Raw genomic sequence first — 56,140 nt, 5'->3', positions numbered from 1 at the left:
GCGGCCGGGACCTGTCAAAAATTAAGCAAGTCCTGTACCGTCACGAGTTCCTCCCGAATAAAAGAACCCGTTCGTCGCCAAGCCGCAAGAAAAGCTACGGTGAGTCCTCCCCAAAGCGTCCACGCTGTTCAGCAAAAATTGTGCGGAGCTGCCGGGTCATCGGCCCAGGCCGGCCTGTCCCGACCGGCGACCTATCGATCTGTGTGACGGGCATCAGTTCCATGCTGGTATTGGTGAGGAAACACTCTTCCGCTTCCAGCAAGGTCGAGACACCATACCGACCTTCTTCAGTCGGGATACTGTGCTCGCGAGCCAAGAGGAGGACAAGTTCCCGGGTGATCCCGTCCAGAATGCCGCACTCGATCGCCGGTGTGCAGAGCCGGCCGCTCCGAACGAAAAAGAGGTTGCTGGTCGTGCATTCGGTCAGGTGATCCTGCCAATTCAGCATGACACAGTCAAAGGCTCCCGCTCGAACCGCTTCCTGCTTCGCCAGGATGTTGTTGAGGAAGTTCAGCGACTTGATTTGCGGGGATAAGGCGGCGGGTAGGTTGCGGCGGGTCTGCGCGATGATCAGGCAGGCGCCGTCTCGATAGAGGCGCGGGGGATAAGCGGCGAGCGCTTTCGCCACGATGACGACCGTCGGATGCCGACAGAGCGACGGGTCCAGCCCGATTTCGCCTTCGCCGCGAGTGACCGTGATGCGGAGATAGGCGTCGACCTGCTCGTTGCCGACGGCGTTACGTTCCATGGCCTCGTGGAGTAAGCCGGGCCAGTCCTTGGGAGGGATGGGAATCTCGATCCCGATGGCCTCCGCCGAACGGCGTAGCCGGGCGAGGTGTTGGTCCCGCATGAAGATCCGAGGGCCGTACGATCGGATCGTTTCATAGACCCCGTCACCATAAAGAAAGCCATGGTCGAAGACCGACACCACAGCCTCCTCCGCCCGTACGAATCGATCGTTCAGAAAGATCCACATAGCTAAAGCCGTGAAGCGTATCTCGTGAAGCGGGAAGTGTGAAGCGTTGAACTTCCTCCTCCGACGCGAGATGCGGACGACGCTTCACGAGCGACGAAGGTGCGATTCGCCGAGTGCCTTGAGGAAGGCCTCAGCCTTATACAAAGTTTCCTCATACTCGCGGGCGGGATCGGAGTCCGCCACGATGCCGGCTCCGACCTGAAGATAGCCGCGTTCGCCGGTCAAGACCAACGTGCGGATCACAATGTTCAAGTCCAAGTCTCCGCTCCAACTCAGATAGCCGAGCGAGCCCGTATAAGGTCCGCGCCGGACGGGTTCCAGGCTTTCGATGATTTCCATGCATCGGATTTTGGGCACGCCGGTGATGGTGCCGCCGGGGAACACCGCCTTGATCAGATCATACGCGTCCACCTCGCGGCGCAGTGTGCCGACGATGTTGGACACGATATGGCTGACGTGGGAGTACTGCTCGACGAGCATAAACTCGTCGACGTGCACGGAACCGAATTCGCAGACACGGCCCAGATCGTTGCGCTCGAGATCGACCAGCATCAGATGTTCGGCGCGCTCCTTTTGGTCGGCCAGGAGATCGTCGACGAGGCGCCGATCCTCGGTGCGGTTCCGACCCCGCGGTCTCGTGCCGGCGATCGGGCGGGTTTCCACACGGCGCCCCTGCCGCCTGATGAGTCGTTCGGGTGAACAGCTCACGAGACAGACATCGTCGAAGGTCAGCACCGCAGAAAAAGGGGCGGGATTCACACGGCGGAGGCGATCGAAGAGTTTCAAGGCGAACGGCTGCCGGAGGGTGGAACTGCCGGGACGGGGTCGCACAGCGGCGTCTTCCCAGTTCAGCGTAAATCGATGGGAGAGGTTGGCCTGATAAATATCTCCCGCAGCGATATACTCCTGACACTGCCGCACCCGTTCCATGTAGGTTTGGCGGGCTTGGTCCGGGTGCATCTCCAGTTTGCCCCAGGGTTCCGCATCGTCCGCATGTAAGGACCGGCTTGTCAGCCTGGCTTCCAGTTCCGCCAAGCGATCGCACCCTTCTCGATAGAGCTTTTCCCTGGGTTCGCTCAGCATCCGCTCCAAGGGCGGACAAAATATCAGGTGGAGCGTCCGGGTCCGGTGATCCACGGCGGCGAGGAGGTCGACAAAGGCCACACAGAGATCGGGCAGGTCAAGGTCGTCCTTCGCCAACGTAGGAAGGGTCTCGAAGGAGCGGGCGAGGTCGTAGCTGAAGAACCCGATGGCTCCTCCGAAAAACGGCGGGACCCCCTCAGGTCTTGAGATCTTGCCATCCAGCAAGACGCGTCGCAAGAGATCGAAGGGCGCCCGTGCTGAGACCACCGTCCGTTCCGGCGTCTTCACGGCGCAGTACCCGTTCTTGCCCGAGAGCGTCATATACGGGTCGCTGCCTATGAACGAATAACGCGCGGTCAGGGCGCCGCCCTTGCCGCTTTCCAGGAAAAACGACGGTCGGTCGGGCCTGGCGATACGACGGTAAAGCTCGAAGGGGTCGGCGGCCGGTTGAGAAATGGAAAGCACCAGCGGCTGCGGGGGACCGTTCAGGTAAGACGCGCGCGAGGGATGAACCATATCCTGAATCGTACCGGGTATCGGGCCTTACGGCGGCGGTGGCGGTATGGTTGTACCACAGGGCAGGGGAACCAAGCCAGCTCAAGGGACCCGCAGCGCGGCGGCGGAATCCGCGGCCCCGGCCAGTCGTTCTGACTCGACGGCTCTCCTTGTTGCTTGACAATGCCCTTGGGTTTTTGATTGAATGGCGCGCCCGCGACCGGCGGAGTTTCTGACTCGCAAACGTTCGAGCGCTCGCCTCGAGGGTACACATATGCCTCCCTCCAGCGATCCGTTCTACACGGGTCTCGGGCAGGCCGTTCGGATCGGAACCGAATTGCTTGCGGCTTTGATCGTGGGAGGGGGCCTTGGCTGGCTCGCCGACGCCTATCTGTTTGCTTCCAGTCCGTGGGGCTTGGTGATCGGACTGGGGTTCGGTGCTGCTGCTGGAGTGCTGAATGCCTACCGAGCAGCCCAGCGGTGGCCGCAGTCATAAAATCATAACCCAAAATCAGAGGCAGGAAGGGACGAGTCTTGGACAACCCGCTTCACCCGTTCGAGTTGCACGAGTTGATCCCCATCTCGCTGTTCGGGTTCGATATCTCCATCAATAAGGCTGTGGTGATGATGTGGGTGGTCGTAGGCCTCGCGGCCTGGCTGATGATTGCGGCCGCCTCCGCCAAACGTCTCGTGCCGACCAAGCTTCAGAGCCTCGCCGAGATGTTGGTGGAATTTGTCCGCGGCATCATCCTCGACACCATGGGCAAGGACGGGATGCGGTTTTTTCCGCTCGTGGCGACGTTGTTCCTGTTCATCTTGTTTTGCAACTTATTGGGATTGATCCCCGGCTCCTACACGGTCACGAGCCAGATCGTCGTCACGGCGGCCTTTGCGCTGGGAGTGTACATGCTCAGCCTCGTGCTGGGATTTCTGCTGCACGGGGTCAAGTTTCTCGGGATCCTCGTGCCGCCGGGTACGCCCGGCTGGTTGCTGCCGCTGATGGTCCCGATCGAAATGATCAGCCAACTGGCCAGGCCAATCTCGCTGGCCGTTCGGCTGTTCGCCAACATGACGGCAGGACATGTGATTCTCGGCGTGTTGTTCGGCCTCGCAGTCGCCGGTGGCCTCCTGATCGGATGGCTGCCGTTCGCGTTCACGATCGCCATGAACGGCCTGGAAGTTGGCATCGCATTCATCCAGGCCTATATTTTCACGGTGCTGAGCTGTGTCTACTTAGGCGATGCCATGCATCTGCACGGTCACGAGGGACACGCGCACTAAACCGACGGCGACTAGCACATAGCTCAATGGCGAACGGCAGAGAGCGGATCGATCGGTGATCCCCGCTATTCGCTGTTCGCTTCTTTGTAAGGGAGGAAAGGACACGATGGATTCCGCAGCATCAGCGTTGTTGGGCATGGGATTGGCAGCGGCCGGCTTTGCCGGCGCCGGCGTGGGTATAGGGTATATTTTCGGCAAGATGATCGAAGCGGTCGCCAGACAGCCGGAAGCCGAGGGTCGAGTCGGCAAATACATGTGGATCGGGTTCGCTCTGGTCGAAGCGATCGCGCTATATGGGCTGGTGATCGCGTTCATCATCATGGGACTGCGCAAGTAGGGCGCGTTAACCGTCATTCGTCAACCGTTAATCGCGAAGACTTCTCGTTTAACGATTCACGTTTAACGTTTCACGAGAGTACACATGCCACAATTCGAGACCCATTTCTTCTCCTCGCTGATCTTCTGGGAGATCGTCTCGTTCGGAGTGCTGCTGTGGGTGCTCTACAAGTTCGCCTTTCCGCCGATTTTAGAGGCGCTGGAAACACGGGAGCGAAAGATTCGTGAAAGCCTGGAACAGGCCGAGCGGCATCGGACGGAGGCCGAACGGAAGTTGCGCGAATATGAGGCCAAGCTGAACGCCGCTTCCAAAGAGGCGGAAGCCATCTTGGCTCAGGCCAAGGAGCGTGCCCAGCGGCTGCTGGAAGAGAACGAGCAACGGTTGACCGCCGAGGCGGAGCGGATTAAAGCCGATGCCGCCCGCGAGATCGAGCATGAACGCCGGAAGGCCATTCAGGACATCCGCAACCAGACGACCGAACTGGCTCTGATGGTCGCGGAGAAGGTGGTGGAAAGAAGCCTGACGGATGCCGACCACCGGCGGTTTGCCGACGAAGCGCTCGAAGCCTTGGCGAAGACCTGCAAGAGCTGAGTTCCGGGCGGTGAGTTCTAAGGGCGGAGTCGGCCGATCTCTGAAAACTCGGCACTGAGCACTGATCAGTTTGCGCCTCCCTGCCGGTAGCCCTCCAGGTCCAGCGTCACAAAACGGAATCCCAATTCCTTTAAGCGCGCAGCAAGGCGGGCGCACCGTCCATCCGTCAGTATCCGGGAGAATTCCTCTCCGGCGAGCTCAATCCTCGCGATGTCCCCGTGATCCCTCACCCGGACGTGCGCGAATCCCTCCTCCATCAACGCCGCCTCGGCCCGTTCGACCCGTGTCAAGGTCGCCTTCGTGATCGGAACCCCTCGCGGGACGCGGGAGGAAAGGCAGGCGGCGGCCGGCTTGTCCCAATTGGAGAGGCCGAGATCCTTGGCGAGCGCGCGAATGTCGGCCTTGGTCAGTCCGGCCTCGACGAGCGGACTACGAACACCCCATTCGCGCGCAGCCGCGATGCCCGGCCGCTCGTCGCCGAGATCGTCGAGGTTGGTGCCATCCACGACCTGAGCGATCCCTAAATCTTCGCGCATCCTGTTGAGCAAGGAATAGAGATCGGTCTTGCAGTGGTAGCAGCGGCGCTCGTCGTTACGGACGAAGTCGGGGATCCGCAGTTGGTCCGTCTCGACGATCAGGTGCCGCGCACCGATCTCCGCCGCTACCCGGCGGGACGTCTCCAGTTCGTGTTCGGGGAGGGTCGGGGAGACGGCGGTGACGGCTACGGCGCGCAGGCCAAGCCGGTCGTGCGCGACCTTTAGAACAAACGTACTGTCGATGCCTCCGGAGAACGCCACCAGGACGGACTGCATTCCGTCCAGGATCGTCTGCATCGTTTCAAGCTTGCTCCACAGAAATGATCGCATCACAGTAGGCGTGCAGCAATTCGCAACTGGGGACTTGCGGCGATCGCGCGGCGTCCTGCCCCGCTACTGCCGCACTTTCGCCTTCGCCTGATCGCCCACGACGACCAGGACATAGTGCTGTGGATCGAGATACTGCTTCGCGACACGGAGGACGTCGTCTTTGGTGACCTTCTCGATCCATTTCGGATATTGCATGAAATAATCGAGACCGAGGCCGTAGAACTCCACTTGAGCCAACACCTGGGCGAGCTTGGCGGTGGAATCAAGCCGCAGAGGAAAGCTCCCGACGAGAAAGGCCTTGGCATCCGCCAGTTCCTGATCCGACACCGGGGATTCGCGGAGGGTCTTGATCTCGTTCAGCACTCCGGCGATGGCCTGGTTCGTGGCTTCGCTTCGCGTCTGCAGGTTCACCATAAACGCGCCGGGCATCAGGCGGGCGTCGAAGTGACTCATGATCCCGTAGGCCAGTCCCTGTTTGTCGCGGATCGAATCCATCAAGCGGGAGGCGAATCCCCCGGCCCCCAGGATGTGGTTCATGACGGTCACCGCATAGTAGTCGGGATTGGTCCGGCTGATGCCTGCGTGGCCCAGGATAATGGTGGACTGCGTGAGATCCTTCTCGATCAGGTGCACCGTCTTGCGCTCGACGGGGGCCGGTTTACGCGTAGTCCGCAGCGGCGGCGAGCCGCGCTTCCACGATCCGAAATGGGTCTGCACGAGGGAGGCCGCCTGGTCCTGCGTCAAATCGCCGACGATCGCCAGGATGGTTTGGTTCGGCAGGTATTCCTTCGTAAAGAACGTCTGCACGTCGGCCAGCGTGATCTTGCTCACCGTCTCTTCGGTGCCGTTCACCGGCCACCGATACGGATGGCCGTGGAAGACCAATCGGTGAAACGCCTTCAGCGCCACTTGGCCCGGGTCGTCGTTGTCGCTCACGATCTCGCCCAGGATCTGAGTCCGGACCCGTTCGAATTCCTGTTTCGGAAAGGCCGGGCGGATCAGGATATCGGCCAACAGCGAAAAGCCCAGATCGGCGTCCTTTTTCAACACGCGAGCCGACGCCGTGGTGAAGTCCTCGGAGGCTTTGGCTTCCAGCGATCCGCCGACAAAGTCGATTTGTTCTGCGATCTGCTTGCTGCTGCGGGTCGTCGTCCCCTCGTCCAACAGGCTGGCGACGAGATTGGCCAATCCGGCTTTATCCGGGGGGTCCTGCGCCGAGCCTACCTTGACGAGTGCATGGACTTCCACGATGGGCAGGTAGTGCTGCTCCAGGAACAGCACCGTGAGACCGTTCGGTGTCACGAAGCGAATGGGATTGAGATCGGACGCCCCTGTTTGTGGAGGACAGACGGTCAGGGCAACCAGCCCGAGCATGAACAGGGCGCAGAGGCGCGCAGCCGCTCGCCGAAGCCCGACGTCGTTTGCGAAGAAACCGCCGCGGCTGTCCGGTCCGACACTCATCGCCGGTCCTTTACTGTTCGAGTTGTTGCGCGGATGTCGGCGCGGGATGCTGATTCCGAGGGGGAAGGGGAATCAGTGTGCCGACGGTCCTCGCGTCTTCGATCAGATACTGTCGTGCGACGCGCTGAACGTCCTTAGCGGTGACGGCGCGGATGCGGTCGAGGAACTGCCCAACCTTCCGCCAACCGGCGCCGATCGTCTCCGCCTCGCCGAGCAGCATGGCGTGACGGAAGTTGGAATCCTGCTGAAAGATGTACGCGGCCTCGATCTGGTTCTTCGCCCGCTGCAGCTCCTGCTCCGTCGGCGGCTCGGCCTGCAACCGTTTAATCTCCCGGGTCAGCGCCTCTTCCACGGCCTCCACCTTCTGGCTCGGCTTCACAAGGGCGTACACGTAGAACAGGCCGGGGTCGGCCTGCATGAGCCCATACTCGGCGCCGACCGCCAGGACCAGCTTCTGCTCGTACATCAGGCTTCGATAGAGCCGCGAACTCTTGCCGTGCTGCAGGATCGACTCGAGGATGTCGAGCGCGTACGAGTCCTGGCTCGTGTAGTTGGGCACGCGGTAGCCCAGAATCACAAACGGCACCTGCGCCTCGCGCTTAAGGACGAAACGCCGCTCTCCTCGCTGCTCCGGTTCCGTGACGGTGACCGGCGGTGGGTTCGGCCCTCGAGGAATAGGCTCAAACAGGCGCTTGATCGTCGGTAACAAGGCGTCGACTTTGATGTCTCCGACGATCACCAGGGTCGCGTTGTTCGGCGAGTAGTAGGTGTCGTAATGACGCTGGAGATCTTCCAGCGTCATGGCGTCGAGATCGGAGAACCAGCCGATGATCGGCCAATGGTAGGGATGGCTCATAAAGGCCTGGGCGAAGAGCACTTCCACAAGAGAACTTTGAGGGTCGTCCTCGGTCCGAAGGCGGCGCTCTTCTTTGACGACCTCCCGCTCGGGCTGAAACTCTTTCGCGTCGAGCGATAATCCTTGCATACGATCCGCTTCAAGCTCCAGGGCCAGTTCGACCCGATCGGCCGCCAGGTTCTCGAAGTAGGACGTGAAGTCCTGACTGGTGAACGCGTTGCTGATGCCGCCGTTCTTCCTGATCAGTCGGTCGAAGGTGCCTTTGGGATACTTGGCCGTACCTTTGAACATCATGTGTTCCAGCATGTGCGACAGCCCAGCCCGGCCCATCACCTCGTTGCGCGATCCGACTTTGTACCAGACCTGCACGGTCGCCACCGGTGCTTTCGGAACCTCCACCAGCAGCACCTTCATCCCGTTCGACAACACGAACTCGCGCGGCTCGGGCAAGGCCGCGCCCGCGACGTGGGCGGACAGGAAGAATGCGGCCAGGATCGAGAGAGCGAACAGCGGCACGTATCGCATGAAGGATTTTACCGAGATGATGACCAGCCTGCTTCGGCGCGGCGCATGCTAACAACGGGCTTGAACGGGTGTCAAGGCGAGAGCTTCCGAGGCGGCGACTGATCGGCCGAGTTGACCGCATGCGCCTAAGACATCTCTTCCTTTGCTCTTGCGCACGAAGACTTCGAACCCAGCCTGCTTGAGGACGGACTGAAAGGCCAGGACGGTCTCCTCGGACGGCCGTTTGAACTCGCTCCCGGGAAACTCATTGAAGGGAATCAAATTGACCTTGCACCGGATTCCACGGATCAGAATCGCGAGCCGCTTCGCGTCGTCCCGGCTGTCGTTGAGGCCGGCGAGGAGGACATATTCGAAGGTCAGCCGCCGGCGCGGAGGCAGAGGATAGTCGCGGCAGGCCGCCATCAACTCCCGTAGCGGATAGATCCGGTTCACGGCCGGCATGAGCCGATCGCGCTGTTCGTCCGTCGTCGCATTCAACGAGACAGCCAGGTTCACGCCCAGCGAAGCCATCTCTTTCAACCGGGGTGCCAGTCCGGCGGTCGACACCGTGATGCGCCGGGATGAAAACCCCAGACCCCAGGTTCGGTTGGTAAGACGGCTGATCGCGTCGGAGACCGCCTCGAAATTGGCGAGCGGTTCCCCCATGCCCATGAAGACCAGATTGGTCAGCGTCTCGCGGGTGTCCAGATGATCCTGCACGGTCAAGACTTGGTCGACGATTTCGTGGGCCTTCAAGTTGCGATGCAATCCCATCGTCCCGGTCAAGCAGAAGCTGCAGTCCAGGGTGCAACCGATCTGGGTGGAGACGCATAAGGTGAGTCTTCCCTCATCGGGAATCAGGACGCTCTCCACCGATCGACCATCTTGCAGCCCGAACAGGAACTTTTTCGTACCGTCTTTGGAAGCAAGCACTCCGGCGCTCTCGAGGCGTCTGATGTCGGCGCATCCGCTCAACACGGTCCGCTCCTGTTTCGACAGGTCGGTCATGGATTGGATGTCCCGAATGCGGCTTTGATAGAGCCATCGGAGGATCTGCCGAGCCCGGTGCCGGGGCCAGCCGAGACTCCGGACGAGTTCTTCCATCCCCCGGCTGCTGAATGCCAGAAGATTGGAGACGGCAGGCAGCGCCGAAGGTTGATATGACGGTGGCATCAGTGATACTCCAATCAATCGAGCCTAACACACGGAAAATTGCCGAGACAAGGACAGCCAGCGCGGATCCGTCCCGTCCGGTCGAAGCGAAGCTTCGTCGTGTCGCTTTGTTATTCCAATGCTGGTATGAAAATAGGCGCGAGGCTAGCGGCCCGAGGCTAGAGGTCGGAGACCGTTTCCTCCCTCGCCCCAAGCCCCTCGCCTCTCGCCCATCCATGATTTTCCATCCTGCACGGTGGCCCAAAGGGCCATGGGGACTTTGTTATAATCTGTGTCGCTGGAATGCCATGATCTTCTCGCTTCTCCACACACGGTGTTGGCGCATCCGTCCGGGACCGTTCCGTCGATCCCTGTCTTGGTTCTTCCTGGCGTGCTTGCTGTCGCTCGCCGGGTCTTCCTTCGCCGCGGAGATTCGGCCGGATGAGTCGTCTTCCTCGTTCCCCTGCGAAACCGCCGAGGAATGCTTTCGATCGGCGGTCGCCGTCAAAGAAAAAGCCGGCGCGTCGGTCAGTCCAGATCAATCGCTCTCGGCCAGGATCGACCGGTTGCGCGCGGTCATGGAACGGCATCCCGCTTCCCTGTGGGCGAAGCGGGCCGGCCTGCTGATCGGGGTGCTGTTGAGCGAACGCGATCCCGCGGCGTCGGTACGATTTCTTCGGGCGGCACAGCGGGACTTCCCCGTTCTGGATGATTATGTGCGATTCTGGCTGGGGGAAGCGTTGCTGCGAGCGGGCGACGCGTGGCCAGCGGCGGCTCTGTTTGACTCCATCGTTCCGGCTGTGCCGGATACGCTGCTCGCTGGCCGCGCGGCCTTTCGCGCCGGAGAGGCCTGGTACCGGGCCGGTTCCTGTGGAGAGGCGACTTCTCGGTTTCTCAACGGCCTCACGCTCAACGATAAAGATCCTGACGCTCCGTTGGCGCTTCTGCATTTGGCCGATTGCGCCGTTCGCGACGGCCGGTCCACGGAGGGACGGTCGCACCTGCAGCAATTATGGACTCGGTATCCTCAGGTTCCCGAAGCCCGTGAGGCGCAATCGCGACTGGTTTCCGGAGCCGGAGGTGAGCCCTGGTCTCCGCTGGCCGATGACCTGTACGCGCGTGCCCTGGCGTTTCTAGGGCTTTCGCTGCACGCCGAAGCGATCGAGGAACTGCGCGCCTTCCTAGCCGCGGCTCCGCAACACCCCCGCCGGCACGAGGCCCAGCTCAAGCTTGGGATTGCCTATGTCCGGCTCAAGCAATATGACCAGGCGAAAACCGTGTTCCGAGACTTGGCGGCGGAACGGGTTCCCGAATCGAGCGAGGCGACTGTCTGGTTGGCCCGGATCTATCTGCGGGAAGGGCAGGGGGACAAATTGCTGGATTTGGCCCAGTCGGTGGCGAAGTCGTCATTGTCCGCCGATCAAAAAGCGTCGGTGCAGTTCTTTACGGGGATCTGGTTGGAGGATCAAGCTCGGTACCCCGAGGCGATCGAGCGGTATCGTCAGGTCACGAAGACGGGCGAGTCGATCTCCCAGCGTCTCGACGCTCTCTGGCGGATCGGGTGGGTGCAATATCGGATTGGTCGGTTCCGCGACGCCAGCGACACGTTTCACGCGGTAGCCGCCGAAAAAGACAAGGACTGGGAACCGCAAGCCCTGTACTGGATGGCAAGAGCGTTGGAGCACGAGGAAAGTTCCAAAGCTCAGGCGAAGGAGCTGTATCAGCAGGTGTGTCAACGGTACGTGTTCACCTATTATTGCCAGTTAGCACGGAAACGGGCCGGGATGCCTGCGTCACAACCGGCGTCGATGGATTCCTCGCCCGAGAATCTCGGCACGCTGCCTTCTGGCAAGCGCGGGGAGATCGAACGGGAAGCCGGATATCGCCGGGCGGTCGAATTGAAGATACTAGGCTTGGATCAGGACGCCGCGAGGGAATTGGCCGCTCTGACGGAACGATTTGGACGGGATCAGGAGGTGGTGCTGGCTCTCTCCACACTGTTGAGCGAAGCGGGCGCCCATCATCAAGCGCTGCGGCTCGCCAGGCTGTATTTTCGGGAGAAGCTGGAGCGAGGCGGCGGCGCCGCCGTCTCCTCCGCTCTTTGGAACGTCGCCTACCCCAACGCGTTCCTGCCCATCATTCAAGCGCAGGCCGCCAAGGGGGTCGATCCGCATCTCGTGGCCGCCATCATTCGCGAGGAAAGCCAATACGACCGGCGAGCGGTGTCGCGCGTGGGCGCGATCGGGCTGATGCAGGTGATGCCGACCACCGCCAATCAAGTGGCCCGACGCCTGGGGTTTCCCAGCATGGGACGGGAAGACCTTTTTGATCAGGAGACCAATATCCGGATCGGCGTCCGGTACCTCGAACAACTCATGGAGCAGTTTTCAGGGAACGTGATCTACGTCATCGCCGCATACAATGCCGGGCCCGCGGCGGTCAATGCCTGGATCGTGATGAACCGGGGCCGTGACCCGGACGAATTTGTTGAATTGATTCCCTACCAGGAAACCCGGCAATACGTGAAGCGAGTCCTTCGCAGTTACCACGAGTACCTCCGTCTCAACAACGGCGCGTCCTGAGCCGCTGACGCTTTCTTGACAAGCGCTGGTGAAGTTTCTATAGTGCCCGCAATTTGCGGGTCTGCAAGGAGAAATGCGCCTATGTCGTTGGAAAGATTGGACGCGTTGGAGACTCGCATCCGTGATTTGGTCAAGCTGGTGCAGGAACTCAAACGGAAGAACGCTGCGCTCGAGGAAGAGCTGCGAGCAGCGCGGGAACGGCTGGCCATCCAGGACGATTTGAATCGTCGGTGGGAACGCGAGCGAGTAGACATCCGGACGAGAATCGAGAAGGTCCTAGGAGAGATGGACGCGCTCGAGTGCCTGGAGGATTCGAAGGAGGTGGCGCTTGACTAAGACCATCGAGGTGGAAATCTACGGTCAACGATACAGTATCCGTGGCGACGCTGACGAGCAGTACGTACGCCGGCTGGCCAGCTTCGTCGATGAGCATATGCGGGCGCTGTCGCAAGGAATGAAGACGGCGACCCTTGCCAGGCTGGGGATCCTGGCCGCCATCAATATTGCCCATCAACTGTTCCAGTCCGAACAGTTGCGTCAACAGGGAGAGGCGGCCGTCGAACGGCGCATGCTTTCGCTCATGGAGTCCATCGAAGAGGAAATGCCGTCGCCTCTCTCGCGGTAAGTTTCGTCTTGAATTCGACGCGGTCCTTTGCTATCGTCCTATGCAATCCGGTGCGTCGGCCGGAAGGGCGGAAGAGATTGCCGGCCGGTAGAAACGAGAGACTGGGACTGGAAAGTTGGGAGTCGGGACGACGAATACGACGATCGCAAACATGATTCTGTGCTGTGCGGTAATCCTGGAGATGCTTGGAAGAGGATTCACGCAACTGGTGGCGCTTTCCCTTCGGTTATGGACGGTATCAGGACCCACACTCTTCTTGCCTGAGCCATGGCCGGCGGACAAGCGAGTTCCCGTCACGGTGTCCGATAGTTTGACCGCGATGTGGAGCCGGGTGAGACGTGCTCGAAGGGGCGGCGTTTCATTTCCTGCCAGGGGACGTCCCTAGGATCAACGCAGGCCGACCGTCCTTCTCCTCCCATAAAGCCCGTCCGATCCTGTCCCGGTCTTTCCGTAGTCGGATCTCGTTTCTTCCGCCAATCGCCCATCCTGACCTCGCCCGACTGTCGCCGCTCCAGGTATCCGAACGTCGTGAAACTGTCATCGATTCGAGGACACATGGCTGTGCACGTCCGTGCATCAGCGTGAAGGGGGTGAACACCATTTCTCTCACTGTATTGGCATACGTGGTAACGGCGCTGCTAGGCGCCTTCGCCGGAGCCGGATTGTACGAACTGGTCCGGCGGAAGTCGCTCATGGCCAAGCGGGCCGAGACCGAGGAGCAGGCTCGGCAGATTGTGCAGAGCGCGCAACGTGAAGCGGAGAATCTGATCAAGGAAGCCAAGCTCGAGGCAAAAGACCTTGTCTTCCAAGCCAAAACGGAGTTCGAGCGGGAGCAGAAGGCCAGATCGGCTGAGCTCCTTACTCTGGAGAAGCGTCTGGTCCAGCGGGAGGAAAACCTCGACCGGAAGCTCGGCATGCTGGAGAAGCGCGAGCAAGAGTTGGTCAAGCGTGAAGAAGGTCTGGCACAGAAGGAACTGGCTTGTGCGCAAGCCGCCAGGGAGCATCGAGAGGCGCTGGAACGGGTCGCGGGGATGACGGCGGAAGAGGCCAAACGGCAACTGCTGCTGGATCTCGAAAGCCAGGTTCGCCTAGAAGCCGCCGGCATCGCCAAACGAACGATCGAGGAAGCGAAAGAGAACGCGGAACGGGAAGCGAGGGAGATCATCGCCCGATCGATTCAGCGAGTGACCAGGGACTACGTCTCGGAGGCGACGATTTCCGTCGTGCCGATTCCGAACGACGCCATGAAGGGCCGCATCATCGGCCGCGAAGGCCGGAACATCCGCGCGATCGAGGCGGCGACCGGCATCGATCTCATCATCGACGAAACACCGGAAGCGGTCATCATTTCGGGATTTGATCCGCTGCGCCGTGAGATCGCCAAGGTGTCGTTGGAGCGGCTGATGCATGACGGACGCATCCATCCCACCAGGATCGAAGAGATCGTGGAGAAAGTGAAGACCGATATCGACAAATTGATGATCGAAGAAGCGGAACGGATCATTTTCGAGCTCGGCCTGTCGGGTTTCCATCCGGAGCTGGTCAGGATCCTCGGCCGATTGAAGTATCGAACGAGCTACGGACAGAACAACCTGTATCATGCGCGGGAAGCGGCCTACATTTGCGGGATCATGGCCGCAGAGCTGGGACTCGACGTCAAGCTGGCCAAGCGAGGCGCGCTCTTGCACGACATCGGCAAGGCGGTGAGCCACGAGGAAGAGGGACCGCATGCGATGCTGGGCGCCGACATCGCTAAGCGCTACGGCGAGGACCCCAAGGTGGTCAATGCGATTGCGGCGCATCACGAACAAGTAGAGGCGATCTGCCCGGAAACCGTGCTGGTCGCGTCCGCCGAGGCCCTGTCAGCCGCCAGGCCGGGGGCTCGACGGGAGGCGCTCGAATCGTATGTGAAGCGATTGGAAAAATTGGAAGCGCTGGCGGGCGGGCTGAAAGGCGTGCAGAAAGCTTACGCCATTCAGGCCGGGCGAGAGATCCGGGTGATCGTGAAGCAAGAGGATCTCACGGATGCCGAAGCCTTCCAGTTGTCCCGCGATCTGGCCAAGAAGATCGAGCAGGAGCTGACCTATCCCGGTCAGATCAAAGTGACCGTGATCAGGGAGAGCCGATTCGTGGAATACGCGAAATAAAGCATTGACGATTGAGTCATTGCGTCATTGGTTCTTTTTTCATCGAACCAATCGGCAGTGCATCAATGAAGAAATTCACATGAAGGTTCTCTTCATCGGCGACATCATGGGGGAACCCGGGCGGCGGGCCATTTCGCGGACGTTGCACCGCGTCATAAGCGAGCATGACGTGGATGTGGTGATCGGTAACGGGGAAAATGTCGCCGGCGGCTTCGGGATCACTCCGGACCTGGCCCATGAGCTGTTCGACATGGGGCTTTCGGTCATCACGACCGGCAACCACGCCTGGGATAAGAAGGAAATCGTGGAGTTCTTTCCCCATGAGCCGCGGCTTCTGCGTCCGGCCAACTATCCTGACGGTGTGCCGGGTCGGGGCAGTATCGTGATCGATACGCCGAAGGGAGAACGGCTCGCCGTTCTCCATCTAATGGGGCGCGCCTACATGCCCGCGCTGGATTGTCCCTTTCAAGTCGCCCGCCGGGAAGTCGGCAGGTTGAAGCGCGAGACTCCGGCCATTCTCGTCGATATGCACGCGGAGGCTACCTCGGAGAAGATGGCGATGGGATACTTCCTGGACGGCGAGGTGACGGCGGTAGTCGGTACCCATACGCACGTTCAAACGGCGGATGAGCAGATCTTGCCCAAAGGCACGGCCTATATCACGGACATCGGGATGACCGGCCCGATCCATTCCGTGATCGGTATCAAGAAAGAACTCGCGATCGAAAAATTTCTCACAGGTATGCCGCGCCGGTTCGAGGTCGCCTCGGGACCTGCCCTGTTGTGCGCGGTCCTGATCGAGCTTGACGCTCGGCTCGGAAAGGCTGTTTCCATCCATCGCGTCAGAATCGCCGATTAGCGCCTGCGCGGATCCAGCGCCGCCGGACCGGCCTCTATGTATCCTGGTGAGCCTCCCAGACGGGTCCTCACGGTCTCCGAACTGACGATCCTTGTCAGAGACACCCTCGAGGTTCGTTTTTCGGATCTGTGGGTCGAAGGCGAGGTCTCCAATCTCCGCGCGCCGGGGTCCGGGCACCTCTACTTCACCCTGAAAGATCACAGCAGCCAGATCCGGGCCGTCCTGTTTCGTTCCGGCGCGTTGCGTCTGCGTTTTGCGCCGCGAGACGGCATGCAGGTGATCGCACGGGGCCGCCTCACAGTCTACGAGCCGCGCGGAGAATATCAGATCGTCATCGAGTATCTCGAGCCCAAAGGGCTCGGGGCGCTGCAATTGGCCTTTGAACAGTTGAAGGAGCGCCTGGCGCGGGAAGGATTGTTCAATCCGGACAGAAAGCGGCCTCTGCCGGCTTTCCCCGGAAGGGTGGGCGTGGTGACCTCGCTGGACGGAGCCGCTGTGCGCGATATCGTGTCCGTGTTGCGCAGGCGCTGTCCGATTCTGAGCGTGCTCATCGCGCCCGTGCCGGTCCAAGGCGAAGGGGCTGCGGCGCAGATCGCGGACGCGATTCGCATGCTCAGTCTCTCCGGCTTGGTCGACGTCATGATCGTGGGACGGGGCGGCGGCTCGTTGGAAGACCTCTGGTGTTTTAACGAGGAGGTGGTTGTCCGGGCGATTGCGGAGTCCAAGGTGCCGGTGGTGTCCGCTGTGGGACATGAGATCGATTACACGCTGGCCGACTTTGCGGCCGACTACCGGGCGGCAACCCCTTCTGCGGCGGCCGAAGCCGTCGCGCCGGTTCTCGAAGAAGTGGTCGAGCGGCTGCACGAGTTGACGGAGCGCGCCTGCCGTGCCGTGCGGTCGCGTCTTGCCGCTGCGGCGAATCGTCTGCAGAGCTGCCGGAGCGGCTTCTCGATCGGGCGATTGAGAGTGCAGCGTGAGAGTCAGCGTCTGGACGACGTGAGCGTCCGTCTGACGGTGGGGATGAGGAAGACCCTCGCCGGAATGCGCCAGCGCATGTCGGCCTTCCGCCATGCCTTGCTGGTGCAGAGCCCGCTCGCGTCTCTCAAGGAAGCGTGCGCGCTGGTGCCCCAACTGCTCAAACGTCTGAAGCAGCAGATGCGTACCGTACTCCATAGAGAGCGGCAGGTTCTTCAATCTCGTCTGGTGTCGCTGGAGAGTCTCAGCCCGCTCGCGATCTTGAAACGCGGGTATAGCATCGTGCAAACGGTCCCTGACGGACGTCTTGTGCGACAGGCCGACGACGTGTCCGTCGGCGACGACGTTCGAATCACATTGTCGGTCGGCCGGCTGCTGTGCGCTGTGCGGGAGACGTTGCCCGATTCTTCGGCTTGACCTCCTCGGGCGGGACTGTATAATACGTTTCGCTGCTCGTGATCTGGGGAGAGAAATGGCTGCGGTAAAGTTCGAACATGCCATGGCCCGGCTTGAAGCCATCGTTTCCGAGCTGGAGAAAGGCGACCTCCCGCTCGATGAATCGCTGAAGATCTTCGAGGAGGGGATTCGTCTCTCGAAAACCTGTCTGAAGATGCTGGATGAAGCCGAGCGCAAGGTGGAAATCTTGGTGCAGGAAAAAGACGGGAAAAAGCGGCTTCGCGCATTCACCCTGGATGATAACGAGACCGAGGACTCCTCCTCAGCCTCCTAGCTCCTCGGCGCTTGCGACGCGCCATTACCCTCCGGATTCTCCGCCTGTTTTTTCATGGTCCAGAAACTGCCTCCGGCCCGGGAACGATTGGATCGCGTGCTTGTAACGCGCGGTCTCGTGGAAAGCCGCGAACTGGCCAGCCGCCTCATTTTGGCGGGGGCGGTCAAGGTCGACGGCGTTCCCGTCAACAAACAAGCCAAACTGGTGCCGATCGGCGCGAAGATCGAGCTGACGCAGCGTAGAGGTCCTTTTGTGAGCCGGGGCGGAGACAAGCTCGCCGCGGCGCTGGATGCGTTTCAGATCGATCCTCGGGGACTCATTGCGTTGGATGTGGGATGCTCGACCGGAGGCTTCACCGACTGTCTCCTTCAGCGGGGAGCAAAACGGGTGTACGCTGTCGATGTCGGATATGGGCAACTTGATTGGCGCCTTCGCCAAGACCCGCGAGTCGTCGTTTTGGAACGACACAATATCCGCTATCTGTCCCCGTCCTTGGTGCCCGATCCGATCGACCTGGCGGTAGTCGATGTTTCGTTCATCTCGCTCACATTGGTTCTTCCCTGTGTCGTCCGCTTTCTGGCAAACGAGGCGTCAGTTGTTGCCTTGGTCAAGCCGCAGTTTGAAGTGGGGCGCGGCCAGGTTGGCCGCGGAGGCATCGTCCGGGACGACGGGCGGCGACGCGCGGTCGCAGACAAAATCGTCGCCCTTGCTGAAGGATTAGGTTTGGCGCTCTTGGGGACTCTTGATTCCCCGGTCTTAGGACAGAAGGGGAACCGCGAGATCTTGTTGGGGCTCAAGCGGCGGGCGGGTCGGTCTCTCTAAAGCCGCCGCGCCCGGCGAGTCAGCGCGTTCCGTATCGGTATTTGGTCCTCGGAGACGGCGATCGGCGCTGTCCGGGAAAGGCAGCAATAGGTCAGCCCGGACGCGCAGGCTTAACACCGGAAGTCGGCGGCTTACACTTTCACAAGGGGAGCAGTATGAAGGTCTTGGTTACAGGAGGGGCAGGGTTTATCGGGTCGCATCTGGTGGATCGCCTCATCCAGGAAGGCCATGAGGTGACCGTGGTTGATAATCTCTCGACCGGCAAGCGCCGGAACCTCAATCGTGAAGCGCGTTTTTACAAGCTCGACATTCAAAGTTGGCGGCTGGAGCGGGTCTTTCGGAACGAACGACCCGCTCTTGTCATGCATCTGGCGGCACAGATGGACGTACGACGTTCAGTGGAAGATCCGGTCTTCGACGCCCGGGTCAATATCTTGGGAACCCTGAACGTCCTGGAGCAGTCGGTCAAGCACGGAGTCAGAAAGGTCGTTTTCTCATCGTCGGGCGGGGCGATCTACGGTGAGCAGAATCTCTTTCCCGCTCCGGAGACCCATCCCACTCAGCCATTGTCGCCTTACGGCATCAGCAAGTTGAGCGGAGAGCACTACTTAGCCTACTACCAACGCATCAGCGGGATCCGCTACGTCAGCCTCCGATATGCAAATGTCTACGGGCCGCGCCAGGACCCCGAAGGGGAAGCGGGAGTGGTGGCCATTTTTATTCAAAAGATGCTGAGCAGCGAACAACCCATCATCAATGGGAACGGACGCCAAACCCGAGATTTCGTCTATGTGGATGACGTGGTCGAGGCGAATTTATCGGCCATGGCCCAGGAGGTGCAGGGAACCTACAATGTGGGAACCGGTGTCGAGACCTCGATCAATGACCTCTTCCGCCTTCTCGTCGATCTCACCAAAGCCTCCTGCAAAGAGGTGCATGGGCCGGCAAAAAAGGGCGAACAGGCCAGAAGCGTGATCGACTCCAATAGGATCCGACAAGAGTTGGGCTGGGAGCCGCGCGTCGAATTACCCGAAGGTCTGAGAAGGACGGTCGACTATTTCCGCGAAAAGATGGGTTGAATAGGCGAACCGTTGGGCCGCCACCCATCCACTATCGGTATCGAGGCACCGACGGATCGACCTGAACGGACCAAGCGTCGATTCCTCCGACCAAGTTTTTGACGTTCGTGAACCCCTGTTGAAGCAGGAAGCCGGCGGCATCGGCGCTCCTCATCCCATGATGGCAATAGGCGATGATTTCCGCGTGCCGATCCAGCTTGTCCAAAGATTGTGGAAGTGTTCCCAGGGGAATCAAGATCGATCCCTCGATCTTTGCCAAAGAATGTTCCCACGGTTCGCGCACATCAAGTAAGACAAGCTTATCGCCTTTGTCCAGTCGAGCTTTCAAGTCTCGAGGAGTAATCGTGAAACTCATCCCCTCACCTCCGCGTCCGTCGGTCATCGTCCATCTTAGGTGACGGCAAGAAAAAGAGTCAATCGATAATATTCCTGTTGCTGGTCCGTCGTATCAAGAATCGAATCAAATAGATGAACGCGTAAAACGAAGCAGGACCATTGGCGGACGGTTGACGCATTCTGAAATCTTTCGACATGGATCAAGAATCCCCAAAAAGGGCGGTGATGGACATTTTTGTCAGCCTACAGCGGGCAATGTATATTTTTGCGTACACTTTCAACTGGTTCGAAATCTGAGTGAGATAACGATTTCAGCATCTAACGTGTTGAATTCAAAGACTTTTAGTCTTAGCTGGCAATTTTGGCAGGTACGGGACTTGCTTGCAACATGTATGGACTATTGGCCTTCTGAGACTGACGGGTCTGTAGGGCTACAGTGACTGAGCAGGCATCGGAAGTCGTTGTTCTCGTTACAGCGTCATCTCAAGAGGAGGCTATCAGACTGGCGAATCTGGCGGTGGAAAGAAAACTTGCCGCCTGTGCGACGGTTATTCCTCACGTTCGATCCATATACAGGTGGGAAGGCAAGATTCACGACGAACAGGAATCACTGATTGTGTTCAAGACGGCTTCCAGTTTTTTTTCAGCCTTGGAGGAGGCCATTAAGCGCCACCATAGTTACAGTGTTCCGGAAATCATCGCGCTCCCGATTGTCCTCGGCTCTCAGCCGTATCTGGATTGGCTGAGAGGTGAACTTCTTAAGTAGTTGAAAAAATTAAGTATTAGATCATAAAAAGACGGTTGACCACCAACGAGACGGTCGGGTAAACTCGCGGAGTAAATTTAAGAAGTGCGAGGGTCCAAGAAGGAGACACGGGTATGAGCCAGCACACTGAACAGGGCGATGCCTATACCGTCGTTATTTTTCGAGGATCGACAGCCAAGCCGTTGCGCTTTAGCTTCCCGCGGAAATTTGTTCGTAAGTTATTGATTCTACTTTCAATTTTAATTTTTGCCGATCTCTTGGTGATCTCCCACTATGTGATCCGGACGGGAGAGGTTTGGGAACTTTCCGCCTTTCGGGCCGAGGCGATGAGTGCCCGGGAGCAAACTGCCGCCTTCTCGGCGGCCGTGGATGACCTCAAACGGCGGTTAACGACCATGAAAGAGGTCAATCAGCGACTCCGGGTCATGTTAGGGATTGAGTCCGTAAAGCCTGGAGACTTGCTCAACGGGCGGGGTGGAGAGGATGCTCCTCTTCCGGAAGGGAAAGAGGTCAGCATTGAAAGGTCTGCCGCTGGACCCCCTCGGAATTCCGACTTAGAAGTTCAGGTGGTCGGCAGAGAAGAGCCGCGAGTTCGTGAGGACCCGTCCAATGCGCGTACGCAGGCTGAGCAGGAAGATCTGGCGCTGCGCGTCAAAGAACAATTGGCATGGCTAGCAAAAGAAGCGACCAGACAAGAGCGGGCCTTGCAAGAATTGACGGCGGCCGCGGAACAGCGCTCATCTCGATGGGCGGCAACCCCTTCTATCTGGCCGGTGAAAGGATGGGTGACTTCCGGGTTCGGACCGAGAATTTCTCCTTTCACGGAAAAGCCGGCCTGGCATGATGGATTGGATATCGGTGCCGCGCCCAATGCGCCGGTTCAGGCTCCAGCTCAAGGAAGGGTCACGGCGATCGGGTTCGACCCGAAACTTGGAAACCTAGTCCGCATCGATCATGGCTATGGGATCGAGACGCTCTATGGCCACTTGGCCAAGCCGATGGTGAGAGAAGGCCAAAGGGTCAAACGCGGAGACGTCGTTGGGTTGGTTGGCAGCAGCGGACTTGCGACCGGGCCTCATCTGCATTACATGGTCAAGGTGAACGGGCAAGCGATCGATCCGCTGCGGTATATTTTGGAATAGATTCTGCGTCATTTTCAGTCTCTCCTTCCTCTTCCCATCAACCAAACCGACAAAGACATGATGCGCGGTCCCACCCCGGCATGGACTGCGTTCCCCGTTTGTCGTAGTCTACCTTTTACGTGAGCATGGGCCGCCGAAACAAACTCTCCGGCAACTTCGGACGTTGCCGGCCGGACCATTCGAAAGAGAGTCGGCATGAGTGACTTGGAGACCGCGCGGTCGGTGAAGCCTCGTCTGATTGAGGAAGTCGGTCAGGACATCGATCTTGCAAGAGACGAGCTGATTCCTTACGGGAAATTCAAAGCCAAAGTCGAGTTGTCGGTCCTTGAGCGGCTCGCCCATCGTTCTCCAGCGCGCTACGTATTGGTGACGGCCATCAACCCGACGCCGATGGGAGAGGGAAAAACAACGACCGCCATCGGGCTCTCGATGGGATTGTGGCGGCTCGGTCATCGGGCGATCGTGACCTTGCGACAACCGTCCTTGGGCCCGGTGTTCGGAATCAAGGGGGGAGGAGCCGGCGGAGGCAGGGCGCAAGTGATTCCTATGGAGGATGTCAATCTGCACCTAACAGGAGATGCGCACGCCGTTACTGCGAGCCACAACCTCCTTTCAGCGTTTCTGGACAACCATGTGTACCACGGCAATACCTTGAATCTTGACCCGACACAGATCACCTGGCCGCGGGCGATGGGGGTCAGCGACCGAACCCTGAGAAGGATCGCCGTGGCAAGCCAGGGCGTCAAGGGCGATCGGGACGCGCAATTTGTCATCACCGAGGCGTCAGAGGTGATGGCCGTGCTGGCGCTGGCTTCGGGACGTCAGGATTTACGGCGCCGCCTCGGCCGGATTATGGTGGGAGTGGCAAAGGAGGGGCGGCCTGTGACGGCCGAAGATTTGCGCTGCGCTGGAGCCATGGCCGTTCTCCTGAAAGACGCGCTGCTGCCCAACCTTCTGCAGACCCTGGAAGGGACGCCCGCGCTGATCCATGCGGGCCCATTCGGCAATATCGCACATGGCAACTGCTCGATCCTGGCCGATGCGATCGCGCTACGCTGCGCTGACTATGTGGTGACGGAAGCCGGGTTCGGCAGCGAACTGGGAGCCGAAAAATTTTGTAACATCAAATGCCGGATATCAGGTCTCCGTCCCGACGCGGCGGTTGTGGTCGCCACCCTTCGCGCGCTCAAGCTCCATGGCGGAGGGGGCGTGGTCAAACTTGGCGCCCCGCTGCCGGTCGGCCTGACAGGCCCGAACCGAGAAGCTTTGACAAAGGGACTGGCTAACCTGGATCAACATATCGCCAACGTCAAAGCCTTCGGCATTCCGGCCGTAGTGGCGGTCAACGCGTTTCCGGAAGATCGAGAGGACGAGCTGGAACTGGTCCGCAATCGGGCGTTGGCGGCCGGGGCGGCGGGTGCGGCGGTGTCGACTCACTGGGCGGACGGTGGAAAAGGCGCCGAGGAGTTGGCCAGAGCCGTGATGGCTGTCTGTCAACAGCGTTCAGACTTTTCGCTGTTGTACGAGGACGGCTGGTCGATCAAGCGGAAGATCGAAACCATCGCCGTTCGGATGTACGGAGCCGCCGGGGTCTCGTACAGCGAGCAAGCCGAGCGCCAGATCGAACGGGCAACGCAACTGGGTTGCGGAACGTTTCCCGTCTGTATGGCCAAGACTCCTCTTTCACTTTCGCATGATCCAACGGTGAAAGGCCGGCCTTCGGGGTTCATCGTTCCGATCAAAGAGGTCCGAATCCTGGCTGGCGCCGGATTCTTGACCGCGATCTGCTCGGGCATTCAACTGATGCCGGGCCTTCCCAAACGGCCGGCAGGGGAGCGAATCGACCTTGATGCAGAAACTGGAGAGATCGTGGGATTGTCTTGAAGCCGATCAGCGCTGTTTGAGGTACTTGAAGAATTCCGAGTCCGGGCTCATGACCACGGTGGACTTGCCGTTGAAGGTTTTCTTGTAGGCTTCCATGGACCGGGTGAACTCGAAGAACCGAGGATCTTGCCTATAAGCATCCGCGTAAATCTTGAAGGCCTTGGCGTCACCCTCGCCGCGGAGCTCCTCCGCCTCCCGATAGGCTTCCGCCAGAATAATTTCGCGATCCTTCTCCGCCTCGGACCGGATTTTCTGCGCTTCCTCAGCCCCTTCCGCTCGATATTGCTTGGCCTGACGTTCGCGTTCCGCTTGCATGCGGGCGAACACGGCTTTCTCGTTCTGTTCCGGCAGGTCCGCGCGCTTGATCCGGACGTCCTGAATTTCGATACCGTAGGCCGACGCCTTTTCGTTGGAACGTTCCGTCACCACCTTCATGATTTCGGCCCGTGTCTTGGAGACGATCTCGGACAAGTCATGTCGGCCCAATTCGACCCGCAGTTCGGAATAGATAATGTCATGAAGCCGCTGCAGCGCGCCCCGTTGACTCTGGAACGCTTGGTACACTTTCAAAGGATCGACGATGCGCCATTTGGCGAAGTTATCGATCAGAATCGTTTTCTTGTCCTGCGTGATCACATCTTGGGCGGAGGAATCGTAGTCGAGCAGGCGCTTGTCAAAGTAGGTGACTTCCTGGATGAACGGGACCTTGGCGTAAAGCCCGGGCATCGTCACATTGCGAACCGGCTTGCCAAGCTGGACGACGATCGCCGTTTGCGTGATGTCGACGATGAAGAACGGCGAAGCGCCGAGCAGGAACAGGAGAACGACGACGGCAATCAGCGCAACAAGAAGATTCTGCTTGGTCACGGTTTCTTCTCCTCGCCGGCGGACGTCCCCGAAGATTTCGGTAAACGATCGAGCGGCAGGTAGGGAATCACCCGATCGCCCGCCTTTCCGTCGATGATCACCTTTTCCACGTTGGGCATGATCTCTTCGAGCGTCTCGATGTAGATCCGCTTGCTGATGATCTCTTTCGCCTGGTTGTATTCCTTCAACGTTTTCAAGAAACGATTCGCTTCGCCCTGGGCGCGATTCACCCGGGCCTGGGCGAAGCCTTTGGCCTGGTTCACCAGTTGGGCCGCCTCGCCTTTAGCCCTCGGGATGATGTCGTTCCGGTATCCCTGCGCCTGGTTGATCAGCTTCTCCCGATCTTCCTTGGCGCTCGCCACGTCCTTGAACGCCGCGACGACCGCCTCGGGCGGGTCGACATCCTGCAACTGAACCGCGGCGATCTGGACGCCGGCCTGATACTGGTCGAGGATGCCCTGCAGGAGCGTCTGCGTATCCTGCTGGATCTGCGCCTTTCCGGTGGTCAGGGCCTCATCGATCTTGCTCTTCCCGATCACTTCGCGCATCGACGCTTCCGCGGCCTTGCCGATGGTTTCTTCGATCTCGGCGACATTGAAGAGATACTCTCGCGCGTTCTTGATCTTGTACTGGACGATGAACTCGATGGCCAGAATATTTTCATCGCCCGTGAGCATCAAGGCTTCCTGCGGTAGCATCTGCTGGCGGCCCTGCCGGTCCGTGCGGAAGCCGACCTCGATCCGATGGAGTTTGGCCACCTTGGGTTGCAGGACCGTCTCGATGAAAGGGATTTTCAAATGAGGGCCGGGACCGACCACCCGGACCACGTCGCCGAACCGTTTCACCACGCCTTCTTCGTCCGGCGCGACAATGAAGGTCGCCTGCCACACGAGCACGATCAGCAGGATGATCAAAAACACCGAGCGCAGGCCGCGCGACGGCACCATCTGGCGCAGTTGTGCCTGCGCCTGGCGCAGCGCATCTTCAAGCGGGTCGCTGCGTTTCGTCCAAGGGTCTTTGGGGTCCCACACCATACAAGTGGCACCTTAGCAGACCGAAGAGACGAGGGCAACCCCTGAACCGACACCCCTGAACCGGCGCCGACATCGCACGATAATTGTTCAGCTCTTGCTCCAAGAATAGGGCTCTTCCGGATTCTGTGTGGGTACACCGTTGTCACCAGGGGTTCGTGGCATCTGCTGTTTCTGACAGGGGGCCGGGTCGGCCTGCGCTGCTCAGACGCTCCGGCGCGACCGCACTAAGCGGGCCTCTCCTGGCCTGCGGAACTTGCTGGCTTCGGCGCTGCGCGCGAACCCAGCGGCGAACAGTCCTCGGCCTGCGCTTCGCGCACCGTCGCCGCCCGCCAAGTCGCGGTGCCCGCACCTCCGCGATTCGCGACGCCGCCCGACCCGGCCCCAGGTTGGACCCACACAATTTCCGGAGGAGCCAAGAATAGTAGATGGACAAATTGGGGAAGAAGGCGTCCAGGGTGTTTTGACCGGCCACGGTGAACAAACAACCGAGGGCGCCGACCCACTGCTCTCCGAGTCGGTACTGAATCGTGGGTTGAACGCCCAACGAGTTGAAGCCGTTTTTCCCTCCGACATTGATGTGGTGCCCGTCGGCGCGCCAAGTCAGCCCGTGAAACCCCACCAATTCCAGGTTGTATCCGAAGCCTTGGGCGCCGTCGAGGATATGCTCGATGATGAGCCGGGTATTGATGATGTCTGCCGGATACGTGGTCTGACCGGCATCGCTGCCGGGGCAGTGGTAGGAATAAAATACTCCGCCGCTGATGCGAAACGGCTGAAGATTTTTCCGCAGCATGACGCCCTCCGTCCAGGTCAATGAGCCGAATTGGCTTGCAAGGAGGCGGCCTAAGGGGGCGAACCCACCCGGCGGGCTCTCCGTGCCCGTGACCCACCGGCTTGTCGGTAACACGATCATGTTAAAGGTCGTCACGGAGGGCCGCCAGCCCTCGAGGTCCTGTACGATCGGGCGATACTTCAAATAGACTTGCGTATCGCCGAGGCCCGTGTCGGTGGTCCAAGGGCCGCCGTTGCCTTGGTTGAACTGCTGCGTACTGCGGGCCCAGAAGGCAGAACCCGATAAGCCGATGTTCAGCTCCAGGTGATGGGTGATGCCGTATGCCATGGTCACGACCGGAGCGACCTGGTAGGAATGCGTCGGCGACGTCGTTCGGTTCACGGTGAGGTCGTTGCCGAAGCGCTTCTCGCTGATCTGAGAGAAAATGAAAGGATGGTAGGTGAACTGTCCCTCCGGATGGAGGTCCCCGCCGCTGATGAACATCGGGCCGTTCGAGAGCGGATTCCAACTGCGCCGGTACTTCTGAATCTCCTCGTCGGTCGGTACCCACTCGAACGCCTCGACGCCGGTCCGAGGAATCGCCAGTAGACCGAGGGCCAGGAGCACACCGGCAAAGAATATCAGCCGATTCTGTTTGAACAGGCCTGCCCTCACAGGAGCCTGCTCAGCGCGAGGAAGGCCAAAGCAGCCATGAGTCCGGAGGCGGGAAGGGTCACGATCCAGGCCAGGACCATGTCCTGGACGGTATTCCAGCGGACGGCCTGCAGGCCTTTGAGCAATCCGATGCCGATGATCGCCGAGCCGCTGACATGGGTCGTGGAAACAGGCAGACCCATCGTGGCGGAGACCAGAACCAGGGAAGAGGTCGTCAGGTTGGCCGACAAGCCTTCGGCATGATCCATCCGCGTCACTTTTTCGGCCAGGACCTCGGTGACGCGAAGGCCTCCCAGGTAACTGCCCAATCCCATCGCAACGGCGACCGCGGCGAAGGCGGCGACTTGGAAGCGGAGACTCGGCCATGACGCCGCGGCGTTGCCGAGAAGGAGCATCGCCGCAACCTTTGGCGCGTCGTTGGTGCCGCGTGCCAGTGAGGCCAGTCCACTCGAGAGCCAATGGATGCTGTCAAGACCGATGGCCAGACCGCGCAGACCGGCGCGGTCACACTGGGCCGGCACCGCCACAACGGGCTGACCGAAACCGGTCGCTTGGAACAGCGTGCGGGTCATCCCTTTGGCATCAAGGGTGACCAGCGCGCGGGACGCCGGCATAAGACAGAGACAGGCTCCCTCCCATCGGCTGGCGAGGAAGCGGATGGCCGGATGGATCAGGACGGAGATCATCAGAGCTAAGAACGGGCTGAGCAGAAGGGGCAGCGCGATCTTCTCGATGACGGCCGGCCAGACCAGTCCCGGGCTTCCGAATGCAGCCAGCCCGGCGCCGGCGATCGCGCCGGTGAGGGCATGGGTCGTCGAGACAGGAAGGCCGGTCCGGGACGAAACGAGCACCCACGTCATCGCGCCGATGAGCACCGCCACAGCCAATGCCGGCGGCGGTGTCACGTCGGGCATGAGCAGTCCGACGCTGAACGTCTTAACCATCGCCGTGGCCATCAGCCCTGACGCACCGGCGCCGATCACGGTCCAAGCGCTTCCCCAAGCGATGGCCGTTCGGTAATTGGTGACGCCGCTGCCCACCAACGTGGCAATGGCTTTCGACACATCGTTGGTGCCGTTGGCGAACGCCAGGGCGAGCACAAGGGGCAGGATAACGAGCGAAAGCTCCATGGTGTGGTTCGAAGTTCGATGTTCGCGGTTCGAAGTCTTGGGTACGGCCGGTTGGAGCCTCGAGCTTCGAACCCGGAACCGGTCAACCTTTTTAGGTGACGGCGCCGCCGCATGAAGAACCGGAGCCGGCCGTGCAACCGTAACAGTGGTTTCCGGTCACGATCAGGCGGTGGTGCAGGAATGCTGGATCAAAATCGCGAATATGGCGAGGCGCTCTGCGATCGACCGGTAAGGCCAACATCTGATTGAAGTCGCAGTCGTAAAGGCTGCCGTCCCAGCCGACCGAGAGGGTGTACCGACACATCACGCCGGCGGCCGCGGCGGGGTTGAAGGCATTCGCCAGACGCTCCATGTACCCTTCATAGTTTCCGCTCTCCAGCAGAAATTCCAGGAAGCGGCTGATCGGCATATTGGTAATGGTGTAGAGACGGTTGAACGTGACGCCGTACCGGCTGGACAACTCTCGGCGGAACTGCGCTTCGATCGCCTCCTGTTTCGGAGGGAGGAACGCGCCGACGGGGTTATAGACCAAGTTCAACGACAACCCGGTTCCCTCCTGTCCGTACCCGACTCGGTTCAGCAGTTGCAACGCCTGAATCGATTTCTCAAACACCCCTTCGCCGCGCTGCGCGTCGGTCTGCGTCGCGCGATAGTAGGGCAGGGAGGCGATCACTTCCACGCGATGTCGGGCGAGAAACTCGGCCAAGTCGGCTTGGGAGGGAAGCAGCAAGACGGACAGGTTACAGCGGTCCATGACATGGCGCCCCAAAGCCTTGGCCTGCTCGACGAGCCACCGGAAGTTGGGGTTGAGCTCCGGGGCGCCGCCGGTAATGTCGACCGTCGGAATCTCGGTCATGGCGAGCGCCCGAATGCAGAGTTCCGCCGTGTCCCGGGACATGACCTCGCGGCGATCCGGTCCCGCGTCCACATGACAGTGCCGGCAGGTCTGGTTGCAGAGCTTGCCGACGTTGATCTGAAACACCGTGATGCCGGTGGCGCGGAGAGGATGCAGGCCGGCTTCACCCAGCCTGGTCTCGAACGGCCGACAGGAGGAACCTTCCAGGATCTGGAGTTGTTCGTGAGTCGAAGCGAGCGGACTCTGGCGAGCCAACAGGGTCAATCCCATGGTCAGCAACAGCCGCCCGTCGGTTTGCATGCGACCTCCGCACCCGAGACCGCGGAGGTCGCACGGTTGATGATCGCGAAGTGGAGCCGGTATGCGTCGGTCTGGAGGACGTGCAATGTCTTGGAACAGATTTCCAACGAGACGCCTCGCCGGAAGGTGTGGTGATCGTCGTCCTCGACTTCGGCGAAGGGGCCGGTGAAGATCGCGAAGTGCCCTTGCCAGACGCAGGGCTTCTGCTCGGGCAACACGGCCAACCAGCGGGGGTCCGACGGCTCGAGGACGACCGGCGTCTCCGACAAGAAAAACAGGTCACGAAACGGCGGCAGGCTGAATAACTGGGCGGTCACCGGGTCGATCTGTCGGGGAATGCCTCGCCTATACAGGTTACCCAGCTCGTCGGTCACCCGGCTGAACGGACCTGCTAGGGTGGCGAACCGCGCCTCGGGAGTCTCGGCCACGGCGGGCGGCTTGTAGCCGGTCAGCGTGATCGACAGGAAGTGAATGCCGTCAATCGACTGCCAGGGCATGGCTTTGAGTTGATGCACCCCGCGAAAGCCCGCTTCCAGCATTCCGCCGATATATTCGCCGACCTGAAGGGCGCCGGACAGGCAGTTGCCCCACTTCTCCGTATCATGGACCAGGTATTGTGGCACGGCCTGGTCGGCGACAATGTCGGAGATCGTGAAGCGCCCGCCGGGCTTGAGGACGCGATACATTTCGCGGAAGACCTTGCGCTTGTCCGGCGCCAGGTTGATGACGCAGTTCGAAATGATGAGATCGATAGTGGCATCCTCGACCGGCATGGCTTCCGCCATGCCTTTGCGGAATTCAACATTCGACGTCTCGTAGCCGAGGTTGGCCGCGACGATGGGCGCGTTGCGTCTTGCAATGGCCAGCATGGTGTCGGTCATATCGATGCCGATCACCCGGCCGGTCTGGCCGACCCGGCGCGAGGCTTCAAAGCAATCAATGCCCCCGCCCGACCCGATATCCAGGACCGTTTCGCCGGGACGAACCGTTTCCAGGCCGGCTGGAGTCCCGCAACCATAGGAGATTCTCAACACTTCTTCCGGGATGAACCGCCCAAGATCCTCGAAGTTGTAGCCGCTCGGGCAGCACATTTGCTCCCCCGTCGCTGCAGCTCGAGCGTAACGCTCGCTGACGAGTTCCGAGACATTTTCGACCGTCATGGATCGCTCTCCTTCGGAATGTGGAGTAAAAAAGATGCGTCTATGTATCAATCCCCGCAACTCCCGTCAATCCCGTAAAGGCGAACAATATGGCCTCCGACGGACGGCGTCTGTAAGCCGGCTCACACTCCATACGGAGCAAACCGGTGACTGGATGTAGCAGTCAAAGCAATAGGTCGGCCATGGTCAGCGATTCTTACAGATCGGCGGGTGATTGGCCACGGTTTCTATCCCTTGACTCGGTACCAGGGTACAAGGTGTAGCATCAGCCTAGCGCGCTAGGAAAGGAGGTGAGGCTTATGTGTCCCTGGGTCGAAACGCTCGGCTTCTGCCCCTATGAGGCGGCAGCCACAGTCTGGCAGTGGGTGCAGAGCTTCTTTGGATAAGCAAGGGCCAGAGTGGAAACGGGCGACCGGAGCATTGGACACCGGTCGCCCGTTTCATATAACCAGCGACCCGGTGGACACGGGCACAATGGGAAGTCTATTGACTCGGTACCATAGTACAAGGTGTATCGTGCACTAGAAGGTCTCGTCATGGCTTTGGGACTGACGATCGGCCAACTTGCCAAGGTGGCCGGAGTGAATGTGCAGACGGTCCGGTACTATGAGCGGCGCAAGCTGCTTCGGCCGGAAGACCGCAAGCCGTCCGGTTACCGGCTGTACGGGGGGGACGCGCTCAAACGCCTGCGTTTTATCAAGAATGCGCAGGCGCTCGGATTCACCTTGCGCGAGATCGGCGAGTTGCTGGGTCTCACGGTGCGTTCGACCGCCCGCTGCGGGGATGTCCAACGAAGAGCGGAAGCGAAATTGGCGCAAGTGAAGGCCAAGGTCCAAGACCTCCAAGCGCTGGCGCGGGCGCTCGACGGCTTAATCCGCGCGTGCCGCGCCGGTCGGCCCACCGATCAGTGCCCGATCTTGAAGAGTTTGGAAGAACGGAAGGGCCATCTCGGTCATACGACGCGCACAAGCTGAGCCTGCGGGAACCACCCATCCGGTCTATGGGCGACGATCCCGGATCGTCTGTGCCTTTGAGCGGCAAAGCATGAATCGAAAATCAGGGGATCTGTTTCAGGAGTTGCGTCGCTTCAGCCCTACAGTGACCGGCGGGCTTTTGCGCATGCGGCAGGAAACCTATCGGGACGCGGCTGTCGAGGCGAAGTACAAGCTATTGGCGGCGATGGCGATTTCAATTGCGATCCGCTGTGAACCGTGCATCCACGCCTATGTCCGCATGGCGGTCGAACGAGGCGCGACGCGGGACGAACTCCTGGAGTTTCTGAACGTCGCCATGACGATGCAGGGATGCCCGGGGGAGGAATGGGCGCTCAAAGCCTATGCGGCGTACAAGGAAGCGATGAATGAGCGGCGGCTGGATCAACCCGCCGCCTGCTGTGCTCACGACAATCCCGGCGGCGGGATACACAGAGGAGAGGAAGAATGAGTGCGAGATGCTACGGCGCAATCGGCGCCCTGATCGTGAGCCTGCTTATCGAGACTACTTCGGTGGAGGCGCAACAGACGAACCCGTCCCGGATCCTCATCCACATGAAGACCTCGCTGGCGGAGGACGACGCGCAGATCTGCGCCGTGCCGAACGTCGCCTGGGCGGCGGTGAAAGCCGGACATAAGGTCACGATTCTTGTGGATGCCAGCGCGGTGACCTCGGTGACCAAAGGCTTCGGCTGGTTCCGAGGATTGATCGGGTCCGATTCCACTGCGCTGGATCGTGCCGGGCTTCCTGAACGAGAGCGGCAGAGCTTGTCCGAGCAGATGGGCGTTCCACTGGAACAGGTGCCGCACGATTACGGCGAGTATTTGGAGTTTCTCAAGAAGATGGGCGTCGAAATCTACGGCAACCGGACGATGATGCTGCTCTACAAGATCGATCCGGCGCGGGTCGCGCCCGCTGTGTCACCGATCCTGCTAGACAGGATGGTGCAGTTGTTCAGCGAGGCAGATCGAGTGATCGTGTATTAAGTAAGGAATGTGCAGCCTTGCGCGAGAGGCTATGCTATATTATCGTCACTACGGAGTTGGAGACATAGCCGGTGTTAAAAGGGCAAAACGTAAATGTGCTACTGGTCGCGCTGATTCTCCTACTCGGAGTCCAATTGACCGGCCTGACTTGTCTTGGAGAGTGGCAACTCGGATCCACCGCGGCCTTCGTTGAAACCTTGGATCTTTCTCCATCTCCCGATGGGGGCGTGACGGATGATGGGTGTCCTTGCCATTTTGTGTTCCAGGCAGTGTCGCTTCCTGCTCCTGAAATCCTATCCCCACTTGCAGATGATGTGAGCATGAGTTCTACGCTGTACGTGCCGACCTTCGTCGTGGCCCTCTTTCATCCTCCCCTCAGCCTCTGACACTTCACACGTAGCCGTTCACACAACGCAACAGTTAGCATTGCCCAGCCATGCGGGCAATGGGGAGGGCTATCATGCAATACAGGACCATGTGTCTGATTGGCATTACCTCGCTTCTCGGCAGCATCTGGTACGGGGAGTCGGCGTCCGCCAACAGAGATGCTCGTGTCTTCCAGCTCGATGAGGTGATTGAATTGGCACTCACCAGCAATCCGACTCTCGCCGCAGCACAGGGAACATTGGAGCAAGCCCAGGGCCAACGTGTCGCAGCGGGTGCATACCTCAACCCATCGATCAGCGGCTCGGCAGGCCGTGGCGCGATCCGTGACCCCAGCACGGGCGTGACCATCACGGAGCGCACGATTACCGTCGAGCAACCGCTCGAATGGCCGGGCAAGCGGGCGGCGCGGCAACGAGCGGCCGAGGCGGGGTTGGCCAGTGCCTATGCGGGCTTGGAAGAGGCGCGGCTGACCGTCGTCGCCGAGGTGAAGGTGGCCTTCTATCAGTTGCTCCTGGCTCAGCAGGATGCGGACCTGGCCAAACAGAATCTCCGCACGGTAGAGGAGGTGGCCGACGTCGTGCAGGCGAAGGTGAGTACCGGCGAAGCGGCGAGGTTCGAAGGGATCAAAGCCACGGTTGAAGTGCAGAAGGCCCGGAAGGAAGTGGATCGCTCGGAGAACGCCTTGGTCGTGGCGCAAGCGAGACTAGATGTGCTCACTGGCAAAGGGCTGGGGCCAGGCTTTACGATCCGCGGCGAGTTTGCCTCGGTCCGTCCGGGGCTGGACCGGCAGGCATTGATCGCCCGCGCCGTGGAACGCCATCCCGTCATTCGGCGTCATCAGAAATTGGTGGAACAGGCGGCCTCGCAAGTCGTGCAGGAACGCGCGTCCCGGATTCCTACTGTCTCGGTGCAAGGACAATATCACCGGGAGGCGGGCGATGAATCCCTCACGGCGGGTCTGAGCGTGCCGATTCCGATTTGGTACCGCCGCCAGGGAGAAATCGGAGTGGCCCTTGGGGCGCAGCGGCGGGCCGAAGCTGAGCGTCTCCGTGTGCAGAACGAGCTCGAGCAGACGGTGACGCAGCACGCGCAGGAAGTCCAGACTGCCCAGGGGCAGATCCGGGTCTTCGAAGAGGGATTGCTCAAGCAAGCGAAGGAGGCGCTGGACATTGCCCAGTTCAGCTTCCGACATGGCACGGCCAGTTTGCTCGAAGTCCTCGATGCCCAGCGGGTCTACCGGCAAACGCTGCTCGAGTACGCTCAGGCCCGTGCCGATCTCTCGATCGCGCTCGCGCGTCTGGATCGCGCCATAGGAGAACTCCCATGACCTGCGCCGTGATGCGGACTGGTCGGATCACAGTACTGGTCATGCTGGTGGGATTCTTCGCCACCGGACCTCTTTCCTGTCAGGGCCGGCAAGAGGAGCCAGCCAAACAGCCCAGCGGTTCGACGGCTCCAACCGGTCCAGTGGTATTGGAATTGCCCGAAGGCAGCCTGACCCTCGTCAGTCTCAAGACTGACCGGGTCGGCGTCCGACCTCTGAAAGTCGTGTTGAAGGCGCAGGCGGGGAAAATTCTGCCCAATGAAAATCGGCTGGCGCATTTGAGCCCACGGGTACCGGGCCGGATCGTGGCCGTGTATGCGAATCTGGGCGACCGGGTGAAGACGGGGGATCGACTGCTCTTGCTGGACAGCCCTGCGTTTGGGGAGACGCAACTGGAATATCGCAAGGCCAGAACGCGCCTCGGGGTGGCCGAGAAAGCCCTCGATCGCGCCAAGGTCCTGCTGGAGCGGGGCGCGATCGGTCAGGCCGAGTACCAGCGGCGGGAAGCCGAGTATGAGACCTCCCTGGCGGATGTGCACGAATCGGAGGAGAAACTTCACCTGCTCGGCATGAAAGAAAGTGAAATTGCGCGGCTCGCACGGAAAGACTTGCCGCACGCCCAGGTTGCCCAGGTCCCGCTGCGCGCTCCGTTTACCGGCGAAGTCATTGAGCGCAATGCGACCGTGGGTGAAGTCGTCGATCCGACCAAGGTCTTGTTCACGGTGGCCGATCTCTCGACGGTCTGGGTCCGCGCGGATTTTCCGGAACACCAGGTGGGACATCTGCGGAAGGGGTTGCCGATCGAGGTGCACGTGGCAGCCTATCCGAAGGACGTCTTTCGCGGAGTCATCACCTATGTGGCGGCGGTCGTGGATCCGGCTACGCGCACAGTGATGATGCGATCGGATGTCCCGAACCCGGATCGGCGGCTGAGGCCAGAAATGTTCGCGGAGGTCAGCCTGATCATCGAGGAACAGCCCGTCTTGGCCATGCCGCGGGCCGCGCTGCAGCAAGTGGGGGACCGCACCGTTGCCTTTCTGGTCGTCGGACCGCGCCGGTTCGAGCGGCGGGAGATCACCATCGGACAGAGCGCGGGCGACTATGTGGAAGTGACAGGCGGCCTGGCGGACGGCGACGAGGTCGTCACGGAAGGGAGCTACGCGCTCAAGTCCGAGCTGCTGCGTGAGCAGATGCCGGCGGGAGGCCCGCTATGATTGAACGGCTGATCCGCGCCGCGCTCGAACAACGGCTCATCGTGCTGCTCGCCGCGCTCGGTCTGATCGTCGCTGGCGCGCTCGCCTTTCGTCACCTCCCGATTGACGCGTTTCCGGATATCACGCCGGTGCAAGTGCAGATCATTAGCCGGGCACCCTCCCTCGCACCGCCTGAAATCGAGCGGCTTGTGACGTTTCCACTGGAGCTGGAGCTGACCAATCTGCCGGGGAAAACCGAACTGCGCTCCATTTCCCGCTTCGGCATCTCGGTCATCACTGTCGTGTTCGAAGACAACGTGGACGTCTATTTCGCGCGCCAACTGGTCTTGGAGCGAGTGATCCAGGCGCGGAGCCGGTTGCCCGTGGGAGTCGAACCGGTCCTTGGTCCCGTGAGCACCGGCCTGAGCGAAGTCTATATGTATGTCGTAGGCGGTCAGGGACACAGTCTGATGGACTTGCGGACGCTCCAGGACTGGGTGATTCGGCCGATGCTGAGAGCCGTCCCCGGGCTGGCCGACGTGGATACCCTTGGTGGATTGGCCAAGCAGTACCAGGTGGTCGTCGATCCGGATCGTCTGACCAGCCTGGGCCTCACGCTTCGGCAAGTGACGACCTCGGTTACCGGGAACAACCAGAATGCGGGTGGCAGCTACATCGAGCAAGGCGGCGATAAGCTCGTCATCCACGGCGTGGGACTCGCCCGCTCCATGGGCGATCTGGAACAGATCGTCGTAGCTGCGCATAAGGGAACCCCGGTGTATCTGCGGGATGTCGCTCAGGTGCGCGAAGGACATGCAATCCGGTTGGGGGGCGTCACGCGTGACGGCAAAGGCGAGGTGCTCGAGGGGATCGCGGTCATGTTACGAGGGGGGAACAGCCGGGAAATTGTCACACGCGTGAAAGAGCAAGTCGAACTGATCAACCGCGTCCTGCCGTCCGGGGTGACCGTCACGCCGTTCTATGATCGGATCGAGTTGGTAGCACGAGCGCTCGAGACCGTCGAGCGGGCGCTCCTAGAGGGAGCGGGCGTCGTCCTCCTCGTGCTGTACCTCTTTCTTCACAATTTCCGTGGCGCGATAGTGGTTGCGCTCACGCTGCCCTTGGCGACGCTGTCCACCTTCCTGATCATGCAACAGGTCGGCCTGTCGGCGAACTTGATGTCGTTGGGCGGGCTCGCCATTTCGCTGGGCATGATCGTCGATGCCGCGATCGTGCAGGTGGAAAACGTCGAGTGCTATTTGAGCAGAGCATCCGCCTCCCAGTCGCTCGGACTCATCGGCCGATTGCCTCTCGTCTTACGCGCGGTGCTGGAAGTCCGGCGGCCCAGTCTGTTCGGCGAATTGATCATTGCGCTGACCTTCATACCGCTGCTGACCCTCCAGGGCATGGAGGGCAAGATGTTCGTCCCGCTCGCGATCGCAGTGGTGCTCGCCCTGTTGAGCTCGTTGATCCTGTCCATGACCGTCGTGCCGGTTCTTGCCGCGGTGCTCATGCGGACTGGTACGACCGGCGGAGAAGGACGACTGCTGGAAGGACTGCGGCGCGTGTATCAGCGTGTGCTGGGGGTCGCGCTGCGGCGGTCGCGCGTCGTCGTGGTCGCAGCACTCGGCCTGCTGGCTGCAGGCCTGGCGCTGATTCCGTTCATCGGCCGGGAATTCGTGCCGATCATGGACGAAGGCGCCATCGTCGTGAATGTGGTGCGCCTGCCCAGCATCGGGCTTACGGAATCACTCAAGATCTCGGGTGACGTCGAACGAGTGTTGCTCGCCATCCCGGAGGTGTCGTCGGTCGTCTCCCGGACCGGCGCCAATGAACTCGGCACCGATCCGATGGGCATGGAATTGACCGACATGTATGTCCTGCTCAAACCGCGAGAGCTATGGCAGGCGCGCTCGAAGACCGAGATCGAAGAGCAGGTTCGGCGCCGGCTCGCGCAAGTCCCCGGCATCACTTTCGGCTTGTCTCAGCCCATCGCCATGCGTGTGGATGAGTTAGTGTCGGGCGTGCGCTCACAAGTCGCCGTCAAGCTGTTCGGCGACGATCTTCCGACCTTGCGAACCAAGGCCGAAGAGATCGCGCACACGCTGAGACAAGTCAGAGGCGTCACCGATCTCCGGATCGAACAGGTCTCCGGCCTGTACTATCTGAAGATCGAGATCGACCGCGCCCGGATCGCGCGCTATGGTATCAACGTGGCCGACGTGACGGAAGTGATTGAGGCCATCGGGGCCGGCATTGAGACGGGCGAGCTGTTCGAAGGGCAACGGCGCTTTCCGATCGTGGTGCGGTTTCCCGACGAGCGGCGGGCCGATGTGGAAACCATCGCCGCCTTATGGGTGACGACACCCAACGGGTCCCGCATTCCCCTTCGAGAATTGGCCGACATTCGGGTGGTGGAAGGACCGGCGCAAATCAGCCGCGAGCAGGCAAGTCGGCGGATCGTGATCGAATTCAACGTGGTCGACCGCGACCTCGTGGGGACGGTCGAGGAAGCGCGGGCGAACGTCGCGTCCGCGGTGCGCTTGCCTCCCGGCTATTATCTGATCTGGGGCGGCCAGTTCGAAAATCAACAACGGGCGATGGCGCGTCTGGCCATCGTCGTGCCGGCCGTCATCGGCCTCATCTTCTTGCTGCTCTTTTTCACGTTCGGCACCGTCCGGCACGCGACGTTGATCCTGCTCACGATTCCCTTTGCGATGGTCGGCGGCCTCGCGGCGCTCTTTAGCGGCGGCCTGTATCTTTCGGTGCCGGCCTCGGTGGGCTTCATCGCGCTGTCCGGTGTCGCCGTCCTGAACGGCGTCGTCTTGATTTCCTATTTCAATCACCTTCGCGAGGAAGGCGCGGCGCTCGAAGAGGCCGTGCGGCAAGGAGCCGTGTTGCGGCTTCGTCCGGTGTTGATGACCGCGCTGGTTGCGGCCTTGGGCTTGACGCCCCTCTTACTGGTCACCGGGCCGGGCTCGGAGGTTCAGCGTCCGCTCGCAACGGTCGTCATCGGTGGGTTGCTCTCCTCCACGGCGCTGACGCTCGTGGTCCTGCCGGTGCTCTATTCATGGATGGAACAGCGAGTCGCGCAGCGGAACGCCGCGGAGGCGGTCTCCCGATGATCGGGGGCATGGTGCGATCAACGGTGTTGACGCTTCGGTGACCCCCATTCCGCTGGCAAGGATGGTGGACCTGTTCGCGTCAGCCGACCGGATCATTGTGTATTAGAAGGACCGTTGACGGGTGTGTTGCGGAGGGATAGACTAAGCGCATGCGATTACGTTTCCAAGGCTCTCGATCGTTGATCGCCGGAACGCTTGTCGTGCTCTTCCTTGCGTTGAGCTTCAACGCCTATGCGTGCCTGGTGCCGCTCTTCAACGCCTCCGGCTCCGCGATGACAAACGGTTGTTCAGCGCCTGACGAGCAGCCGGTTCGGCAGTTCTGCGATACCTACAAGACTCTCGGCGTCCAGTCCACGGATGAATCGATGGCGGGCATTGACTCGCAGATCATCTGCGCGGCCATCCTGGATTTATCGACTCCTCTCCTCGGTGCCGCCTCCCATGGCGGCTGCTTGTCCGAGCATCCCGCAGTCGGTCCGCCACTTGATCTCCTGCTAAAGACCTCAGTGCTTCGTATCTGATCCCTCCGGGTCTCACCGTTTCGTTCTCTCTGTCAAAGCTCTACGGGCTCAGCGCAACTTGGCGACGACCGAGTTGCTCCTGAATTCATCGCCGGTTTCGCACGGCCGGGCAATGGACGCCGAGCTGACTCCACATCGAGGAGGACTATGGCATGAAATGCAATTTCCCCATGAGCTCTCTTGCGGCAGGAGGGATAGGGCTGGCGCTCGCGCTTGGGATGTCTCCGGTCGCGCATGGAGCCGATACACCGGCTCAGGCGACGCTGGCACTGCCGGAGTTGATCCGGGAAGCTTTGGCTCGCAACCCGGAGATTCAGGCGGCACGCCGACAATGGGAGGCGGCCTCGCAACGGGTGACGCAGGCGGGGTCGCTGGACGACCCGACTCTGTCGGTCCAGTGGTGGAACACTCCCGAATCCTTCAACCTGGGACAAGCGCAGAACACGATCATCGGGCTGTCGCAAAAATTCCCCTTTCCCGGAAAACTCGCGCTCAAGGAAGAGGTGGCCGGCCGGTCGGCTGAGATGACCGAGCAGGCGCTCCGGGCCAAGGAACGCGACCTGATCGCCCGTGTCAAGCGGGCCTATTACGACCTGTTCTTTGCGCATAAGGCGATCCAAATCCATCACGAGCAGATCGACCTGCTGACGCAGTTTCTAGAGGTCGCCCTGGCGAAATTCCGCACGGGAAAAGGGAGTCAGGTGGATGTGCTCAAGGCGCAAGTGGAACTCTCCACGCTTCACCAAGAGTTGCCGGTCCTTGAACAGCGTCGCGAGACGGCTCAGGCCAACGTCAACACGCTGCTGAATCGGGACCCCCGGGCGCCGTTGGGACTCCCGCAAGGGCCGCGTACGATCCGGTTCGACAAAGACCTCGACGAGCTGTTTCAGATGGCAGCCGACGCCAGGCCGGAGGTGAAAGCGGCCGGTCTGGCGGTGCGGCGAAACGAGCAGGCCCGCGACCTGGCGCGCCGTCAGTACTATCCGGATGTCACGGTGGCGGTGCAACGGTTCCAGAACTTTCAGGCTCCGGACGGCTTCGGCGCGGTCATGTCGATCAACCTGCCGTTCTCGTTCTGGACCAAGCCTAAGTACGACGCCGGTGTGCAGGAGGCGACGGCTGCAGTTGCGGCCGCGCGCGCCGATCTTCATACGTTGGAAAACCTGACCCGCTTCCAGATCCGGGATCTTCTGGCAAAAGTCCGGGCTAGTTGGAAGGTGGCGATGCTGTATCGGACCACGGTGTTGCCGCAGGCCGAACAGAGCGTCGAGGCCGCACGGGCCGGGTATCGCACCGGGAGGACGTCTTTTCTGGATCTGATCGAAGCCGACCGGGCCTGGCGGGATTTTCAACTTGCCTATTACCAATCGCTGGTCGACCGGGAGAAGCGCTTGGCGGAACTGGAGCAGGTGGTCGGCAGAGAACTGTGAGGAGGTTTGCCATGCGCACCAAGGCCTGGAGAGGAAAACAAACGGTGTGGATCACAATCGCAGTGATCATAGTGACCGTCGGGGTATGGCTCATCGAGGGAGGGGAACGTCCCTATCCTGCACGGACAGACGAGCAGAGGTCCGGCCACGACTTGCCAGGCGAGCCGCGGACGCCCGGTACGGAAAAGATGAAGCCCTCCGCGGCTCCGGAGGGCGGACCTGCGCAGGCATACGCCATGGTCACACCATTCAAACAACAATTGATCGGGGTGAAGACTTCGGTCGTGGAGAGGCGGTCGCTTGAGACCGTCGTTCGGGCCGTCGGCAGGGCGGACTACGATGAACAACGCATCGCCTCTGTCAATCTGCGCATCTCGGGATGGGTCGAGGATCTGTTCGTGGATTACACCGGGCAGGTCGTCCGGAAAGGCCAACCCTTGTTCACCTTGTACAGCCCGGATCTGGTGGCCACGCAGGACGAGTACCTGCTCGCGCTGAAGGCGCGGGACAAGGTGAAAGACAGTCCGATTCCCGAGGTCCGCCGACAGGCGGACCAGATGGTGGAAGCCGCGCGCGATCGACTGAAGCTGTGGACCCTTACCGACGATCAGGTCGATGACCTGGCGAGGCGCGGCAAGGCCCGAACGTATGTCACGATCTATTCGCCGATACGGGGGTACGTGATCGACAAGAAAGTGTTCAAAGGGATGTTTGTGCAGCCCGAGATGACGCTGTACACCATCGCGGATCTGTCCGCGGTCTGGATCAATGCCGAGGTGTACGAGTATGAGGTGCCGTTCGTGCAAATCGGACAGCCCGCCACGGTGACCTTCGCGTCTTACCCCGGGGAACAGTTCCACGGCCGGGTGTCGTACATCTATCCCTATGTGAACAAGGAGGCCAGGACCGTCAAGGTCCGGCTGGACCTGCCGAACCCTGGCATCCGGATCAAGCCGGACATGTACGGGGATGTGCTCATCCAGGTGAATCGGGGAAACAAACTGGCGGTTCCGGAACAAGCCGTGCTCGATTCCGGCACGCAGGCCTTGGTCTTTGTCGTCCGGGGCGAAGGAATGTTTGAGCCGCGCTCGGTCAAGCTCGGCCCGAAGGTCGGGCCCTATTATGAAGTCCGCGAAGGCGTCACCGATGGAGACCGCGTGGTGATTTCGGGCAATTTCCTCATTGACTCGGAAAGCAAGCTGGTGGCCGCCACGAACATGATGGGTGCCTTGGGCATGGGCGGGATCAGGATGGAGCAGGCTCAGATGGGCAAGGTGGACATGGGCGGCATGGAGATGGGGGTGCCAAAGATGCAAGCGGCCAAGTCCGCCGGGGCCAAGCTGGAAAAGAAGGCCGGGGGGCTCGCACTGGTGCTCTCGACCGAGCCCGCGCCGCCTCGGATCGGAGAGAACCAGATCCGGCTGAAGCTGACGGACGAGGCTGCGAACCCGATGTCCACTGCGAAGGTGCTGCTGACGTACACCATGCCGATGCCGGGAATGGTCCCGGCCACGATTCCCATGAGGCTGGTGAAAGACGGCGTGTACGAGGCCAGGGCGAACCTCGGCATGGGAGGCCAGTGGGACCTCATGCTAACGATCCAGCGCACGGGCTGGCCGGACATCAAGGAGACATTTTCGGTGACGGCCGGTGGTGGGATGCCGGGAATGAAATAGGCCGTAATACGTGAAGCGTGAAGCGTGATGCGCAAGCAGATGCGTTACCCATCCATCACGGATCACGCATGACGCATCACGGGTTTATCATGATCGCGCGCGTCATCGAATGGAGCGTCCGGAATGCGTTTCTGGTCTTCCTGGCGACGCTCTTTCTGATGGGGTGGGGGCTGTGGGCGGTCTATCACACCCCGCTGGATGCGATCCCTGATCTCTCGGATGTGCAGGTGATTGTGTTCACCGAGTGGCCCGGGCGCAGTCCGGATCTGGTCGAAGATCAGATCACCTACCCCATTGTCACTTCCATGTTGGGCGCGCCACGGATCAAGTCCGTCCGCGGGCAGTCCTTCCTGGGACTCTCCTTTGTCTACATCATTTTCGAGGACGGCACCGATATGTACTGGGCCAGAAGCCGGGTGGTGGAGTACCTGCAGGGCGTGACCGGCAAGCTGCCCGAAGGCGTCTCGCCGACGCTGGGTCCCGATGCAACCGGTGTCGGCTGGGTCTTCCAGTACGCGCTGGTGGACACATCCGGTCTGCATGATCTCGCCGATCTGCGCAGTTTTCAGGATTGGTACCTGCGCTATTGGCTTCAGAGCGTGCCGGGCGTGGCCGAGGTGGCGTCGATCGGCGGATTCGTGAAGCAGTACCAGGTGCAGGTCGATCCCAACAAGCTGCTGGGCTATCACATCCCGCTGAAGAAAGTGATCGAGGCGATCCGACGCAGCAACAACGACGTGGGAGGCCGTGTCATCGAGGCCGGCGAGCGGGAATATATGGTGCGGGGGAGGGGCTATATCCGGTCACTGGACGATATCCGACACGTGCCGCTGGGGACCGACCGGCAGGGCACCCCGATCACGGTGCAAGACGTGGCCCATGTGACCATCGGTCCCGATCTGCGTCGCGGCATCGCCGAGCTGGACGGCCAGGGGGAAACGGTGGGCGGCATCGTGGTCATGCGCTACGGCGAGAATGCGCTCGCGGTGATCGACCGCGTGAAGGCCAAGCTCAAGGAAATCACGCCGTCCCTGCCGAAGGGGATTAAGATCGTCCCAGTCTATGATCGCTCCGATCTGATTCTCCGGGCCATTGCCACTCTGAAGGAGAAGCTGATTGAGATCAGCTTCGTCGTGAGCGCCGTCAGCCTGGTGTTTCTGTTCCATCTTCGCTCTGCTCTCGTCGCGATCCTCATCTTGCCGGTCGCGATCCTGCTCTCGTTTCTCGCGATGTACTATCTGGGCATCACCTCGAACATCATGTCGTTGGCCGGCATCGCCATCGCCATCGGGGCCATGGTGGACGCGGTCATCGTCATGATCGAGAACGCCCATAAGCGCTTGGAGCAGTGGGACCGCGCCGGGCAGCCCGGCTCTCGGACCGCCGTGGTCATACGTGCGGCCCAAGAGGTCGGCAAGCCGCTCTTCTTTTCGTTGCTCGTCATCACAATCTCCTTCCTGCCGGTCTTCACGCTGGAAGCTCAGGAGGGGCGCCTCTTCAGGCCGCTGGCCTTCACCAAGAGCGCGGCAATGTTGTTTGCGGCGTTCGTCTCGATTACCCTCGCGCCGCTTTTGATGGTCCGGCTGATCAGAGGGAAGATCGCACCGGAGGAACACAATCCGATCAACCGAGCCTTGATTTGGCTCTATCGGCCGCTGGTGTCCGGCGCCTTGCGCGTGCGCTGGCTGGTCGTGATCCTGGCCGTCGTGGCGGTGGCGAGTTCGGTACCCATGTATAAAAAGCTCGGATCCGAATTCATGCCGCCGCTGAACGAAGGGACGATCCTGTATATGCCGACTGCCTTGCCCGGCATCTCGGTGACCCAGGCGGGCACGCTGCTGCAACGGCAAGACCAGTTGCTCAAGCAATTTCCTGAAGTGGAGCATGTGTTCGGCAAGATCGGCCGGGCGAGGACCCCGACCGATCCGGCCCACTTGAGCATGGCGGAGACCGTGGTGACCCTGAAGCCGGAGGAGCAGTGGCGGCCAGGCGTGACCTGGGACTCGCTGATCGCCGAGATGGACGAGGTGGTGAAATTCCCAGGGATGCCCAACATCTGGTGGATGCCGATCCAGACGCGGACCGAGATGCTCGCGACCGGGATCCGCAGCAATCTTGGCATCAAGATTCTCGGGCCGGATCTCACGGAGATCGAGCGGATCGGCCTGGAGATCGAAGGGCTGCTGCAAGGCGTTCCGGGGACCCGCAGCGCCTATGCGGAGCGTGTCACCGGCGGCTACTACCTCGACGTTCACGTCGATCGCGAGGAGGCGGCCCGCTATGGGCTTACGGTCGAGGATGTGGAAGATGTCATCGAATCGGCCATCGGAGGCAAGAACATCACGCAGACTGTGGAAGGCCGCGAGCGGTATCCCGTGAACGTCCGCTATCTGCGGGAGCTACGGGAAGACCCGGAATCGCTCCGGCGGGTCCTTGTGGAAGCCCGCAATGGCGCTCAGATTCCTCTGGGCCAACTGGCTCGGATCGCTCTGACCACGGGCCCTCCCGCGGTTCGCGACGAGAACGGCTCCCTGGCCGGCATTGTGTTCGTCGATGTGGCGGGACGGGATTTGGGGAGGTATGTGGAAGAGGTGCAGCAATTGATCCGGGACCGCGTGGCATTGCCCGCCGGCTATTCGCTCGCCTGGGGCGGACAATTCCAGTACCTCGAACGGGCCAAGGCCCGGCTGAAGGTCGTGGTGCCGGTCACGATCTTTCTGATTTTCGTGCTGCTCTATCTGAATTTTAAATCGGTCACGAGAAGCCTGATTGTCCTCCTGTCGGTGCCGTTCGGGGTCGTGGGCGCGGTCGTGTTTCTCTACTTCCTCCAGTATCACCTGAGCGTGGCGGTCTGGGTGGGCATCATCGCCCTGGCGGGCGTCGCGGCCGAGACGGGAGTCGTCATGATCATCTTTCTGGACGAGGCCTATGAGCGGCGGCAGCGAGAGGGCCGTCTGCGCTCGATGACCGACCTTCGGGAAGCCATCATCGAGGGAGCGGTCCAACGGGTGAGGCCGAAGATGATGACCGCCTCAGCCGTCCTCCTTGGCCTGCTGCCGATCATGTGGAGCCATGGGACCGGCGCCGACGTCATGAAACGGATCGCGGCGCCGATGATCGGCGGCATGATATCGTCCACCATCCTGACGCTGCTGGTGATCCCCGCACTCTACGCTCTGTGGCGCGGCCGGCAGGTCATACGGAGCGGCGGGACCGCACGAAATGCCGCTCAAAACGTGATGACCTGATAGCCCGCCGACACCAGTTTCCTAAAGCTCGGGTGGCCTTCAAAGTCCCCGGCCAGCCTCACGCCGCACGCCACGACTTTGTCTTTGACGCCGAACGCGCCCGCGCAGAATTCGCACGCGCCGGCGATTCGATCCTTCACGGCTTCATAGAGCCCATGAATCTTGTGGTCCGGCTTCGACAGTTCCGGAATCCACTTGGGCCCGGCGCCGTCGAAGATAAGCTGCACGTCCTCATGGGCCTCCTTGAATTCCTTGACCGCCTCCAGCGCGTTGACGACCCGTCCCAGTCCCTCGTGCGTCTCCGTATCCGCGAACACGATGATGGCGACCTTGGCCATAGCCCTTCCTCCTTGTTGGTTGGGAATACTGGTGAACGATACCGTTCTTTTACCAAAGAGGATCTCGGCCGCTCTGTGGTCTGGCTTACAAAGCAGTCTTCATGAGTCCTTGGCTCATCCACGCATCATGAAAATACCCCGTCCGAGGCCCCCTCACCTTTATCCTCTCCCCCATCCTGGGGGAGAGGGGAGGGGGAGGGGGGCATTTTCTACACAGAGGATCTTTTTCTCCGCGGACCTGTGGGGGGCCTTACAGAAGGCCTTCATGGCGGCGGGTATGATGACGCGCAGAAGCAGAGAAAGCGCACCCATGCAGAAGGAGGCTCGTCATGACCTGTCACCGGTGTCATGGACTGATGGTGCTGGAAGAGATCTGCGATGTTCACGAAACTGGCGATGCCCTCTGCTTCGATGGGTATCGATGCCTGCAATGCGGCGAGATCGTGGACGCGGTGATTCTCGATAATCGCCGGCGAATCGCCGTCCCGGTCGGTGAGACGGCGCGAAAGAAGCCGCGTCTTCCACGCCTGGTCAGTGCTTGAGCGCGGCTGACCCGTCCGCACGACAGGGATGGATGGATGAAGAAACAGGAAGTCTTGTTCTGTATCGAGTATCGGGAAGGAGGCGCGCCATGACCAGTTCGCGCGATCCGGCCCATGCCGGGCAGCCGCCACTGGAAGCACTCCCCTGTCCGACGTGCGGGAGCCACGATCACGCCCCTCTGCTCCAGTGCGACTACTATCCGGACGGCTGCCTCTGGCTGGCCCGCTGCCGGTCGTGCGGCGCGCGTTATCACTTCGACCTGCGGTCCCGCGTTTCTTCTGCCGAATGAACGGGGCGCACCCGTCAATGGGTGCTGGAGCAAGCCACGGAGGTTCTATGCGAGTTCATGATGTCATGTCGACGGGCGTGGTCACGGCGAAAAGAACGGACATGGTGCGATCGGTTGTCGTCAAGATGCTCACCAGGCGGTGCGGCGCGATTCCGATCGTGGAGGATGATGATCGCTTGGTCGGGATCGTCACGCTGAGAGACGTCATGATGCCGATGTATCCCAACTATGGAGACTACATTCACGACAACGTCCGCAGCCGGGACTTTCTGGAAATGGAGAAAGGTTACCCGGAGGTGTTGGCGAAGAAAGCCGAAGACATCATGACGCGCAATCCGCTCACCGTCACTCCGGAGACGCCGATCTTGGAGGCCGCCTCTTATATGGGACTCAAGAACCTTCGGCGCATCCCGGTCGTGGAGCACGGCAAGCTTGTCGGCGTGGTCAGCATCGGCGATATCCACCGGGGGCTCTTCTTCGCTCGCGGGGGATGTGAGGGGGAGTCATGACCGTGTGGCGAATTCCTCTGTTGTGTGTCGGCGATCGCTTCACCCACATTATTCATGACGGTTTGTGACGAAATCGCCAAGACGCCAAGCGTTGGACCCATTGCACGAGAAGAGCAATGGGCACCCCCGCGCGGAGCCCTGAGAGGCCGAGGCAGACTTGACACCGTATGTCGAGGCCACGAGAGGCGAGCCCGCCCGGCTGGGCGCTGTACGGCGCGGCCAGCCTTGGCGCAGCGGCGTATCGGCGGTTGCAGGAGAAGCGGTCCTGAATAATGCGGGCTAGCAAGGGATCGCTGCGCGGAGCTGGCCGAGATAGATTGCGAATTGCGCAGTCTATCAGCCGATCAGCCCGCAGCATATCCCGGATCGATGAATTGGAATCACAGGCGGTCTGGGTCGGTCGCCTGGTAGGGGGTTCTTGTTTCTGCATCAGGGATTCGTCAACGTGATGGTGACCCCGTTCCTTCGTCTGACTATTCATCCATCGGCGTTTCCGAGAAAAGCCCCTTGCCAGCTCACTCTACGGAGCGGCACCGCTACTTGCGGAGACGATCCCAACAGCCGCGCGGATCGACGATGGCGAGCGGAGCCTGACGTGCGACCGCCAAGAGGTCTTGGTCTCCCGTGACCAGCAGATCGGCATGGCCAGCCACCGCCGACGCAAGCACCCACCGGTCGTCGAAGTCGCGAATGGGAAGCGGGGAAGGTTTCGCGGGCTTCGGAACGATCGTTGCATCGCGGAGCTCCGCTTCGACGGCGGCGATCAGCTCTGGTGACGCGCGGAATCGACCCCCCAACACGTGCCGCAGTTCAACAAGGTTCACCTCCCCTGTGAGTAATTCATGCTCGGCGAGGATGTACCGTAGGAGGTCGGCGCAGATGCCGCGGGCCGTGTACGCACTGACCAGCACGTTGGTGTCGAGAAAGACCCTCACGACACGATGCGAAACACGTCCTCGTCGGTGAGGATGCCCTGCGCCTCGGCGAGAGGCAACAACGCGCGGCGCGACCGCTCAAATCGTAGGAGAGCGACCTGCCGTCTCACGGCGTCGCGAACAATGTCGCTGCGGCTGCGTCCTAACTGGCGGCTTAAGCGATCCAGTTCGCGCTGCATCTTGGCGTCGAGGCGGATTGTCACGGTCGATGCTTTCATGTGTGACGATGTAACACATTTGATGTGGCCGTGCAAGCGTCTGTGGCGTGTCCCAAGCGCGGCCTAACGCCCAGCATCGGGGTTGAAAAGTGGGGTCAGACCTTGTGTTATGCATCAGGCCTTAAGCGACAGCCTCATACTGTTGTGCGCACAGAACAAGGTCTGTCCCCATTACTCCATGATGGTCCGCGTCGACAGCGTCGACCGCTCCCTTGCCGTCTTTCTCGGGATCGTCTGACCTTTATTCCCTTTCCCGTTGTTCAGGATTGGAAAGGGGGGAGGGCGCGAGCGCACGGACACCGTGCCTCGACCGTCCGAACATTGGTTCTGACCGGAAGCCGATCGCAGCCGATGTCCCGCTTGATTCGCCGTCCGATACTTCTACGGCAACTGTAAGCTGCCTCACAGCGTATCGTGAGTCTCCCGGGTAGGCTGAGAGGGGCTCGCCGGTCCTTTCACGCGTATCGAAAGGAGGTGTCGTGAGGAAATCGCCGTGAGTAGCGACCAGCGTGAGCGGAGAGGCCGAACACATTTACGACTATCGAAAGGAGAGACCCATGAATGCAAAGACGAATAAGAAGCACGCCGTGTTCAATTCCGCACTGTTGGCCGCACTGAGTGTGGTAGGAACCCAGGCGTTTGCCGAACCGCCCAAGATGCCGGAGCTGCCCTCCGGCTGGGAGGCCTGCGGCGGTGTCGCCAGGGCCGGGATGAACGACTGCGCGATCAAGACCAGCCTCCATTCCTGCGTCGGCATGGCCAAGAGCGACAACGAGCCCGATTCCTATGTGTTCCTGCCGAAAGGACTGTGCGCGAAGATCGCGAACGGCAAGGTGCTGCCGATCACCAAGGACGATCTGGCCAAAATGAAAGAGATGATGAAGAAAAAAATGTAGGGCCATCGCCAATGACTGCGTTCGTCTCATCACCTCCGATCCCGGCGCAAGCCGGGATCGGGCTTCGCTCGCATCACTTCCGAGAGATTCTGGAGGAGCCTCCGCCGGTCGCCTGGATGGAAACCCATCCGGAGAATTACTTCGGAGAGGGAGGGATGGCTCTCCGCATGCTTGAGCGGATCAGGGCCCTGTACCCCTTGAGTTTTCACGGGGTCGGACTCTCCCTCGGCTCCACCGATCCGATCGACCGCGATCATCTTCATAAACTCAAAGCGTTGATCGACCGCTTCGAGCCCGTATTCGTATCGGAGCATCTCTCCTGGAGTTCCGCCGGAGGTCGGTTCGTGAACGAGTTGCTGCCTCTTCCCTACACCACGGAAAGCCTGGAGCATGTCTGTGCACGAATCGAGGAAGTTCAGGAAGTCTTGCGGCGGCCGCTGCTCATCGAGAACATCACCCGCTATCTCGCCTGGCGGGATTCCATCGTGCCGGAGGGAGAGTTCATCGCTGAGGTCGCTCGGAGAACCGGCTGCCGGATTCTGCTCGATCTCAACAATGTGTATGTCAACGCCGTCAACTTCGGCGAAGATCCTCTTGTTTTTCTGAGAGCGATTCCGGCCCAGGCGGTTGAGGAGCTTCACTTGGCGGGCTTCGACCGCTTCGGGAGCTGGCTGGTCGATACGCATGGCCGGGTGGTGCATCAGAAAGTCTGGGAACTGTACGAGTGGACGATCGGTCGCATCGGCCCTCGACCGACGCTGATCGAATGGGACACCAATCTGCCGCCGCTTTCCGTGCTGGTCGCCCAGGCCCGGCAGGCGGATGCGATTCTGAGGGGCAGCCATGTCGCGGCTTCGTGAACTCCAGCACGCGTTCGTCGAGGCACTCGTGGGCGGGAAGCCCCATGCCGTCGTGGGGGCGATCGTGCCGGAAGGGAGCGCCCTGCGGAGCCTGGCGCTCTATCGCCGCCTGATCCGGATCAACTACACGCAGGTGCTCGCGGTCACCTATCCCGTTCTGCGCCGGCTCGTCGGGCCTCGGTACTTCGACATCCTCGCGCGCGGATACCTGCAGCGCGAGCCTTCGACCAGCGGCGATCTCTTTGGGTACGGGCGCCGTCTCCCGGCGCTTCTCCAGGCGGTGCAGGCGCCTCGGGTGCTCGTGGAGTTGGCGAAACTCGAGTGGGCCTGCCATGAGGTGCATCAAGCCGCCGACTCTCCGCCGCTGTCCCGGGATCACCTGGAGGCCATGACCTCGCTGGATCCGTCGCGCGTGACGGTCCGCCTTCATGCGGCGGCTCGACTCCTGCATTTCTCCTTGCCGGTGCATCGCGTCTGGCTGGCGCTGCAGCCGGAGGCGCCGAGCAATGACGCGGTAGACCTGCCGCTTCGGGAGGAAGACACCGGGGTCGTCGTGACGCGAGTCGGCGGGAAGGTCGAGGTGACGCCACTGGCTCCGCTGGACCATCGATTGCTCGAAGCCATGGCGGACGGGAAGCACGTGGCCGAAGTCGAACGGATGGCGGTTGAGGCCGATCCGGAGTTTGACTGGTCACGGTTTGCGGCGACCCTGCTCAGGCTTGGAGTGTTGAGCGCGTGTTCCGGGGAGGAGACGCCGTGAGCCCGCGTACGGCCCGGCTGACGCGCGCGGCGGCCCTCGCCGTTTCCGGCTATCGCCGCCTGGTCTGGGCGCTGGAGTCGCTGCTGCCCGTGTTCGACCTCGGCGTCCGCCTGTACCTCGCCCATATTTTCTGGAAAGGCGGCATGGTCAAGCTGTCCAGTTGGATGTCGACGGTGATGCTCTTTACCCTCGTCTACGATGTGCCGCTGCTGCCGCCCGAAGTCGCCGCCTATCTGGCGACCGCGATCGAATTGGGCGGCTCGTTTCTCCTGGCGATCGGACTGGGGGGACGATGGGCGGCCCTTTCGCTCTTCGGGCTCAATATCGTCGCCTCGATCTCGTACGGACAGCTCTCGGAGGCCGCGTTACAAGAAGCCTTCTACTGGGGGATTCTCTTCCTCTACTTCGTGCTGCACGGGCCTGGACTGCTCTCGGCCGACGCCCTCTTGCAATACCTCATTCGACGAAGAACGTCGGGCGGTATGACTGGCGAGAACCTGTCCGATCAGCCTGCCTGCCGCCGGGCGTGAGCGGGCGGCACATCTCCTTCAACACAGAGTGGCGAGCAGGCCTGGTCCCTTCACCGGCTCGATCCCTCGAGGCCAGGACCGTCGGTGACTGTCAGCTCGGGCGGCAGGGAGAGCACGAAATGATTGAGCAGCGCGTGGCGCTCGTAGCTCAGCAAGTACAGGTGCAGCACGGAAGGATCGTCTCGATCTCGATGAAGGAGCGGTCCATCGACGCCGACCTCGTGATGGTCCAGCCAGCGATCGGACGCATCGAGATGAAAGCCATAGACCAGCCGCTGACGCGGGGGATGTGCCGCCAACTCGTCATAAGCTTCGAAGAAACCAGGGTTTCCGATTCCCAGGGGAACCTGCCAGCCGCGCTCGTATTCGGCCGGGGAAAGGGCGGGGAGTGAAACGAGATCGAGCCCGCCGAACACGAGGCGGGTCGATTCGCCGGTCTGACGATGGCGAAACGCCAATTCCAGTTCCACGCGTGGGTCGGGTTGGGCGGGCATGCGGGTGCGGCGAAGCACGGCGCCCGTAAAATCCGCAAGATACGCTAGCTTGGTGTCGCGGGGATGCCGCACGGAATACCGGCCGGGCGGGATAAAGCCGGCGAAGCGGACCGGTTGGGTATACCAGTCGCGATAGGTATGGACCGGACCGGACAAGATATTGCGGCGTTTCAGCCGTTGTTCGCCGCGAACGGCCAGCGGTTCATCCCATCGGACGGTCGCCTGGAGGGGCCATTCGCGTTCGACAGTGCGCAGGTGGTCGAGGGAAATCGGGGTCCCGGCGGGAGAGCGCCAGTGCTCGAGGGACCACCAGTAATCCCAATACGAAAGGCCGTTCACCTGTTCGAAGAGCTGCTTGTACGGCCCGAGCGGAAAGGTAAACCAATAGTGCTCATACACCCGCTCCTCCCCGTCTTCCGCCGTGAACAGCAACAGCTCCCACAGTCCCGCATTGAGGCAGTTGCGCGCGAGGTCCACCCGGCTGAGCGCGCGGAATTCAAACCCGTCGCCGCCTTCTTCAACGCTCACAAGAGGAGAAGAGCGGGCGAACCGGACCTGCTGCCGGTTCCATTCGCGGTCGATCAGCCCGATCTTGGTCAGCTCAGGATCCACCTTGACCCACGGAGGCACTGCCGCGACGAGATGAGCGAGATCCACATCGAGGAGTTCGATCCTGGCGGCATGCTCAGACGCCGGTTCGATGAGAAAGCGGAATCGGCCGCTGTCAGTGCGATGAATGATCAGGCGTCCGTGCGGATAATTCCCGAACACGACGCTTCGCTCTTCGGGATCCTCCGGATAGTCCGCGTTGCTGAACGTCGTGAGGGTCACGGTATAGGTCGGCGCCTCTGTGTATCGAATGCGAAACCAGATCGCAACGCTGACAGAAGCCAGAGCCATGACGAACAGGGTCACAATGACCCATCGACGCTTCGGTCGGGCGAGCAGCATGGTAGTCCTCCCGTTTCCAATCACACGGCTTCACGGCCCTCAAGACGGATCATGGCCGGCGAAGCAGCCGTTCGCGCGCAGACCTCGCCGTCCGGAGAGTGTCATCAGACACAGTTTCAAATCCCCGCTTCGCCGCTGGTCCCGATCCAGGTACAGACCTGGTGGTGGGGTTTCGTGGGCTGATCCGTCCGAGGCAGTCCGGCTTCGAGGGCCCACAGGTGCATCCAGACCGTCAGCGCGAGATAGGTCAGGCTGACGGACCAGACGACGGGACTCGGACCTGTGTTTCTGATTGGGCTCATGCAGCTTGACGGTGCGACCGGATGACGTGTCATGTCAATTCACGGTATGTCCGGTCACGATGTCCGTGCTCCGCGTGCCTCACCTGCGCGAGAATCATCTGCTTGCTCTGAGACCGTCCGAAACAGTACAGTAGAGCCGCCGCCGACGGGAGTGGCCGATGTCTCAGGAATCTCCCTCACAGAACAAGCTCTGGTACCTCAAGCACATCCGCTTGTTCGACGGACTCAGCCAAACGGAGATGCAGGAAATGGAACGCATCACGCAGATGCAGGCGGTCAAGAAACGGCAGCCGCTCTACCTGCCGGGCGATCCCAGCAGCAACGTGTATCTCCTCAAACAGGGACGGGTCAAGATCGCGAGCACCGCGCCCAGCGGCAAAGAAGTGACGTTCGACATCCTGGAACCGGGCGAGGTGTTCGGGGAATTGGAAGTGCTCGAAGAGCGGCCGCGGGAGACGGCTGCGGAAGCGCTCGACGACACGCTCATTTGCGTCATCCGGCGCGAAGACTTCGACCGCTACCTGCGGACCCATCCCGATTTGTCCGTGAAGCTCACCAAGCTCATCGGGCTGCGGCTCCGCAAAATTCAAAGCCGCGTGGAAGACCTCGTCTTCCGCGACGTGCCAGCCCGTCTGGCCCACCTCCTGCTCGAACTCAGCAAGACCGACGGCGTGCCGGACGGGCCCCACATCCGCCTCGGGATCAAGCTCACTCACCAGGAAATGGCCAACCTCATCGGCTGCAGCCGGGAAACGGTCAGCACGACGCTGGGCCAGTTCCGCGAACAGGGCCTGATCCGGATCGAAGGCCGCTCGATCACCCTCCTCAATCCCGACCACCTGACTCGGCTCGTGTCGTCCCGGTAGATGAATCAGCGATTGAGCGCTCCCTGCGCGTTATCCATCCACACTGACGCTGCGCTCGCCTGACAGCGAGCAGCGAATAGCTGATAGCGAATAGCTCCGAGCTACTCGCTATTGGCTGTTCGCTAGCCTACCGGCGGTTGCTGACTGCCTCAGCGTGCCTTGAACACCTGCGTGTTCGGGTGAAAAGCATACCAGGCGAACCAGTACGCCATAAGGGAAGGCGCCGGATTGCCGTCGGCGGCGGTGACAAAGGCGCTCCGCGCGCGGGCATTGAAATGGACGGTGATGCGTCGCCCGCCGACCTGGTCGACAAGCGGCGTCGCTATATTCTTCAGTTCCGCGAACGGATAGGCTTTGGCGACGCCGTCGATTTCGACCCCGAGGACCCATTCCTTCGGATGGTAGCTCGGATCGAAATACGTCGTGTCGAACATCAGGTCCCGCCGGTCCGCATAGCCCAAGTAGGGATCGCGCTCGTAATCACGGACGTAACCGGTATTGACCGACAACACGAGCGTGTCGGGGTGGGCGCGGCGCCATTCGCCCCAGGTCGTATGCTCCAAGAAAAGAGGGGTGAGCTTGGTTCCGGTCAGCGGGCCGGCCACCGCCTGCATGGCGATCTGGGACCACAGGCTCTCCGTCTGGTGGTCGTACATCAGCAGATCGCTCTGATACAGCAGGCCGCTGACGCCGAACGTGAAGCGCCGGCCGTTGACGCGTGCATCGAACGCGAGGCCGGTGCCGCACAGCGGGCAATAGGTGACCACCACCGGCTTTCCGCCGATCGTATCGTTGACCAACTCGTGCCAGTTGAGAATCTTGACGGGATAGGCTTTGGCCTCCGCGTCCACGCTCAGGCCCAGCACGCGATCCTCGTCTTTCAGGAACCAGGCTCCCGCGGCGAGGATGAATGTCGGGGACAGCAGGGCCGGAATGCCGTCTTTGCCCGGCCCGCCGTCCACGATCTGATCCAACGGGACGCTGTGCCGGGAGAGGTCGAATGCGGTCGCCGGCCGCTGCCCGAGGCCGAGCCAGGCGACCGCGAGCAGGACTGCGCCAGCCAAGGCGATCGCCGCCCAGCCCCATCCCGACAGTCCGGTTCGTCGGCTTGCCATCCCGTCTACCGCGGGATCGTGGAGAGGAAGTCCTGACCGGTGTGCGCTCATAACAGAACGAGCAGCGCGCCCGCGGCCAGGATCAATACGAGCAGGATCAGGATCGTCGCCTTTTCCGCCCAACTGACCGCGGGTTCGTCGTCGTGACGCTGGAGTGAAGGCTGGGTGGACATGGCAGCACCGGATTGAGTGGCTTCCTGCCGCAGATACCCGGTCACGACGCGCGCCGCCTCCGGCGCGTACTCGCGACGGACTCCGGACAGGAATTGAGTGAATGAACGACAAAGCTGAGCGCAGAATCGCACCTTGACAAGAAGCGTGTCCTCGATGCCGATTCCTCTGAACGCCTCGGGGTAGGCCAGGATATACGGGGTCCCGTCGGCGGCGGCCGAGATCGCCAGCGCGACAATCCGCTTGGTCCCGGCATCCATCGCGTCCAGGGCCAGATCCTCCTTCAACAGTTCCCACGACGTCTCGAGATAAGCGGGATGCGCGACCATGTCCTGAAACAGATCCGGCACGAACCTGATGCCGAACGTCTGCGCGATCTCGGCGAAGACGGCCTGCACCGTGTCCGATGAATCGAGACGATCGTCTGGTGTCCCGTTCGCCGCGACCGCGCGCGACTCCCGATCACCGTGGCACGAACGTACGCCGCGCATGCGCCCGGGCCCTCACCTGCTCCCGTTCCGCTCCCACTCTCGGAGTTTCGCGACCAGCCAGTCCTTCTGCGGAATTCCCGTCGCCACCACCTGCCCGTCCACGACGAAGGCCGGCAGCGCGATGACGGCGGCCGCGTCCGCCTCTGTGTCCGAGACATGACGGACGCAGATCTCCCATGCCGGCAACGCCTCGTGAATCGCGCGGGCCAACCCCCGAGCCCGCTGCTCAGAGAGGCAGCCTTTATGGACGAACACCTCCAGTCGAGCCATGGTCGCATTCTAGGGGCGCTCAACCGGGCAAGTCTGTGAGCCCGCTTACAGAACGGAACGGCGCTCCGGCGGTAGGGTGCAGTCGGCTGAGGAATGTCGGGGAGGAAGGAGGTCGTGCCATGTGGAACATCAAAGGACGTCGTGCCCTGTTCGTCGGCCTGTCGGCTGTCCTCTTGACTGCACCCGGATGCATGATGGTCGCCATCGACGCCGGCCATGAAGGAGTCCTGGTGGAGAAGCCGTTTTTCCTCGGTCACGGCGGTGTGGATCCCGTCCCGGCGACCACCGGCCGCGTCACAGTGGCGCTGACGACCCAGGTGATCGACGTGGATGTCCGGCCGATTCAATATTCGGAGCACTTCGACATCATTTCGGC

General features: G+C 61.1%; 56 protein-coding genes. 35 read left to right on the top strand and 21 right to left on the bottom strand.

The window, feature by feature from the left end; all coding sequences use genetic code 11:
* Positions 1-94 precede the first annotated feature (94 nt).
* Entirely contained in the window at positions 95-976 is an 882-nt protein-coding gene (locus tag AB1555_14940) for an aminotransferase class IV (protein MEW6247993.1), read from the bottom strand.
* Positions 977-1,060: 84 nt separating this feature from the next.
* Entirely contained in the window at positions 1,061-2,575 is a 1,515-nt protein-coding gene (locus tag AB1555_14935; protein MEW6247992.1) for an anthranilate synthase component I family protein, read from the bottom strand.
* 253 nt (positions 2,576-2,828) lie between these two features.
* On the opposite strand from AB1555_14935, the gene AB1555_14930 reads away from it, so the two are divergent.
* From AB1555_14930 to atpF, 4 genes are all read left to right on the top strand, one after another.
* On the top strand, positions 2,829-3,050 hold the full coding sequence (locus AB1555_14930) for an AtpZ/AtpI family protein (protein MEW6247991.1): 222 nt from the start codon (positions 2,829-2,831) through the stop codon (positions 3,048-3,050).
* 38 nt (positions 3,051-3,088) lie between these two features.
* Positions 3,089-3,835, top strand: a complete 747-nt coding sequence (locus AB1555_14925; GenBank protein MEW6247990.1) for a F0F1 ATP synthase subunit A — start codon at positions 3,089-3,091, stop codon at positions 3,833-3,835.
* A gap of 106 nt (positions 3,836-3,941) precedes the next feature.
* Complete coding sequence (atpE, locus tag AB1555_14920; protein MEW6247989.1) at positions 3,942-4,172, top strand: ATP synthase F0 subunit C; 231 nt, start codon at positions 3,942-3,944, stop codon at positions 4,170-4,172.
* An 84-nt stretch (positions 4,173-4,256) separates the two neighbouring features.
* Complete coding sequence (gene atpF, locus AB1555_14915) at positions 4,257-4,763, top strand: F0F1 ATP synthase subunit B (protein ID MEW6247988.1); 507 nt, start codon at positions 4,257-4,259, stop codon at positions 4,761-4,763.
* A gap of 65 nt (positions 4,764-4,828) precedes the next feature.
* Here the strand turns inward: atpF and larE are convergent, their stop codons facing one another.
* From larE to rlmN, 4 genes are all read right to left on the bottom strand, one after another.
* Positions 4,829-5,596: an ATP-dependent sacrificial sulfur transferase LarE gene (gene larE, locus AB1555_14910; protein MEW6247987.1), complete on the bottom strand. Its 768-nt coding sequence runs from the start codon at positions 5,594-5,596 to the stop codon at positions 4,829-4,831.
* A gap of 96 nt (positions 5,597-5,692) precedes the next feature.
* Positions 5,693-7,090 (bottom strand): pitrilysin family protein, encoded by a 1,398-nt coding sequence (locus AB1555_14905; protein MEW6247986.1) that lies wholly within the window; start codon positions 7,088-7,090, stop codon positions 5,693-5,695.
* Between the two features lie 10 nt (positions 7,091-7,100).
* Positions 7,101-8,471, bottom strand: coding sequence for a pitrilysin family protein (locus AB1555_14900; GenBank protein ID MEW6247985.1), 1,371 nt, complete (start codon positions 8,469-8,471; stop codon positions 7,101-7,103).
* 48 nt (positions 8,472-8,519) lie between these two features.
* Positions 8,520-9,623 carry a 23S rRNA (adenine(2503)-C(2))-methyltransferase RlmN gene (gene rlmN, locus AB1555_14895; GenBank protein ID MEW6247984.1) on the bottom strand — a complete coding sequence of 368 codons (1,104 nt, stop codon included), beginning with the start codon at positions 9,621-9,623 and terminating at the stop codon, positions 8,520-8,522.
* 287 nt (positions 9,624-9,910) lie between these two features.
* On the opposite strand from rlmN, the gene AB1555_14890 reads away from it, so the two are divergent.
* From AB1555_14890 to AB1555_14850, 9 genes are all read left to right on the top strand, one after another.
* A complete protein-coding gene (locus AB1555_14890) occupies positions 9,911-12,184 on the top strand; it encodes a transglycosylase SLT domain-containing protein (protein ID MEW6247983.1) in 2,274 nt (757 codons plus the stop codon).
* 81 nt (positions 12,185-12,265) lie between these two features.
* Positions 12,266-12,520, top strand: coding sequence for a cell division protein ZapB (gene zapB / locus AB1555_14885; protein ID MEW6247982.1), 255 nt, complete (start codon positions 12,266-12,268; stop codon positions 12,518-12,520).
* The gene (locus tag AB1555_14880; GenBank protein ID MEW6247981.1) at positions 12,513-12,809 is read left to right on the top strand and encodes a cell division protein ZapA; all 297 of its coding nucleotides are present in this window, start codon (positions 12,513-12,515) and stop codon (positions 12,807-12,809) included. Before zapB ends, AB1555_14880 begins: the two co-directional genes overlap by 8 nt.
* 590 nt (positions 12,810-13,399) lie before the next feature.
* Positions 13,400-14,956, top strand: coding sequence for a ribonuclease Y (rny, locus tag AB1555_14875; GenBank protein ID MEW6247980.1), 1,557 nt, complete (start codon positions 13,400-13,402; stop codon positions 14,954-14,956).
* A 79-nt stretch (positions 14,957-15,035) separates the two neighbouring features.
* On the top strand, positions 15,036-15,815 hold the full coding sequence (locus AB1555_14870) for a TIGR00282 family metallophosphoesterase (GenBank protein MEW6247979.1): 780 nt from the start codon (positions 15,036-15,038) through the stop codon (positions 15,813-15,815).
* Between the two features lie 36 nt (positions 15,816-15,851).
* Positions 15,852-17,207, top strand: coding sequence for an exodeoxyribonuclease VII large subunit (gene xseA, locus AB1555_14865; protein MEW6247978.1), 1,356 nt, complete (start codon positions 15,852-15,854; stop codon positions 17,205-17,207).
* A gap of 55 nt (positions 17,208-17,262) precedes the next feature.
* The gene (gene xseB, locus AB1555_14860; protein MEW6247977.1) at positions 17,263-17,520 is read left to right on the top strand and encodes an exodeoxyribonuclease VII small subunit; all 258 of its coding nucleotides are present in this window, start codon (positions 17,263-17,265) and stop codon (positions 17,518-17,520) included.
* A 54-nt stretch (positions 17,521-17,574) separates the two neighbouring features.
* Positions 17,575-18,342 carry a TlyA family RNA methyltransferase gene (locus AB1555_14855; GenBank protein ID MEW6247976.1) on the top strand — a complete coding sequence of 256 codons (768 nt, stop codon included), beginning with the start codon at positions 17,575-17,577 and terminating at the stop codon, positions 18,340-18,342.
* 155 nt (positions 18,343-18,497) lie between these two features.
* Positions 18,498-19,421 (top strand): SDR family oxidoreductase, encoded by a 924-nt coding sequence (locus AB1555_14850; GenBank protein MEW6247975.1) that lies wholly within the window; start codon positions 18,498-18,500, stop codon positions 19,419-19,421.
* Positions 19,422-19,452: 31 nt separating this feature from the next.
* On the opposite strand, the gene AB1555_14845 is transcribed toward AB1555_14850, so the two are convergent.
* Positions 19,453-19,776, bottom strand: a complete 324-nt coding sequence (locus tag AB1555_14845) for a rhodanese-like domain-containing protein (GenBank protein MEW6247974.1) — start codon at positions 19,774-19,776, stop codon at positions 19,453-19,455.
* Positions 19,777-20,193: 417 nt separating this feature from the next.
* Here AB1555_14845 and cutA point away from each other — a divergent pair, with 417 nt between their 5' ends.
* The 3 genes from cutA to AB1555_14830 all read left to right on the top strand — a co-directional run bounded on the left by cutA (position 20,194) and on the right by AB1555_14830 (position 23,549).
* Positions 20,194-20,523 (top strand): divalent-cation tolerance protein CutA, encoded by a 330-nt coding sequence (gene cutA / locus AB1555_14840; protein ID MEW6247973.1) that lies wholly within the window; start codon positions 20,194-20,196, stop codon positions 20,521-20,523.
* 113 nt (positions 20,524-20,636) lie between these two features.
* The gene (locus AB1555_14835) at positions 20,637-21,665 is read left to right on the top strand and encodes a M23 family metallopeptidase (protein ID MEW6247972.1); all 1,029 of its coding nucleotides are present in this window, start codon (positions 20,637-20,639) and stop codon (positions 21,663-21,665) included.
* 195 nt (positions 21,666-21,860) lie between these two features.
* The gene (locus tag AB1555_14830; GenBank protein MEW6247971.1) at positions 21,861-23,549 is read left to right on the top strand and encodes a formate--tetrahydrofolate ligase; all 1,689 of its coding nucleotides are present in this window, start codon (positions 21,861-21,863) and stop codon (positions 23,547-23,549) included.
* A gap of 6 nt (positions 23,550-23,555) precedes the next feature.
* Here the strand turns inward: AB1555_14830 and hflC are convergent, their stop codons facing one another.
* From hflC to AB1555_14800, 6 genes are all read right to left on the bottom strand, one after another.
* Positions 23,556-24,416 carry a protease modulator HflC gene (gene hflC, locus AB1555_14825; protein ID MEW6247970.1) on the bottom strand — a complete coding sequence of 287 codons (861 nt, stop codon included), beginning with the start codon at positions 24,414-24,416 and terminating at the stop codon, positions 23,556-23,558.
* Complete coding sequence (gene hflK / locus AB1555_14820) at positions 24,413-25,450, bottom strand: FtsH protease activity modulator HflK (GenBank protein MEW6247969.1); 1,038 nt, start codon at positions 25,448-25,450, stop codon at positions 24,413-24,415. Before hflK ends, hflC begins: the two co-directional genes overlap by 4 nt.
* Before the next feature lie 142 nt (positions 25,451-25,592).
* Entirely contained in the window at positions 25,593-26,897 is a 1,305-nt protein-coding gene (locus AB1555_14815) for a hypothetical protein (GenBank protein ID MEW6247968.1), read from the bottom strand.
* Positions 26,894-28,027, bottom strand: coding sequence for an inorganic phosphate transporter (locus AB1555_14810; protein ID MEW6247967.1), 1,134 nt, complete (start codon positions 28,025-28,027; stop codon positions 26,894-26,896). Before AB1555_14810 ends, AB1555_14815 begins: the two co-directional genes overlap by 4 nt.
* Before the next feature lie 91 nt (positions 28,028-28,118).
* Entirely contained in the window at positions 28,119-29,183 is a 1,065-nt protein-coding gene (gene arsS, locus AB1555_14805; protein MEW6247966.1) for an arsenosugar biosynthesis radical SAM (seleno)protein ArsS, read from the bottom strand.
* Positions 29,156-30,343, bottom strand: a complete 1,188-nt coding sequence (locus AB1555_14800; protein MEW6247965.1) for a methyltransferase domain-containing protein — start codon at positions 30,341-30,343, stop codon at positions 29,156-29,158. Before AB1555_14800 ends, arsS begins: the two co-directional genes overlap by 28 nt.
* A gap of 536 nt (positions 30,344-30,879) precedes the next feature.
* Here AB1555_14800 and AB1555_14795 point away from each other — a divergent pair.
* The 10 genes from AB1555_14795 (at position 30,880) to AB1555_14750 (ending at position 45,226) form a co-directional block, all read left to right on the top strand.
* Complete coding sequence (locus AB1555_14795) at positions 30,880-31,317, top strand: heavy metal-responsive transcriptional regulator (protein MEW6247964.1); 438 nt, start codon at positions 30,880-30,882, stop codon at positions 31,315-31,317.
* Between the two features lie 70 nt (positions 31,318-31,387).
* Complete coding sequence (locus AB1555_14790) at positions 31,388-31,786, top strand: carboxymuconolactone decarboxylase family protein (protein MEW6247963.1); 399 nt, start codon at positions 31,388-31,390, stop codon at positions 31,784-31,786.
* Complete coding sequence (locus AB1555_14785; protein ID MEW6247962.1) at positions 31,783-32,322, top strand: hypothetical protein; 540 nt, start codon at positions 31,783-31,785, stop codon at positions 32,320-32,322. Before AB1555_14790 ends, AB1555_14785 begins: the two co-directional genes overlap by 4 nt.
* Before the next feature lie 460 nt (positions 32,323-32,782).
* Positions 32,783-34,036 carry a TolC family protein gene (locus tag AB1555_14780; GenBank protein MEW6247961.1) on the top strand — a complete coding sequence of 418 codons (1,254 nt, stop codon included), beginning with the start codon at positions 32,783-32,785 and terminating at the stop codon, positions 34,034-34,036.
* Positions 34,033-35,247, top strand: coding sequence for an efflux RND transporter periplasmic adaptor subunit (locus tag AB1555_14775; GenBank protein ID MEW6247960.1), 1,215 nt, complete (start codon positions 34,033-34,035; stop codon positions 35,245-35,247). The genes AB1555_14780 and AB1555_14775 overlap by 4 nt, the downstream gene beginning before the upstream one ends.
* Positions 35,244-38,351, top strand: coding sequence for a CusA/CzcA family heavy metal efflux RND transporter (locus AB1555_14770; protein ID MEW6247959.1), 3,108 nt, complete (start codon positions 35,244-35,246; stop codon positions 38,349-38,351). Before AB1555_14775 ends, AB1555_14770 begins: the two co-directional genes overlap by 4 nt.
* A gap of 149 nt (positions 38,352-38,500) precedes the next feature.
* Positions 38,501-38,872: a hypothetical protein gene (locus tag AB1555_14765; GenBank protein MEW6247958.1), complete on the top strand. Its 372-nt coding sequence runs from the start codon at positions 38,501-38,503 to the stop codon at positions 38,870-38,872.
* A 152-nt stretch (positions 38,873-39,024) separates the two neighbouring features.
* Complete coding sequence (locus AB1555_14760) at positions 39,025-40,302, top strand: TolC family protein (GenBank protein ID MEW6247957.1); 1,278 nt, start codon at positions 39,025-39,027, stop codon at positions 40,300-40,302.
* A gap of 11 nt (positions 40,303-40,313) precedes the next feature.
* Positions 40,314-41,978: an efflux RND transporter periplasmic adaptor subunit gene (locus AB1555_14755; protein MEW6247956.1), complete on the top strand. Its 1,665-nt coding sequence runs from the start codon at positions 40,314-40,316 to the stop codon at positions 41,976-41,978.
* An 89-nt stretch (positions 41,979-42,067) separates the two neighbouring features.
* The gene (locus tag AB1555_14750; GenBank protein ID MEW6247955.1) at positions 42,068-45,226 is read left to right on the top strand and encodes a CusA/CzcA family heavy metal efflux RND transporter; all 3,159 of its coding nucleotides are present in this window, start codon (positions 42,068-42,070) and stop codon (positions 45,224-45,226) included.
* Here the strand turns inward: AB1555_14750 and AB1555_14745 are convergent.
* Entirely contained in the window at positions 45,208-45,564 is a 357-nt protein-coding gene (locus AB1555_14745) for a hypothetical protein (protein MEW6247954.1), read from the bottom strand. The two genes, AB1555_14750 and AB1555_14745, sit on opposite strands and share 19 nt — an antisense overlap.
* A 329-nt stretch (positions 45,565-45,893) precedes the next feature.
* On the opposite strand from AB1555_14745, the gene AB1555_14740 reads away from it, so the two are divergent.
* From AB1555_14740 to AB1555_14730, 3 genes are all read left to right on the top strand, one after another.
* A complete protein-coding gene (locus AB1555_14740) occupies positions 45,894-46,106 on the top strand; it encodes a hypothetical protein (protein MEW6247953.1) in 213 nt (70 codons plus the stop codon).
* A gap of 89 nt (positions 46,107-46,195) precedes the next feature.
* Entirely contained in the window at positions 46,196-46,396 is a 201-nt protein-coding gene (locus AB1555_14735; GenBank protein ID MEW6247952.1) for a hypothetical protein, read from the top strand.
* 47 nt (positions 46,397-46,443) lie between these two features.
* On the top strand, positions 46,444-46,905 hold the full coding sequence (locus AB1555_14730) for a CBS domain-containing protein (GenBank protein MEW6247951.1): 462 nt from the start codon (positions 46,444-46,446) through the stop codon (positions 46,903-46,905).
* A gap of 536 nt (positions 46,906-47,441) precedes the next feature.
* Here AB1555_14730 and AB1555_14725 read toward each other — a convergent pair.
* Together AB1555_14725 and AB1555_14720 are read right to left on the bottom strand one after the other, a co-directional pair.
* On the bottom strand, positions 47,442-47,840 hold the full coding sequence (locus AB1555_14725; GenBank protein ID MEW6247950.1) for a putative toxin-antitoxin system toxin component, PIN family: 399 nt from the start codon (positions 47,838-47,840) through the stop codon (positions 47,442-47,444).
* Positions 47,837-48,058: a ribbon-helix-helix protein, CopG family gene (locus AB1555_14720; GenBank protein MEW6247949.1), complete on the bottom strand. Its 222-nt coding sequence runs from the start codon at positions 48,056-48,058 to the stop codon at positions 47,837-47,839. The genes AB1555_14725 and AB1555_14720 overlap by 4 nt, the downstream gene beginning before the upstream one ends.
* Positions 48,059-48,615: 557 nt before the next feature.
* On the opposite strand from AB1555_14720, the gene AB1555_14715 reads away from it, so the two are divergent.
* From AB1555_14715 to AB1555_14700, 4 genes are read left to right on the top strand one after another with little or no spacing between them, the layout of a single operon-like run.
* Complete coding sequence (locus AB1555_14715; GenBank protein ID MEW6247948.1) at positions 48,616-48,954, top strand: DUF2282 domain-containing protein; 339 nt, start codon at positions 48,616-48,618, stop codon at positions 48,952-48,954.
* Positions 48,955-48,965: 11 nt separating this feature from the next.
* Positions 48,966-49,814, top strand: coding sequence for a DUF692 domain-containing protein (locus AB1555_14710; GenBank protein ID MEW6247947.1), 849 nt, complete (start codon positions 48,966-48,968; stop codon positions 49,812-49,814).
* Positions 49,798-50,574, top strand: coding sequence for a DNA-binding domain-containing protein (locus AB1555_14705; protein MEW6247946.1), 777 nt, complete (start codon positions 49,798-49,800; stop codon positions 50,572-50,574). The genes AB1555_14710 and AB1555_14705 overlap by 17 nt, the downstream gene beginning before the upstream one ends.
* A complete protein-coding gene (locus tag AB1555_14700) occupies positions 50,571-51,104 on the top strand; it encodes a DoxX family protein (protein ID MEW6247945.1) in 534 nt (177 codons plus the stop codon). Before AB1555_14705 ends, AB1555_14700 begins: the two co-directional genes overlap by 4 nt.
* Before the next feature lie 50 nt (positions 51,105-51,154).
* Here AB1555_14700 and AB1555_14695 read toward each other — a convergent pair whose 3' ends face one another.
* Together AB1555_14695 and AB1555_14690 are read right to left on the bottom strand one after the other, a co-directional pair.
* Positions 51,155-52,549 carry a hypothetical protein gene (locus tag AB1555_14695; protein ID MEW6247944.1) on the bottom strand — a complete coding sequence of 465 codons (1,395 nt, stop codon included), beginning with the start codon at positions 52,547-52,549 and terminating at the stop codon, positions 51,155-51,157.
* 116 nt (positions 52,550-52,665) lie between these two features.
* Entirely contained in the window at positions 52,666-52,851 is a 186-nt protein-coding gene (locus tag AB1555_14690; GenBank protein MEW6247943.1) for a hypothetical protein, read from the bottom strand.
* Positions 52,852-53,009: 158 nt separating this feature from the next.
* Here AB1555_14690 and AB1555_14685 point away from each other — a divergent pair, with 158 nt between their 5' ends.
* Positions 53,010-53,717 carry a Crp/Fnr family transcriptional regulator gene (locus AB1555_14685; protein ID MEW6247942.1) on the top strand — a complete coding sequence of 236 codons (708 nt, stop codon included), beginning with the start codon at positions 53,010-53,012 and terminating at the stop codon, positions 53,715-53,717.
* 149 nt (positions 53,718-53,866) lie between these two features.
* On the opposite strand, the gene AB1555_14680 is transcribed toward AB1555_14685, so the two are convergent.
* The 3 genes from AB1555_14680 to AB1555_14670 are packed head-to-tail and all read right to left on the bottom strand — an operon-like array spanning position 53,867 to position 55,764.
* Positions 53,867-54,832 carry a DUF3179 domain-containing protein gene (locus AB1555_14680; GenBank protein ID MEW6247941.1) on the bottom strand — a complete coding sequence of 322 codons (966 nt, stop codon included), beginning with the start codon at positions 54,830-54,832 and terminating at the stop codon, positions 53,867-53,869.
* Positions 54,833-54,879: 47 nt separating this feature from the next.
* The gene (locus AB1555_14675; GenBank protein MEW6247940.1) at positions 54,880-55,494 is read right to left on the bottom strand and encodes a hypothetical protein; all 615 of its coding nucleotides are present in this window, start codon (positions 55,492-55,494) and stop codon (positions 54,880-54,882) included.
* A gap of 12 nt (positions 55,495-55,506) precedes the next feature.
* Positions 55,507-55,764 (bottom strand): hypothetical protein, encoded by a 258-nt coding sequence (locus AB1555_14670; protein ID MEW6247939.1) that lies wholly within the window; start codon positions 55,762-55,764, stop codon positions 55,507-55,509.
* Between the two features lie 119 nt (positions 55,765-55,883).
* Between AB1555_14670 and AB1555_14665 the strand changes: the two genes are divergently transcribed.
* Positions 55,884-56,140, top strand: a 257-nt coding sequence (locus tag AB1555_14665; GenBank protein MEW6247938.1) for a hypothetical protein, incomplete at its 3' end; no start/stop codon positions are given.

It is taken from the genome of Nitrospirota bacterium (assembly GCA_040755395.1).
GTDB lineage: Bacteria > Nitrospirota > Nitrospiria > Nitrospirales > Nitrospiraceae > DATLZU01.
The sequence above is the reverse complement of the archived record's forward strand: the minus strand, read 5'-3'. Positions and strand labels throughout refer to the sequence as shown.

What these genes read in the sequence shown, in the direction of transcription:
- AB1555_14940 (MEW6247993.1), bottom strand. Translation starts at nt 976, where the DNA reads ATGTGGATCTTTCTGAACGATCGATTCGTACGGGCGGAGGAGGCTGTG.
- AB1555_14935 (MEW6247992.1), bottom strand. Translation starts at nt 2,575, where the DNA reads ATGGTTCATCCCTCGCGCGCGTCTTACCTGAACGGTCCCCCGCAGCCG.
- AB1555_14930 (MEW6247991.1), top strand. Translation starts at nt 2,829, where the DNA reads ATGCCTCCCTCCAGCGATCCGTTCTACACGGGTCTCGGGCAGGCCGTT.
- atpE (MEW6247989.1), top strand. Translation starts at nt 3,942, where the DNA reads ATGGATTCCGCAGCATCAGCGTTGTTGGGCATGGGATTGGCAGCGGCC.
- atpF (MEW6247988.1), top strand. Translation starts at nt 4,257, where the DNA reads ATGCCACAATTCGAGACCCATTTCTTCTCCTCGCTGATCTTCTGGGAG.
- larE (MEW6247987.1), bottom strand. Translation starts at nt 5,596, where the DNA reads ATGCAGACGATCCTGGACGGAATGCAGTCCGTCCTGGTGGCGTTCTCC.
- AB1555_14905 (MEW6247986.1), bottom strand. Translation starts at nt 7,090, where the DNA reads ATGAGTGTCGGACCGGACAGCCGCGGCGGTTTCTTCGCAAACGACGTC.
- AB1555_14900 (MEW6247985.1), bottom strand. Translation starts at nt 8,471, where the DNA reads ATGCGATACGTGCCGCTGTTCGCTCTCTCGATCCTGGCCGCATTCTTC.
- rlmN (MEW6247984.1), bottom strand. Translation starts at nt 9,623, where the DNA reads ATGCCACCGTCATATCAACCTTCGGCGCTGCCTGCCGTCTCCAATCTT.
- AB1555_14890 (MEW6247983.1), top strand. Translation starts at nt 9,911, where the DNA reads ATGATCTTCTCGCTTCTCCACACACGGTGTTGGCGCATCCGTCCGGGA.
- zapB (MEW6247982.1), top strand. Translation starts at nt 12,266, where the DNA reads ATGTCGTTGGAAAGATTGGACGCGTTGGAGACTCGCATCCGTGATTTG.
- AB1555_14870 (MEW6247979.1), top strand. Translation starts at nt 15,036, where the DNA reads ATGAAGGTTCTCTTCATCGGCGACATCATGGGGGAACCCGGGCGGCGG.
- xseA (MEW6247978.1), top strand. Translation starts at nt 15,852, where the DNA reads ATGTATCCTGGTGAGCCTCCCAGACGGGTCCTCACGGTCTCCGAACTG.
- xseB (MEW6247977.1), top strand. Translation starts at nt 17,263, where the DNA reads ATGGCTGCGGTAAAGTTCGAACATGCCATGGCCCGGCTTGAAGCCATC.
- AB1555_14855 (MEW6247976.1), top strand. Translation starts at nt 17,575, where the DNA reads ATGGTCCAGAAACTGCCTCCGGCCCGGGAACGATTGGATCGCGTGCTT.
- AB1555_14850 (MEW6247975.1), top strand. Translation starts at nt 18,498, where the DNA reads ATGAAGGTCTTGGTTACAGGAGGGGCAGGGTTTATCGGGTCGCATCTG.
- AB1555_14845 (MEW6247974.1), bottom strand. Translation starts at nt 19,776, where the DNA reads ATGAGTTTCACGATTACTCCTCGAGACTTGAAAGCTCGACTGGACAAA.
- AB1555_14835 (MEW6247972.1), top strand. Translation starts at nt 20,637, where the DNA reads ATGAGCCAGCACACTGAACAGGGCGATGCCTATACCGTCGTTATTTTT.
- AB1555_14830 (MEW6247971.1), top strand. Translation starts at nt 21,861, where the DNA reads ATGAGTGACTTGGAGACCGCGCGGTCGGTGAAGCCTCGTCTGATTGAG.
- hflK (MEW6247969.1), bottom strand. Translation starts at nt 25,450, where the DNA reads ATGGTGTGGGACCCCAAAGACCCTTGGACGAAACGCAGCGACCCGCTT.
- AB1555_14810 (MEW6247967.1), bottom strand. Translation starts at nt 28,027, where the DNA reads ATGGAGCTTTCGCTCGTTATCCTGCCCCTTGTGCTCGCCCTGGCGTTC.
- arsS (MEW6247966.1), bottom strand. Translation starts at nt 29,183, where the DNA reads ATGCAAACCGACGGGCGGCTGTTGCTGACCATGGGATTGACCCTGTTG.
- AB1555_14800 (MEW6247965.1), bottom strand. Translation starts at nt 30,343, where the DNA reads ATGACGGTCGAAAATGTCTCGGAACTCGTCAGCGAGCGTTACGCTCGA.
- AB1555_14795 (MEW6247964.1), top strand. Translation starts at nt 30,880, where the DNA reads ATGGCTTTGGGACTGACGATCGGCCAACTTGCCAAGGTGGCCGGAGTG.
- AB1555_14790 (MEW6247963.1), top strand. Translation starts at nt 31,388, where the DNA reads ATGAATCGAAAATCAGGGGATCTGTTTCAGGAGTTGCGTCGCTTCAGC.
- AB1555_14785 (MEW6247962.1), top strand. Translation starts at nt 31,783, where the DNA reads ATGAGTGCGAGATGCTACGGCGCAATCGGCGCCCTGATCGTGAGCCTG.
- AB1555_14780 (MEW6247961.1), top strand. Translation starts at nt 32,783, where the DNA reads ATGCAATACAGGACCATGTGTCTGATTGGCATTACCTCGCTTCTCGGC.
- AB1555_14775 (MEW6247960.1), top strand. Translation starts at nt 34,033, where the DNA reads ATGACCTGCGCCGTGATGCGGACTGGTCGGATCACAGTACTGGTCATG.
- AB1555_14770 (MEW6247959.1), top strand. Translation starts at nt 35,244, where the DNA reads ATGATTGAACGGCTGATCCGCGCCGCGCTCGAACAACGGCTCATCGTG.
- AB1555_14765 (MEW6247958.1), top strand. Translation starts at nt 38,501, where the DNA reads ATGCGATTACGTTTCCAAGGCTCTCGATCGTTGATCGCCGGAACGCTT.
- AB1555_14760 (MEW6247957.1), top strand. Translation starts at nt 39,025, where the DNA reads ATGAAATGCAATTTCCCCATGAGCTCTCTTGCGGCAGGAGGGATAGGG.
- AB1555_14755 (MEW6247956.1), top strand. Translation starts at nt 40,314, where the DNA reads ATGCGCACCAAGGCCTGGAGAGGAAAACAAACGGTGTGGATCACAATC.
- AB1555_14750 (MEW6247955.1), top strand. Translation starts at nt 42,068, where the DNA reads ATGATCGCGCGCGTCATCGAATGGAGCGTCCGGAATGCGTTTCTGGTC.
- AB1555_14745 (MEW6247954.1), bottom strand. Translation starts at nt 45,564, where the DNA reads ATGGCCAAGGTCGCCATCATCGTGTTCGCGGATACGGAGACGCACGAG.
- AB1555_14740 (MEW6247953.1), top strand. Translation starts at nt 45,894, where the DNA reads ATGACCTGTCACCGGTGTCATGGACTGATGGTGCTGGAAGAGATCTGC.
- AB1555_14735 (MEW6247952.1), top strand. Translation starts at nt 46,196, where the DNA reads ATGACCAGTTCGCGCGATCCGGCCCATGCCGGGCAGCCGCCACTGGAA.
- AB1555_14730 (MEW6247951.1), top strand. Translation starts at nt 46,444, where the DNA reads ATGCGAGTTCATGATGTCATGTCGACGGGCGTGGTCACGGCGAAAAGA.
- AB1555_14720 (MEW6247949.1), bottom strand. Translation starts at nt 48,058, where the DNA reads ATGAAAGCATCGACCGTGACAATCCGCCTCGACGCCAAGATGCAGCGC.
- AB1555_14715 (MEW6247948.1), top strand. Translation starts at nt 48,616, where the DNA reads ATGAATGCAAAGACGAATAAGAAGCACGCCGTGTTCAATTCCGCACTG.
- AB1555_14710 (MEW6247947.1), top strand. Translation starts at nt 48,966, where the DNA reads ATGACTGCGTTCGTCTCATCACCTCCGATCCCGGCGCAAGCCGGGATC.
- AB1555_14705 (MEW6247946.1), top strand. Translation starts at nt 49,798, where the DNA reads ATGTCGCGGCTTCGTGAACTCCAGCACGCGTTCGTCGAGGCACTCGTG.
- AB1555_14695 (MEW6247944.1), bottom strand. Translation starts at nt 52,549, where the DNA reads ATGCTGCTCGCCCGACCGAAGCGTCGATGGGTCATTGTGACCCTGTTC.
- AB1555_14690 (MEW6247943.1), bottom strand. Translation starts at nt 52,851, where the DNA reads ATGAGCCCAATCAGAAACACAGGTCCGAGTCCCGTCGTCTGGTCCGTC.
- AB1555_14685 (MEW6247942.1), top strand. Translation starts at nt 53,010, where the DNA reads ATGTCTCAGGAATCTCCCTCACAGAACAAGCTCTGGTACCTCAAGCAC.
- AB1555_14680 (MEW6247941.1), bottom strand. Translation starts at nt 54,832, where the DNA reads ATGGCAAGCCGACGAACCGGACTGTCGGGATGGGGCTGGGCGGCGATC.
- AB1555_14675 (MEW6247940.1), bottom strand. Translation starts at nt 55,494, where the DNA reads ATGCGCGGCGTACGTTCGTGCCACGGTGATCGGGAGTCGCGCGCGGTC.
- AB1555_14670 (MEW6247939.1), bottom strand. Translation starts at nt 55,764, where the DNA reads ATGGCTCGACTGGAGGTGTTCGTCCATAAAGGCTGCCTCTCTGAGCAG.